51 protein-coding genes and 1 pseudogene (2 of these 52 running past the window's edge) are annotated in these 56,273 nt (G+C 72.3%); 33 read left to right on the top strand and 19 right to left on the bottom strand.

Annotated elements, in window-relative coordinates:
- On the top strand, nucleotides 1-497 hold the end of the coding sequence (locus CEB94_RS03210; protein WP_175430713.1) for an NAD-dependent succinate-semialdehyde dehydrogenase. The gene continues 955 nt to the left of window position 1, outside the view; only the last 497 of its 1,452 coding nucleotides appear in the window; its start codon lies off the left edge, out of view; it ends in the stop codon at nucleotides 495-497.
- Nucleotide 498: 1 nt separating this feature from the next.
- Nucleotides 499-1,482: a D-2-hydroxyacid dehydrogenase gene (locus CEB94_RS03205; protein WP_175430712.1), complete on the top strand. Its 984-nt coding sequence runs from the start codon at nucleotides 499-501 to the stop codon at nucleotides 1,480-1,482.
- Between the two features lie 51 nt (nucleotides 1,483-1,533).
- Here CEB94_RS03205 and CEB94_RS03200 read toward each other — a convergent pair whose 3' ends face one another.
- Both CEB94_RS03200 and CEB94_RS03195 read right to left on the bottom strand, forming a co-directional pair.
- A complete protein-coding gene (locus CEB94_RS03200) occupies nucleotides 1,534-3,291 on the bottom strand; it encodes an ABC transporter permease subunit (RefSeq protein ID WP_175430711.1) in 1,758 nt (585 codons plus the stop codon).
- Nucleotides 3,292-3,296: 5 nt separating this feature from the next.
- Nucleotides 3,297-4,808 carry an ABC transporter substrate-binding protein gene (locus tag CEB94_RS03195; RefSeq protein WP_175430710.1) on the bottom strand — a complete coding sequence of 504 codons (1,512 nt, stop codon included), beginning with the start codon at nucleotides 4,806-4,808 and terminating at the stop codon, nucleotides 3,297-3,299.
- 206 nt (nucleotides 4,809-5,014) lie between these two features.
- Between CEB94_RS03195 and CEB94_RS03190 the strand changes: the two genes are divergently transcribed.
- The 3 genes from CEB94_RS03190 to CEB94_RS03180 all read left to right on the top strand — a co-directional run bounded on the left by CEB94_RS03190 (nucleotide 5,015) and on the right by CEB94_RS03180 (nucleotide 9,793).
- Nucleotides 5,015-5,863, top strand: a complete 849-nt coding sequence (locus CEB94_RS03190; protein ID WP_175430709.1) for an oxygenase MpaB family protein — start codon at nucleotides 5,015-5,017, stop codon at nucleotides 5,861-5,863.
- Between the two features lie 62 nt (nucleotides 5,864-5,925).
- Nucleotides 5,926-8,157 (top strand): serine/threonine-protein kinase, encoded by a 2,232-nt coding sequence (locus tag CEB94_RS03185; protein ID WP_175430708.1) that lies wholly within the window; start codon nucleotides 5,926-5,928, stop codon nucleotides 8,155-8,157.
- Between the two features lie 58 nt (nucleotides 8,158-8,215).
- A complete protein-coding gene (locus tag CEB94_RS03180; protein ID WP_175430707.1) occupies nucleotides 8,216-9,793 on the top strand; it encodes a phytoene desaturase family protein in 1,578 nt (525 codons plus the stop codon).
- 4 nt (nucleotides 9,794-9,797) lie between these two features.
- Here the strand turns inward: CEB94_RS03180 and CEB94_RS03175 are convergent, their stop codons facing one another.
- Nucleotides 9,798-11,513: a serine hydrolase domain-containing protein gene (locus CEB94_RS03175; RefSeq protein ID WP_425472535.1), complete on the bottom strand. Its 1,716-nt coding sequence runs from the start codon at nucleotides 11,511-11,513 to the stop codon at nucleotides 9,798-9,800.
- A gap of 235 nt (nucleotides 11,514-11,748) precedes the next feature.
- Here CEB94_RS03175 and CEB94_RS03170 point away from each other — a divergent pair, with 235 nt between their 5' ends.
- Nucleotides 11,749-12,861: an NAD(P)H-dependent flavin oxidoreductase gene (locus CEB94_RS03170; RefSeq protein WP_175430705.1), complete on the top strand. Its 1,113-nt coding sequence runs from the start codon at nucleotides 11,749-11,751 to the stop codon at nucleotides 12,859-12,861.
- Nucleotides 12,858-14,408, top strand: a complete 1,551-nt coding sequence (locus tag CEB94_RS03165) for an acyl-CoA synthetase (protein ID WP_175430704.1) — start codon at nucleotides 12,858-12,860, stop codon at nucleotides 14,406-14,408. The genes CEB94_RS03170 and CEB94_RS03165 overlap by 4 nt, the downstream gene beginning before the upstream one ends.
- Before the next feature lie 196 nt (nucleotides 14,409-14,604).
- On the opposite strand, the gene CEB94_RS03160 is transcribed toward CEB94_RS03165, so the two are convergent.
- Nucleotides 14,605-17,031, bottom strand: a complete 2,427-nt coding sequence (locus CEB94_RS03160; RefSeq protein ID WP_175430703.1) for a penicillin acylase family protein — start codon at nucleotides 17,029-17,031, stop codon at nucleotides 14,605-14,607.
- 183 nt (nucleotides 17,032-17,214) lie between these two features.
- Here CEB94_RS03160 and CEB94_RS03155 point away from each other — a divergent pair, with 183 nt between their 5' ends.
- The 3 genes from CEB94_RS03155 to CEB94_RS03145 all read left to right on the top strand — a co-directional run bounded on the left by CEB94_RS03155 (nucleotide 17,215) and on the right by CEB94_RS03145 (nucleotide 20,399).
- Nucleotides 17,215-18,717, top strand: a complete 1,503-nt coding sequence (locus tag CEB94_RS03155; protein ID WP_175430702.1) for an acyl-CoA synthetase — start codon at nucleotides 17,215-17,217, stop codon at nucleotides 18,715-18,717.
- 60 nt (nucleotides 18,718-18,777) lie between these two features.
- The gene (locus CEB94_RS03150; protein ID WP_175430701.1) at nucleotides 18,778-19,611 is read left to right on the top strand and encodes an alpha/beta fold hydrolase; all 834 of its coding nucleotides are present in this window, start codon (nucleotides 18,778-18,780) and stop codon (nucleotides 19,609-19,611) included.
- Between the two features lie 74 nt (nucleotides 19,612-19,685).
- On the top strand, nucleotides 19,686-20,399 hold the full coding sequence (locus CEB94_RS03145) for an alpha/beta fold hydrolase (RefSeq protein ID WP_175430700.1): 714 nt from the start codon (nucleotides 19,686-19,688) through the stop codon (nucleotides 20,397-20,399).
- Here the strand turns inward: CEB94_RS03145 and CEB94_RS03140 are convergent.
- On the bottom strand, nucleotides 20,371-22,188 hold the full coding sequence (locus CEB94_RS03140) for an alkaline phosphatase family protein (protein ID WP_175430699.1): 1,818 nt from the start codon (nucleotides 22,186-22,188) through the stop codon (nucleotides 20,371-20,373). The genes CEB94_RS03145 and CEB94_RS03140 overlap by 29 nt on opposite strands.
- A 113-nt stretch (nucleotides 22,189-22,301) precedes the next feature.
- A complete protein-coding gene (locus CEB94_RS03135; RefSeq protein ID WP_175430698.1) occupies nucleotides 22,302-23,921 on the bottom strand; it encodes an acyl-CoA synthetase in 1,620 nt (539 codons plus the stop codon).
- A gap of 176 nt (nucleotides 23,922-24,097) precedes the next feature.
- Here CEB94_RS03135 and CEB94_RS03130 point away from each other — a divergent pair, with 176 nt between their 5' ends.
- From CEB94_RS03130 to CEB94_RS03095, 8 genes are all read left to right on the top strand, one after another.
- A complete protein-coding gene (locus CEB94_RS03130; protein WP_175430697.1) occupies nucleotides 24,098-24,898 on the top strand; it encodes a crotonase/enoyl-CoA hydratase family protein in 801 nt (266 codons plus the stop codon).
- Between the two features lie 118 nt (nucleotides 24,899-25,016).
- Entirely contained in the window at nucleotides 25,017-25,958 is a 942-nt protein-coding gene (locus CEB94_RS03125; protein ID WP_175430696.1) for a Zn-ribbon domain-containing OB-fold protein, read from the top strand.
- Nucleotides 25,955-27,019, top strand: a complete 1,065-nt coding sequence (locus CEB94_RS03120) for a thiolase domain-containing protein (protein ID WP_175430695.1) — start codon at nucleotides 25,955-25,957, stop codon at nucleotides 27,017-27,019. Before CEB94_RS03125 ends, CEB94_RS03120 begins: the two co-directional genes overlap by 4 nt.
- Nucleotides 27,016-28,182 (top strand): thiolase domain-containing protein, encoded by a 1,167-nt coding sequence (locus CEB94_RS03115; RefSeq protein WP_175430694.1) that lies wholly within the window; start codon nucleotides 27,016-27,018, stop codon nucleotides 28,180-28,182. The genes CEB94_RS03120 and CEB94_RS03115 overlap by 4 nt, the downstream gene beginning before the upstream one ends.
- An 82-nt stretch (nucleotides 28,183-28,264) precedes the next feature.
- Nucleotides 28,265-28,507 carry a DUF397 domain-containing protein gene (locus CEB94_RS03110; protein WP_031141375.1) on the top strand — a complete coding sequence of 81 codons (243 nt, stop codon included), beginning with the start codon at nucleotides 28,265-28,267 and terminating at the stop codon, nucleotides 28,505-28,507.
- Between the two features lie 160 nt (nucleotides 28,508-28,667).
- Nucleotides 28,668-29,570, top strand: a complete 903-nt coding sequence (locus tag CEB94_RS03105; protein ID WP_175430693.1) for a universal stress protein — start codon at nucleotides 28,668-28,670, stop codon at nucleotides 29,568-29,570.
- Nucleotides 29,571-29,610: 40 nt separating this feature from the next.
- Nucleotides 29,611-30,336 (top strand): CGNR zinc finger domain-containing protein, encoded by a 726-nt coding sequence (locus CEB94_RS03100; RefSeq protein WP_175430692.1) that lies wholly within the window; start codon nucleotides 29,611-29,613, stop codon nucleotides 30,334-30,336.
- Between the two features lie 65 nt (nucleotides 30,337-30,401).
- On the top strand, nucleotides 30,402-30,899 hold the full coding sequence (locus CEB94_RS03095; protein ID WP_003987988.1) for a glycosyltransferase family protein: 498 nt from the start codon (nucleotides 30,402-30,404) through the stop codon (nucleotides 30,897-30,899).
- A gap of 69 nt (nucleotides 30,900-30,968) precedes the next feature.
- On the opposite strand, the gene CEB94_RS03090 is transcribed toward CEB94_RS03095, so the two are convergent.
- Nucleotides 30,969-32,108 carry an aminoglycoside phosphotransferase family protein gene (locus tag CEB94_RS03090; protein ID WP_175430691.1) on the bottom strand — a complete coding sequence of 380 codons (1,140 nt, stop codon included), beginning with the start codon at nucleotides 32,106-32,108 and terminating at the stop codon, nucleotides 30,969-30,971.
- 232 nt (nucleotides 32,109-32,340) lie between these two features.
- Between CEB94_RS03090 and CEB94_RS03085 the strand changes: the two genes are divergently transcribed.
- On the top strand, nucleotides 32,341-33,834 hold the full coding sequence (locus CEB94_RS03085) for a DNA-binding protein NsdB (RefSeq protein ID WP_175430690.1): 1,494 nt from the start codon (nucleotides 32,341-32,343) through the stop codon (nucleotides 33,832-33,834).
- Nucleotides 33,835-33,839: 5 nt separating this feature from the next.
- Here CEB94_RS03085 and CEB94_RS03080 read toward each other — a convergent pair whose 3' ends face one another.
- The 3 genes from CEB94_RS03080 to CEB94_RS03070 all read right to left on the bottom strand — a co-directional run bounded on the left by CEB94_RS03080 (nucleotide 33,840) and on the right by CEB94_RS03070 (nucleotide 38,234).
- Nucleotides 33,840-35,243, bottom strand: coding sequence for a PP2C family protein-serine/threonine phosphatase (locus CEB94_RS03080; RefSeq protein ID WP_175430689.1), 1,404 nt, complete (start codon nucleotides 35,241-35,243; stop codon nucleotides 33,840-33,842).
- 274 nt (nucleotides 35,244-35,517) lie between these two features.
- Complete coding sequence (locus CEB94_RS03075) at nucleotides 35,518-36,612, bottom strand: baeRF3 domain-containing protein (protein WP_175430688.1); 1,095 nt, start codon at nucleotides 36,610-36,612, stop codon at nucleotides 35,518-35,520.
- Between the two features lie 50 nt (nucleotides 36,613-36,662).
- The gene (locus CEB94_RS03070) at nucleotides 36,663-38,234 is read right to left on the bottom strand and encodes an alpha/beta hydrolase (protein WP_175430687.1); all 1,572 of its coding nucleotides are present in this window, start codon (nucleotides 38,232-38,234) and stop codon (nucleotides 36,663-36,665) included.
- A 317-nt stretch (nucleotides 38,235-38,551) separates the two neighbouring features.
- Here CEB94_RS03070 and CEB94_RS03065 point away from each other — a divergent pair, with 317 nt between their 5' ends.
- Nucleotides 38,552-39,217, top strand: coding sequence for a chaplin (locus tag CEB94_RS03065; protein WP_175430686.1), 666 nt, complete (start codon nucleotides 38,552-38,554; stop codon nucleotides 39,215-39,217).
- Nucleotides 39,218-39,228: 11 nt separating this feature from the next.
- Here CEB94_RS03065 and CEB94_RS03060 read toward each other — a convergent pair.
- From CEB94_RS03060 to CEB94_RS03050, 3 genes and pseudogenes are all read right to left on the bottom strand, one after another.
- A pseudogene (locus CEB94_RS03060) lies at nucleotides 39,229-39,450 on the bottom strand (class I SAM-dependent methyltransferase); the annotation flags it as partial.
- Nucleotides 39,366-39,890 (bottom strand): aminotransferase class I/II-fold pyridoxal phosphate-dependent enzyme, encoded by a 525-nt coding sequence (locus CEB94_RS03055; RefSeq protein WP_425472421.1) that lies wholly within the window; start codon nucleotides 39,888-39,890, stop codon nucleotides 39,366-39,368. The gene CEB94_RS03055 and the pseudogene CEB94_RS03060, both read right to left, overlap by 85 nt.
- A 91-nt stretch (nucleotides 39,891-39,981) precedes the next feature.
- On the bottom strand, nucleotides 39,982-40,467 hold the full coding sequence (locus tag CEB94_RS03050) for a nucleoside deaminase (protein ID WP_175430685.1): 486 nt from the start codon (nucleotides 40,465-40,467) through the stop codon (nucleotides 39,982-39,984).
- A 129-nt stretch (nucleotides 40,468-40,596) separates the two neighbouring features.
- On the opposite strand from CEB94_RS03050, the gene CEB94_RS03045 reads away from it, so the two are divergent.
- Nucleotides 40,597-41,373 (top strand): GNAT family N-acetyltransferase, encoded by a 777-nt coding sequence (locus tag CEB94_RS03045; protein WP_175430684.1) that lies wholly within the window; start codon nucleotides 40,597-40,599, stop codon nucleotides 41,371-41,373.
- Nucleotides 41,374-41,427: 54 nt separating this feature from the next.
- The gene (locus CEB94_RS03040) at nucleotides 41,428-42,354 is read left to right on the top strand and encodes an NAD-dependent epimerase/dehydratase family protein (RefSeq protein ID WP_175430683.1); all 927 of its coding nucleotides are present in this window, start codon (nucleotides 41,428-41,430) and stop codon (nucleotides 42,352-42,354) included.
- Nucleotides 42,355-42,677: 323 nt separating this feature from the next.
- On the opposite strand, the gene CEB94_RS03035 is transcribed toward CEB94_RS03040, so the two are convergent.
- Nucleotides 42,678-43,118, bottom strand: coding sequence for an SPW repeat protein (locus tag CEB94_RS03035; RefSeq protein ID WP_175430682.1), 441 nt, complete (start codon nucleotides 43,116-43,118; stop codon nucleotides 42,678-42,680).
- Nucleotides 43,119-43,348: 230 nt separating this feature from the next.
- On the opposite strand from CEB94_RS03035, the gene CEB94_RS03030 reads away from it, so the two are divergent.
- The 5 genes from CEB94_RS03030 to CEB94_RS03015 all read left to right on the top strand — a co-directional run bounded on the left by CEB94_RS03030 (nucleotide 43,349) and on the right by CEB94_RS03015 (nucleotide 47,011).
- Nucleotides 43,349-43,525: a hypothetical protein gene (locus CEB94_RS03030; RefSeq protein ID WP_175430681.1), complete on the top strand. Its 177-nt coding sequence runs from the start codon at nucleotides 43,349-43,351 to the stop codon at nucleotides 43,523-43,525.
- Between the two features lie 116 nt (nucleotides 43,526-43,641).
- Complete coding sequence (locus CEB94_RS42135; protein WP_350710819.1) at nucleotides 43,642-43,725, top strand: putative leader peptide; 84 nt, start codon at nucleotides 43,642-43,644, stop codon at nucleotides 43,723-43,725.
- Nucleotides 43,726-43,947: 222 nt separating this feature from the next.
- Entirely contained in the window at nucleotides 43,948-44,502 is a 555-nt protein-coding gene (ssuE, locus tag CEB94_RS03025) for an NADPH-dependent FMN reductase (protein WP_175430680.1), read from the top strand.
- A gap of 50 nt (nucleotides 44,503-44,552) precedes the next feature.
- Entirely contained in the window at nucleotides 44,553-45,704 is a 1,152-nt protein-coding gene (locus CEB94_RS03020; protein WP_175430679.1) for an LLM class flavin-dependent oxidoreductase, read from the top strand.
- A gap of 104 nt (nucleotides 45,705-45,808) precedes the next feature.
- On the top strand, nucleotides 45,809-47,011 hold the full coding sequence (locus CEB94_RS03015) for a serine hydrolase domain-containing protein (protein ID WP_175430678.1): 1,203 nt from the start codon (nucleotides 45,809-45,811) through the stop codon (nucleotides 47,009-47,011).
- Here the strand turns inward: CEB94_RS03015 and CEB94_RS03010 are convergent.
- Together CEB94_RS03010 and CEB94_RS03005 are read right to left on the bottom strand one after the other, a co-directional pair.
- Nucleotides 47,008-48,057, bottom strand: a complete 1,050-nt coding sequence (locus CEB94_RS03010) for an acyl-CoA dehydrogenase family protein (RefSeq protein ID WP_175430677.1) — start codon at nucleotides 48,055-48,057, stop codon at nucleotides 47,008-47,010. The genes CEB94_RS03015 and CEB94_RS03010 overlap by 4 nt on opposite strands.
- A gap of 70 nt (nucleotides 48,058-48,127) precedes the next feature.
- Complete coding sequence (locus CEB94_RS03005; RefSeq protein ID WP_175430676.1) at nucleotides 48,128-49,231, bottom strand: substrate-binding domain-containing protein; 1,104 nt, start codon at nucleotides 49,229-49,231, stop codon at nucleotides 48,128-48,130.
- Between the two features lie 80 nt (nucleotides 49,232-49,311).
- Here CEB94_RS03005 and CEB94_RS03000 point away from each other — a divergent pair, with 80 nt between their 5' ends.
- The 4 genes from CEB94_RS03000 to CEB94_RS02985 all read left to right on the top strand — a co-directional run bounded on the left by CEB94_RS03000 (nucleotide 49,312) and on the right by CEB94_RS02985 (nucleotide 53,240).
- Nucleotides 49,312-49,764 carry a MarR family winged helix-turn-helix transcriptional regulator gene (locus tag CEB94_RS03000; RefSeq protein ID WP_175430675.1) on the top strand — a complete coding sequence of 151 codons (453 nt, stop codon included), beginning with the start codon at nucleotides 49,312-49,314 and terminating at the stop codon, nucleotides 49,762-49,764.
- Nucleotides 49,765-49,959: 195 nt separating this feature from the next.
- On the top strand, nucleotides 49,960-50,850 hold the full coding sequence (locus CEB94_RS02995) for a glycoside hydrolase family 19 protein (RefSeq protein ID WP_175430674.1): 891 nt from the start codon (nucleotides 49,960-49,962) through the stop codon (nucleotides 50,848-50,850).
- 77 nt (nucleotides 50,851-50,927) lie between these two features.
- Complete coding sequence (locus CEB94_RS02990; RefSeq protein WP_175436862.1) at nucleotides 50,928-52,289, top strand: phosphoinositide-specific phospholipase C-related protein; 1,362 nt, start codon at nucleotides 50,928-50,930, stop codon at nucleotides 52,287-52,289.
- Nucleotides 52,290-52,331: 42 nt separating this feature from the next.
- A complete protein-coding gene (locus CEB94_RS02985) occupies nucleotides 52,332-53,240 on the top strand; it encodes an oxidoreductase (protein WP_175430673.1) in 909 nt (302 codons plus the stop codon).
- 7 nt (nucleotides 53,241-53,247) lie between these two features.
- Here the strand turns inward: CEB94_RS02985 and CEB94_RS02980 are convergent, their stop codons facing one another.
- Together CEB94_RS02980 and CEB94_RS02975 are read right to left on the bottom strand one after the other, a co-directional pair.
- On the bottom strand, nucleotides 53,248-53,706 hold the full coding sequence (locus tag CEB94_RS02980; protein WP_175430672.1) for a pyridoxamine 5'-phosphate oxidase family protein: 459 nt from the start codon (nucleotides 53,704-53,706) through the stop codon (nucleotides 53,248-53,250).
- A 48-nt stretch (nucleotides 53,707-53,754) separates the two neighbouring features.
- On the bottom strand, nucleotides 53,755-54,156 hold the full coding sequence (locus CEB94_RS02975) for a tautomerase family protein (RefSeq protein ID WP_175430671.1): 402 nt from the start codon (nucleotides 54,154-54,156) through the stop codon (nucleotides 53,755-53,757).
- A 135-nt stretch (nucleotides 54,157-54,291) separates the two neighbouring features.
- Between CEB94_RS02975 and CEB94_RS02970 the strand changes: the two genes are divergently transcribed.
- Nucleotides 54,292-54,684 (top strand): VOC family protein, encoded by a 393-nt coding sequence (locus CEB94_RS02970; protein ID WP_175430670.1) that lies wholly within the window; start codon nucleotides 54,292-54,294, stop codon nucleotides 54,682-54,684.
- A 45-nt stretch (nucleotides 54,685-54,729) separates the two neighbouring features.
- A complete protein-coding gene (locus CEB94_RS02965) occupies nucleotides 54,730-55,809 on the top strand; it encodes an adenosine deaminase (RefSeq protein ID WP_175430669.1) in 1,080 nt (359 codons plus the stop codon).
- Here the strand turns inward: CEB94_RS02965 and CEB94_RS02960 are convergent.
- A protein-coding gene (locus CEB94_RS02960) for a mycothiol transferase (RefSeq protein WP_175430668.1) crosses the window boundary here: on the bottom strand, nucleotides 55,791-56,273 show its 3' portion. Its footprint extends 33 nt past the window's final position; 483 of the gene's 516 nt are visible here — the last part of the coding sequence; its start codon lies beyond the right edge, outside the window — the gene reads right to left on this strand; the stop codon is at nucleotides 55,791-55,793. The two genes, CEB94_RS02965 and CEB94_RS02960, sit on opposite strands and share 19 nt — an antisense overlap.

Raw genomic sequence — 56,273 nt, 5'->3', positions numbered from 1 at the left:
ACGGCACCCAACCCGGCACCGACGTCGGCCCCCTCATCGACATGGCCGGCCGCAGCAAGGCCCACGACGTCGTGTGCGACGCCGTCAAGCGCGGCGCCACCGTCCTCACCGGCGGCGAACTCCCCGAAGGCCCCGGCTCCTTCTACCCACCCACCGTCCTGACCGGCATCACCCCCGACGCCGCCATCAACGACACCGAGGTCTTCGGCCCCGTCGCCGCCCTCCTCACCTTCGACACCGAGGACGAGGCCGTCACCGCCGCCAACGACACCGAATTCGGCCTCGCCGCCTACCTGTTCACCCAGAACCTCGACCGCGCCCTGCGCGTCAGCGAGCGTCTGGAGACCGGCATGATCGGCCTCAACACCGGACTCGTCTCCAACCCCGCCGCCCCCTTCGGCGGCGTCAAACAGTCCGGCCTCGGCCGCGAAGGGGGCCGCGTCGGCATCGGCGAGTTCCTCGAGTACAAGTACATCGCCATCCCCACCGGAGCCTGACATGCCCGACCGCCTCGTCGTCCTGTACCGGGGCAACCGGCCACCCGCCACCGGGCTCATCGAACGCCTCGCGGACACCGTCTACGCCACCGAAGAGGAACTGCCCTACCTCCTTCCCGGCGCCGACGCCCTCCTGGCCTGGGTGACCATCACCCCGGCCATCCGCGAAGCCTGGCCCGACAACCCGGAGAAGGCACCCCGCTGGGTCCACGCGGCCTCCGCGGGCGTGGACTCCTTCCTGTTCCCCGCGCTGGTGGACGATCCGGGCGTGGTCCTGACCAACGCCCGTGGGGTCTACGATCAGCCGGCCGCCGAGTACGTCCTCGGGCTGATCCTCGCCCTCGCCAAGGACTTTCCCGGCACCTGGGAGCACCAGCAGCGCCGCGAGTGGCGTCCGCGCCCCAGTGACGGCATCACCGGACGGACCGTGCTGGTCTGGGGGACGGGGCCGATCGGCCGGGCCGTCGCCCGGCTGCTGCGCGCCGTCGGGATGCGGGTCTGCGGCGCGGGCCGCAAGGCCCGCACGGACGACCCCGACTTCGGCACGGTCCACGGTGCGACCACCCTGCACTCCGCCTTGGCGGCGGCGGACTACGTCGTCCTGGCCGCACCCCTCACCCCGGACACCCGGCGCATGGTCGACGCCCCCGTGCTCGCCGCCATGAAGCCGGGAGCGCGACTGATCAACGTCGGCCGGGGCGGACTCGTCGACGAGGAGGCGCTGGTCGACCACCTCGCCGCCGGACGCCTCGCCGGCGCCGCCCTGGACGTCTTCGCCCAGGAACCGCTGCCCGCCGAATCGCCCCTGTGGGACATGCCCGGTGTGCTGATCTCCCCGCACACGGCGGGCGAGACCACCGGCGAGCGGGAGGCGCTCGTCGAGGTGTTCCTCGACAACCTCACCCGGCACATCGAGGGCCGGCCGCTGCGCAACGTGGTGGACAAGCGGCGCGGCTACGTGAGCGAGGAGAAGCGCCCCGCCTGAGGGCGAGGAGCAGGCGCCCCGGCCGGTGAAAGCTACCGGCCGGGGCGCGTGCTACTCGCCCTTTCCGCGTCCCAGCACGCCGGCCGTCACCGCCAGCACGGACAGCACCACCAGCGCCGCGGCCGGGCCGAGGACGGTCCAGGGGGCCAGTTCGGCGTACGGCTGGTTCTCCGAGAGGAGGCGGCCCCACTCCGGGGTGGGCGGCTGTTCGCCCAAACCCAGGAAGCCCAGGGAGGCCAGGACCAGGACGGTGGTGGGCAGCCGGAGCACGGCGTTGCGCAGCAGGGCCGGGACCACCGAGGGCAGCAGGTGGCGGCGCAGGAGGTGCAGCCGCCCGGCGCCGAGTGCGACGGACGCGGCGATGTGCCCGCTCGCGCGTTCCTGTTCGAGCAGCGCTGCCGTCTGGGCGGCGTACGGGCTCCAGCCGACCACGCAGACCGCGCAGGCCGCACCCCACACCGACGGTCCGGTCACGCCCGCGATCAGCAGGCCCGCGAGGACGGCGGGCAGGGTGGACACGACCTCCGTCGGGCCCGCGCTCGCTCTCGGTGCCATGCCCAGCAGCAGTCCGGTGACGGCGCTGACCGTCGTCACGACGAGGGCGACCCCGGCCGTGCGCAGCGCCCCGTGGCCCAGCCGGGCCAGCAGGTCACGCCCCAGGGCGTCCGTGCCCAGCGGGTGTTCGAGGGACGGGGGCAGCAGTCGTGCCGCCGTGTCGACCTGGAGCGGGTCGCGCAGGAGGCCCGCTGTCACCAGGGCGAGCAGGGCCAGCGCACAGACCGCGGTGATCCAGCGCAGGGAGCGCGGCACCGTGAGCGGAGGCCGGTGCAGGGTCGGCAGGGCACCGTCGCGCAGAGGCCGGCCGAGGAGGGCGTGGCGCAGGGCGCGGATCACCATGCCCGCGGCGACGCCCAGCAGGATTAGAGCCAGGGTCGCCGTCTGCAGCACGGGGAGGTCCTGCGCGACGGCCGCCTCCAGGGCGAGCCGGCCGAGCCCGGGAATGTTGAAGATCTTCTCCACGGCGACCGCACCGCCGACCAGGGCCACCACGCTCGGCAGCAGCTGCGGCAGTATGCCGGGCAGGGTGCGGCGCAGCCCGTTGCGGCCGATGTGACGGGGCGGGAGCCCGGTGGCGTAGGCCGTGCGCGCCCAGGGTTCGTGGAAGGCGGCGGGCAGCGCCTGGTCGAGCAGCCCGCCGAGCACCGCGCCCGACGGGACGCCCAGCGCGAGCGAGGGCAGCACCATCGACTGCGGACCCTCCCACCCGCTGGAGGGGAACCATCCCCACCACACCCCGCACACGGTGGCCAGCACCGAGGCGAGCAGGAACTTCGGCAGCGACGCGAGGACGGCGGCCGGGGTGCCCGCCCGGTCCTGCCGCAGCCGGCGCCGGGAACCGAGGAAGACCGTCCGGGCACACACCAGTCCGGCGACCAGCGCCGTGACCGCGAACGCGCCCAGCATCAGCGTCAGGGAGACCGACAGGGCCGTCCCCACCTGCGGCATGACCGGTGCGCCGGAGACCCATGAGACGCCCGCGTCCCCGCGGGGCAGGCCGCCCAGCCAGTGCGCGAGGTGGACCCAGGGGCCCTCGTCCAGGCCCAGCTGATCGCGCACGGTGGCCAGTTCAGCCGGTGTGGGGTTCTGGTCGGCGGAGCGCGCGCGGAGCACCGTACGGGCCGGGTCGGCGCCGGACAGCCAGGGGAGCAGGGCCACGGCGCCGAGCAGTGCGGTGCCGGCGAGCACACGGCCGGCCGCCGCCGGCCAGAGGGACGGGCGGGCGGCGGCGGGGGTGTGCGCGAGACTCATGCGGGCTACTTCAGGCGCGTGTCGACGTCGATCAGGGACCGCTCGCGCGGGTCGAGGAGCACGCCCTCGACGCCGTCCGCGATGCCCTGCACGGCCTGCTCGTGGACCAGCGGCACCACCGCGTCGGTGCGCAGGATCTCCGCCTCCGCCCGCATGATCTTCTCCCGGCGGCTCTCGGTGTCCCGCTCCGCCGCGGCGGCCCGGATGGCCTTGTCCACCGCGGCGTTCTTCAGGCCGGCGATGTTGTAGACGCCCTCGCTGGTGAAGTCGCTGGCCAGGTAGTCCACCGCGTCACCGGTGTCGAGCAGCGTCACCCGCGAGAAGACCAGGGCGTCGTACTTCCCGGCGAGGAGGTCGCTCTCCATCTGCGTGTACTCGCGCACGTCCTGCTTCACGGTGAACCCGGCCTTCTCCAGCTGCTGCTGGAGCACGGTCGCCGCCTCGGGCAGTTCGGCCCGGTTGGTGTAGGTGGCCAGCCGCAGCGTCCTGCCCTTGGTGCCGGTCCGCACCTCGGCGGCGGTCGCGGCCTGGGCACGGCCCGTCACCTCGACGCGCTTGTCGGCCGCCCAGGGGACGGCGGGCCCGAACAGGCCCTGCGCGGGGTCGGCGTAGCCGCCGAAGACGGAGTCGACCAGCGCGGAGCCGTCGACGGCGTCGCGGGCGGCGGCGCGCAGCCCGGCGTCGGTGAACAGGCCGCTGCCGGTGTTGAGGATCAGGCTGTCGGTGCGCACCGAGGGGACCTCGTGCCGGGTCGCCTTGTCGAGCAGTTTCGCCTGGGCGGTCGGGATCCACTCGGCGATGTCGGTCTCGCCGCCGCGCAGCGCGTTGGCACGGGCCGTCCCGTCCGCGATCCAGCTGACGTCGATGCCGGGCGCCTTCGCCTTGCCGCCCCAGTAGCCGTCGAAGCGGTCGAGAGCTGCCTTGGTCTTGCCGTTCAGCCGGGTGATCTCGAACGGACCCGTGCCGGTGCCGACGGGGCTGACCGTGCCTTCTTTCGTGTACGCCTTCGCCGACAGGATCGCCAGCGCGGGGCTGGCCAGCCGCAGTGGCAGTACCGGGTCGGGCGACTTGGTGGTGAGGGTGACGGTGTCGGCGTCGTCGGCCTTGGCGGTCAGTGACACGTCGCTCAGGACGCGGGGCTTGGGCTTGGCCGCGCTCGCGTGGTCGAGCGCGTCGACGACGGCCTGGGCGGTGAGCTCGGTGCCGTCCTGGAACTCGGCCTTGCGCAGCTCGAAGGTCCAGGTGGTGTCGCCGTCCTGCTTCCAGGACTTCGCCAGGGCGGGCTTGGCCGTGCCGTTCTTGTCGAGGGCGGTGAGACCCTCGGCGACGGACAGCTTGCTCAGCACGGTGGCGTCGTTGCTGTACGGGGACAGCGCCTGCACCGGCGGCACGGCCAGCGCGACCCGCAGCCGCCCGCCCGATCCCGCGCCGGTGTCGCTGTCGCCGGATGCGAAGCAGCCGGCCAGCAGAGGGGTGAGAGCGAGCGCCGCTATGAGGCCGCGGGAGGTGGTGCGCATGTCGGATCCTGTCGTGCGAGAGATCGGGCAGGCCGCTGCGGCCCGGGCCGGGGCTTGATCGGCGACGTCAGCATATAAGGGGAGCCTTACCAAACCCTCAGCCGGGTAGGTGAAAACTCAACGAATGGGCGGCCGTAGGTCGAACCAGGGCCTCTCGACCTGCTGTTCGAGCTGTGTCATCGTGTGCGCCGGGCGGAGGTGAGACGATGACCGGCGCGGACCCGGGGCTGTTCGGTCCGGAATCGGTGACCTGGCAGTTGCACAGCGACCCCGTCATGTGGATCGCGGGTGTCCGGGCGCTCTACCTCCAAGCCCTGCATCCACGGGCGGTACGCGGAGTCATGCAGAACTCCGACTTCCGGCGTGACGCCTGGGGCCGGCTGATGCGCACCGCCGGCTTCGTCGGAACGACGACGTACGGCACCACCGAGGCCGCCGAACGCGCCGGTGCCCGGGTCCGGAAGATCCACCGCATGCTGACCGCGACCGACCCGGACACCGGCGAGCGCTACGGCGTCGACGAACCCGCGCTGCTCATGTGGGTGCACTGCGCCGAGATCGACTCCTATCTGACTGTCGCGCGCCGATCCGGGTTCCGGCTCACCGACGCCGAGGCCGACCGCTACGTCGCCGAACACCGGGAGAGCGCCCGCCTGGTGGGCCTCGATCCCGACGCCGTACCGGGGGACCGGGCCGCGATGGCCGAGTACTTCGAGAAGGTGCGCCCGGACCTGGCCGCCGGACCCGAGGCACGCGAGGTGGACGACTTCCTGCTCCGCCCGCCGACGCACCCGCTCCTCGTACCGGCGCGCGAGGTGCTGTGGCGGCGCGTGGCGCATCTGGCGTACGCCTCCTTGCCGCCGTACGCCCACGAGTTGTACGGCAGACCGGCCCCCGCACCCGCCACCGTCACCCGCCAACTGCGTCTCGCGGGCCTCCTGCTGCGCCGTGTTCCCGCACGTGTGCGGTGGCAACTCCCGCCCAAACACATCCTGCGGGCCATGGCGAGGCTCGGCCCCGGCGCGCGTCCGGCACCGTACAAACTCGGACGATAGGCCGCCATACTGGGTGGGCCAGGGGGGCGGGCGAACAGCTACCGGGGGGAGCGTCGCGCGACATGGGGGACAGCAGGCTCATCCATGGCCGTTACCGGCTGCTCGATCTGATCGGGCGAGGCGGCATGGGCGAGGTGTGGCGGGCACGGGACGAGTCCCTGGGCCGGCACGTCGCCGTCAAGTGCCTCAAACCGCTGGGCCCGAACCACGACCACGCCTTCACCCGCGTGCTGCGCGAGCGGTTCCGCCGCGAGGCCCGCGTGGCCGCCGCGCTGCAGCACCGGGGCGTCACCGTCGTGCACGACTTCGGCGAGTCCGACGGCGTCCTCTACCTCGTCATGGAGCTGCTGGACGGCCGCAACCTCAGCCAGCTCCTGGAGGACAACAAGCAGCACCCGCTGCCGGTCGCGGACGTCGTGGAGATCGCCGAGCAGGTCGCCGCAGCCCTCGCCTACTGCCACGAACAGGGCATCGTCCACCGGGACCTGAAGCCCGCCAACATCGTGCGGCTCGGCGACGGCACCGTGAAGATCTGCGACTTCGGCATCGCCCGCCTCGGCCACGACATCGGCTTCACCTCCAGACTGACCGGCACCGGCATCGCCATGGGCACCCCGCACTACATGTCCCCGGAGCAGATCGGCGGCGACGGGGTCGACCACCGCAGCGACCTCTACTCGTTCGGCTGCGTCCTGTACGAGATCGCCACCGGCGTACCGCCGTTCGACCTCGATGACGCCTGGGCGATCCTCGTCGGCCACCGCGACACCCCGCCCCGCCCGCCGCGCGAGCACCGCGCCGAACTGCCCGAGTACCTGGAACGGGTCGTCCTCGACCTGCTCGCCAAGGAACCCGCGCAACGACCCGGCGACGCCCGCGAGCTGGCCCGCCGGATCAGCGCCCACCGGGCCGCGCCGGCGTACGTGACCGCCGTCGCGGCGACCCGCCCGGCTCCCGGCGTGCCGGCGGGCGCGGGCCGGTTGCCGTCCTGGACCCGCGGCATGACCACCGGCCACAAGGCGACCGGCACGGGGCTGCGCACCACACCCGCGGACCCGTCGGCGGGGCTGTCCGGCGAGTGGATCGCACGGCCCGCCACCGGCCCCGTCGTCGAGGAACCCGTACCCGTGGAGCGGCCCACCCCGCCCACGGAGGTCCTGACCGCCCTGGCCGGCCGGCACAACGCGGGCCTGAGCCTGGGCCGGCTCGGCCGCTGGGCGGAGGCGGGCGAGGTGCACCGGGCGGTCGCCGCCGAACGCGAGCACCTCCTCGGCCCCGACCACCCCGACACCCTCTCCAGCCGCTACGAGGTCGCCTTCACCCTGAGCCGCACCGGCCGCGCCGCGGACGCCCTGCGCGAGTACAAGCACGTCACCGAGGCCAGGATCCGCACCCTCGGCGCCGAGCACCCCGACACCCTGGCCGCCCGCCAGGAGATGGCCTACGTGCTCGGTCAGCTGGGCCGCCCCTTCGACGCCCACCGCGTCTACACGTCGGTGCTCACGGCCCGCGAGCACCTCATGGGCCCCGACCACCCCGACACCCTGCGCTGCCGCCACAACCTCGCCTTCAACCTCAGCCGCCTCGGCCGTCTGGAGGACTCGTACCGCATGGCCCGCGAGGTGGCCACCGCCCGCGCCCGCGTGCTCGGCCCGGACCATCCCGACACGCTCGTCACCCGCTACGAAGTCGCGTACGCGCTCGGCCAGCTGGGCCGCTGGTCGGAGGCCCTGGAGACCTACCGCGAGGTTGCCGAGGCCCGCGGCCGCGCCCTCGGCCCCGACCACCCCGACACCCTCGCCGCCCGGCACGAGACCGGCATCAGCCTGGGCCGCCTCGGCCGCAGCGCGGAGGCCCTGGACCTCTACCGCGGCCTGGCCGAGGACCGCGGCCGGAGCCAGGGCCCCACCCACCCCGAGACCCTGCGCGCCCGCCACGGCCGCTGCGTCAACCTCGGACGGCTCGGCCGCTGGGAGGAGGCCCTGGCCGAATCCCGTGACGTGGCCGCCCTCCGCGAGCAGGTCCTCGGCCCCGACCACCCGGACACCCTGGTCAGCCGCCGCGAGGTCGCCGTCGGCCTCGGCTGGCTGGGCCGCTGGGCCGACGCGCTCACCGAGTACCGGCGCGTGGCCACCGCCCGCGAACGCGTCCTCGGCCCCGACCACCCCGACACCCTCGCCAGCCGCAACGACGAGGCCCACTGCCTGGAACAGCTCGGCCGCAGTGTTGAGGCCGTCGCCCTGTACCGAAGAGTGGCGGCCCTGCGGGAACAGCGGGCCGCGGCGGGGCGCTGACCGCCGAGCGGGCGGGCGCCGCCTGGCCGACCCGGATCACCCCGTGTTACCAAGAACCATGACCGCACCCGAGGGACCCCGCGCACACCGGACGTACGACGCTGTCATCGTCGGCGGCGGCCACAACGGCCTGGTCGCCGCCGCCTATCTGGCCCGGGCCGGCCGCTCCGTGCTGGTCCTGGAGCGGCTGGACCACACGGGCGGCGCGGCGGTGTCCACTCGGCCCTTCGCCGGGGTCGACGCCCGGCTGTCCCGCTACTCCTACCTGGTCAGCCTGCTGCCGAAGAAGATCGTCCGGGACCTCGGCCTGGACTTCCGGGTCCGCACCCGCACCGTCTCCTCCTACACACCCGCCGAGCGTGACGGCCGGCCCACCGGACTCCTCGTCGGCGGCGGCGAACGGCGCACCCGGGAGGCGTTCACCCGGCTCACCGGCTCCGACCGCGAGTACCGGGCCTGGCAGGCGTTCTACGGCATGACCGGCCGCGTCGCCCAGCGGGTCTTCCCCACCCTCACGGAGCCACTGCCCACCCGCGACGAACTGCGCCGCCGCCTCGACGACGAGGAGGCCTGGCGGGTGCTGTTCGAGGAGCCGATCGGCGTCGCCGTGGAGGAGCACTTCGCGGACGACCTGGTGCGCGGCGTCGTCCTCACCGACGCGCTCATCGGCACCTTCGCCGACGCCCACGACCCCTCCCTGAAGCAGAACCGCTGCTTCCTCTACCACGTGATCGGCGGCGGCACCGGCGACTGGGACGTGCCGGTCGGCGGCATGGGAGCCCTCACCGACGCCCTCGCCGACACGGCCCGCGCGGCGGGCGCGGTCCTCGCGACCGGCCACGAGGCGCTGCGCATCGCCACGGACGGCCGAACCGCCGAGGTCACGTATCGCACGGCCGAGGGCGAAGGCACCGTCGCCGCCCGGCACGTCCTGGTGAACGCCGCACCGCAGGCCCTGGCGAAACTGACCGGCGACACGCCCCCGCCGCCCGCCGAGGGCGCCCAGCTCAAGGTCAACATGCTGCTCAAGCGGCTGCCGCGGCTGCGCGACAGCTCCGTCGACCCGCGCGAGGCCTTCGCCGGCACCTTCCACATCGCCGAGGGCTACGAGCAACTGGCCGCCGCCCACGCCCAGGCCGCCGCCGGCGACCTGCCCGCCACGCCGCCCTCCGAGATCTACTGCCACTCGCTCACCGACCCGACCATCCTCGGGTCCGGCCTGGCCGAGCAGGGCTACCAGACGCTCACCCTCTTCGGTCTGCACACCCCGGCCCGCCTGTTCGAGCGGGACAACGACGCCGTACGCGAGGACCTGCTGAAGTCCACCCTCGCCCAGCTCGACGCCCACCTGGCCGAACCCCTCGCCGACTGCCTGGCCACCGACGCGGACGGACGTCCCTGCATCGAGGCCCGGACCCCGCTCGACCTGGAGGCGGACCTCGGCCTGCCCGGCGGCAACATCTTCCACCGCGAGCTGAGCTGGCCCTACGCCCAGGACGGCACCGGGCGCTGGGGCGTGGAGACCGGGCACGCCACCGTGCTGCTGTGCGGGGCGGGCGCGGTGCGCGGGGGCGGCGTCAGCGGGGTGCCGGGGCACAACGCGGCCATGGCCGTGCTGGAGAACAGCCCCGAGTGAGCCCTCAGCCGGCCGCTCGCGTCCACCCCACGGTCCGCAGGCGCGCCGCGTCCGCGGGGCGTCTCTCGTCGAACAGGACGTCCCCGGCGGCTTCCACACGCAGTTGGTCCACGTAGCAACCGCGGCCGACGTACAGCCGGTCCGTCGCGTACCGCCAGCGCAGGGCCAGCTCCCGCGCGGCGGGGACGTCCGCGGTGAGCCGGTGCCAGACGCGGCCAGACCAGCCGGTCACCGAGCCCGACGGGTGCGGCTCGGGGTCCTGACCGCGGCGGGACGTCGTGAAGGGCACGGGCTGCCAGCTGGTGCCGCCGTCGGCCGAGGCCTCCAGGGCCAGCACGTCGGCCTTGGGCTCGGTGTCCCACCACAGCGCGCAGCGCAGCCGCACCCGGCCGGCGGACGTGTCGAGCGCGGGAAGCGCCAGGGTCGCCGTCGTGGAGAGCGCCGTCCCGGAGAACCAGGCCGTGTGTCCCCGCGCCGGCCGGACCGGCACGGCCCGTGCCATGTTGTTCGCGGCGGCGACCCTGGGCGCGGACCCCGAACGCCAACTCCGTACGGGATGCACCGAGTTGCCGAGAACGACGAGAAAGGAGTCGGTCGTCGGGTCGAGCACCAGCGAGGTGCCCGTGAAACCGGTGTGCCCGGCCGTGCGCGGCGTGGCCATCGCGCCCATGTACCAGTGCTGGTAGAGCTCGAAGCCGAGGCCGTGCTCGTCCCCGGGGAAGGCGGTGTTGCAGTCGGTGAACATCAGCCCCACCGACTCCGGCGACAAAATCCTGGACCGCCCGTAGACACCGCCGTTGAGCAGCGTACGGCCGAGGACCGCGAGGTCCCACGCGTCGGAGAACACGCCCGCGTGGCCCGCGACACCGCCCAGGCTGAAGGCGTTCTCGTCGTGCACCTCGCCCCACACCAGGCCCCGGTCGAGCCCGGACCACGGCGGGCGCGCGTCCTCCGTGGCCGCGATCTTCGGCCGCCAGGACGCGGGCGGGTTGTAGCGGGTGCGGCGCAGGCCGAGCGGCACGGTGATCTCGTCGCGCAGGAGGGTGTCCAGGGTGCGGCCCGTGATCCGTTCCAGCACGAGCTGGAGCGAGATGAGGTTCAGGTCCGAGTACAGGTACGCCGTGCCGGGCGCGCTGACCGGCGCCTCGTTCCAGATGAGCTGGAGCTTCTCCTCGTGGGTCGGCGCGCTGTACAGCGGGATCCAGGCACGGAACCCCGAGGTGTGGGTGAGGAGCTGGCGGAGCGTGATGTCCTGTTTGCCCGCGCGTGCGAAGTCCGGCAGGTACGAGGCGACTTTCGCCTCCAGCTCCAGTGCGCCCCGTTCCATCTGCTGCACCGCGAGGATCGAGGTGAACAGCTTCGACACCGACGCCAGGTCGAACACGGTGTCACCGGCCATCGGGATCTGCTCGCCGGGCGGGAACTCGATGCCGGTGTCGGTCTTCTCGTCGTAGGCCCGGTAGCGCACCGCCATGCCGATGGGCCGGTGCAGGGCGACCGTACCGCCGCGTCCGGCGAGCAGGACGGCGCCCGCGTACCAGGGGTGCTCGGGGGAGGGGCCGAGGAACGCCTCCGCGTCGGTGACGAGTTGCCGCAGGTGGGCGGGGAGCAGTCCGGCGCGTGCGGCGGAACCGTGCCGCAGGGTGGGGCGGTGGCCGGTCGCCGCCGGGGCGGGCCCGGCGGGCAGCGAGGCGAGGGCGAGCGCACCGCCCAGGGCCATCCCCGCTCTGCCCAATTGACGCCGGGTCGGTTCGCCGCTCACCGCTTCGTCGGTCACCGCGTACCCCACCCCTTCGCCTCAACCGCCTCGCGTGTCCCCGGGAGTATGTCCCTCACGCGTCGCCGTGAATCTGGCGGAGAGTCATCGCGGAATACGGCGGAGAATCCTCCACGGAATCTGACGGTGCATCAGAATACCCCTTCCGTCCTCCGGAGGACTGCGGCATCCTGCGCCCATGCAGACGGAGCTGAGCCAGACACTGGGAATCGAGCACGCCGTCTTCGGCTTCACGCCGTTCCCCGCCGTCGCCGCGGCCATCAGCCGGGCCGGCGGCTTCGGCGTGCTCGGCGCGGTCCGCTACACCGCCCCCGACGAGCTCAAACGCGACCTGGACTGGATCGAGGCGCATGTCGACGGCCGTCCGTACGGCCTGGACGTCGTGATGCCGGCGAAGAAGGTCGAAGGCGTCACCGAGGCCGACGTCGAGGCGATGATCCCCGAGGGACACCGGCAGTTCGTCCGGGACACCCTCGCCCAGCACGGCGTGCCCGAGCTCGCCGAGGGCGAGGCGTCCGGCTGGCGCATCACCGGCTGGATGGAGCAGGTCGCCCGCAGCCAGCTCGACGTCGCCTTCGACTACCCGATCCGGCTCCTCGCCAACGCCCTCGGCTCCCCGCCCGCCGACGTCATCGCCCGCGCCCATGACCAGGACGTCCTGGTCGCCGCACTCGCGGGCAGCGCCCGGCACGCCCGCAAGCACCGGGACGCGGGCATCGACATCGTGGTGGCGCAGGGCTACGAGGCGGGCGGCCACACGGGCGAGATCGCCTCCATGGTGCTCACCCCCGAGGTCGTCGACGCCGTCGCCCCGCTGCCCGTGCTGGCCGCCGGCGGCATCGGCAGCGGACAGCAGGTGGCCGCCGCGCTCACCCTCGGCGCCCAGGGTGTGTGGCTGGGCTCCCTGTGGCTGACCACCACAGAGGCGGACCTCCACTCGCCCGCCCTGACCCGCAAGCTGCTCGCGGCCGGCTCCGGCGACACCGTCCGCTCCCGCGCGCTGACCGGCAAGCCCGCACGCCAGTTGCGCACCGACTGGACCGACGCCTGGGACGACCCGGACGGGCCCGGCACTCTCCCCATGCCGCTGCAAGGGCTGCTGGTCGCCGAGGCCGTCTCGCGGATCCAGAAGTACGAGGTCGACCCGCTGCTCGGTACCCCGGTCGGCCAGATCGTCGGCCGGATGACCAGCGAACGCAGTGTCCAGGCCGTCTTCGACGACCTCACCCGCGGCTTCGAACAGGCCGTGGACCGCGTCAACCGCATCGCCGGAAGGAGCGGACAGTCGTGAGCACACCGCCAGTGGGCTTCTGGGCCCAGGCCACCGAGAACCCCGGCCGCACGGTGCTCGTCGCACCCGACGGCGAGGAGTGGACCGCCGGGCGCCTGCACGCCGCCGCCAACCGGCTCGTGCACGGCCTGCGCGCGGCCGGGCTGGAACACGGCGACACCTTCGCGGTGGTCCTGCCCAACGGCGTCGAGTTCCTCACCGCGTATCTCGCCGCCAGCCAGGCCGGGTTCTACCTCGTCCCCGTCAACCACCACCTGGTCGGCCCGGAGATCGCCTGGATCGTCTCCGACTCCGGCGCCAAGGTGCTCCTCGCCCACGAGCGCTTCGCCGACGCCGCCCGCCACGCCGCAGGCGAGGCAGACCTGCCGGGCACCCACCGGTACGCCGTCGGCACGGTCGAGGGCTTCCGCCCGTACGCCGAACTCCTGGAGGGGCAGCCCGAGTCGCCGCCCGGCGACCGCACCCTCGGCTGGGTCATGAACTACACCTCGGGCACCACCGGCCGCCCCCGCGGCATCCGACGCCCGCTGCCCGGCAAGCCCCCGGAGGAGGCGTACCTCGGCGGCTTCCTCGGTATCTTCGGCATCCGGCCGTTCGACGGCAACGTGCACCTGGTGTGCTCGCCGCTCTACCACACGGCCGTGCTCCAATTCGCGGGCGCTTCTCTGCACATCGGCCACCGGCTGGTCCTCATGGACAAGTGGACGCCCCAGGAGATGCTCCGCCTCATCGACGCCCACCGCTGCACCCACACTCATATGGTCCCCACCCAGTTCCACCGCCTGCTGGCCCTGCCCGACGAGGTGAAGGACCGCCACGACGTCTCCTCCATGCGGCACGCCATCCACGGCGCCGCGCCCTGCCCCGACCATGTGAAACGGGCCATGCTCGACTGGTGGGGGCCCTGTGTCGAGGAGTACTACGCGGCCAGCGAGGGCGGCGGCGCCTTCGCCACCGCCGAGGACTGGCTGAAGAAGCCCGGCACCGTCGGCAAGGCCTGGCCCATCAGCGAGCTCGCGATCTTCGACGACGACGGCAACCGGCTCCCGCCCGGTGAACTCGGCACGGTGTACATGAAGATGAACACCGGCGGCTTCTCGTACCACAAGGACGAGGCCAAGACCCGCAAGAACCGCATCGGCGACTTCTTCACCGTCGGCGACCTCGGCCACCTCGACGAGGACGGCTACCTCTTCCTGCGCGACCGCAAGATCGACCTGATCATCTCCGGCGGCGTCAACATCTACCCGGCCGAGATCGAGTCGGCCCTGCTCGCCCACCCCGCCGTCGCCGACGCCGCCGCCTTCGGCATCCCGCACGACGACTGGGGCGAGGAGGTCAAGGCGGTCGTGGAACCGGCCACCGGGCACCGGCCCGGGCCCGCCCTCGCCGCCGACCTCCTGGACCACTGCGCCCACCGGCTCGCCGGGTACAAACGGCCCAGGACCGTCGACTTCATCTCCGAGATGCCCCGCGACCCCAACGGCAAGCTGTACAAGCGGCGGCTGCGGGAGCCGTACTGGGAGGGCCGGACGCGACCGGTGTGAGGCCGCTTCGGGCGTTGGTGCCCCAGCTTCGGTCGCTGAGGCTTTGGTCGCCGCGGTGGGCGCGGGCGTCATCCTTTGGCCGGCACCCCCTCGCCGTCCGGCCGGTACCCGGCCGGACCCCGGCTTCTTGGATGTACGGATCCCGCCGGGCCCGAACAGGGTGCCGCCCCACCGGGGCGGCACCCTTCGCGCACGGTCAGCGGCGCTCGTGCACCCGCACGACCTTCAGCTTCGGCGAGGACAGGATGTCCTTCTCGCAGAAGCGCGACGTCACCCACTTCTCACCGGAGAACAGCCGGGTCTGATCGGCGAAGTGCGGCGAATTCGGGTTCGACGACTGGGAGTACGTCAGCAGCGTGCGCGCCACCGGGCAGTGGCTGCCGTCCCAGCCCACCGCCTGCAGGTGGCTGCTCCCGAACGGCACCTCCGTGTAGCCGCCGGCGGCCGCGTCCCACGACGGCTCGATCACGTTCCACACGCCGAGCCGTCCCGCGCCGCCCGGCACGGGCAGGCGCTTCCCGTCGCGGACGACGAACTGGTGCGCGCCGAGCGGCGCGTCGAGCGCGATGCCCGCGGCCCGCAGCTCGGCCACCGCGTCGGCGAGGGCGGTGGGGAGACCGGGGGCGTCCGTGTTCAGGGTGTTCGGGGTGCGGACCGGGTCCGCCGCCGAGAACGGCACCTTCCACAACCGATCGGCCGGCACCGCCTGTTCGAGCCTGCGCCAGAACCGGTCGAAGAGCAGCGCTCCCCGGCTCCCGGTGTCCATGGTGCGGTCCCACGCCTTCAGCACTCCGCAGGCCTCCGACACGTCGACGGCCTTGCCGTCGCCGCCGGTCGCCGTACCGCCGGGCAGCGCGGCGCACGCCCGGGCCACGTCCCCGGCGGCGAGGTCACCCGCGGGCACCCGGTTGGCGAACTGCTGTTGTTGCAGGTCGCGTACGGTCAGGCCGCCGCGGTCCGCCATCGCCGCCACGTCCTCGATCGCGCCGCGGGTACGCAGGCCGAGCTGGGTGCCCACCGTGCCGAAAATCCGCTCATAGCCGGTGAGGGGCCGGTCGGCGTTGGTCATCCACGCGGTGCCGTTGGAGTTCTCCGCGTACGGAGCGTCCTTCAGCGTCGGCATCCGCCCCGGGCCGAAGATCCCCGGTACGACGGCGTCGGGGTCGCTGCCGAGAGCGCAGTCGCCGCGCGAGCCGTCGAGGATCGCGATCCCGGACGCCGGGTACGTGGTCCTGCCGAGTTCCGTCGAGCAGCGCCCGGCCAGCTCGTCGGTGATACGGGGGAGCACCTGGGACTGGGTGTAGAGGGAGTGCCCCGCCCGGTCGGCGGCGATCGTGTTCACCCAGGGGAGGCCCTGGTGCCGGTCGAGGGAGGCGAGGACGTCGGCCGTGCTCCGCGCCTTGCTGAAGCCGAGCGAGGTGTCGGGGAAGCGGAGGTTCGCGGCGTTGGGATCGTGCAGGGCGTACGCCGTCTCGCCGGTCCACGGCAGCGGGACCTGCGGGCTGAGGGAGGTGACGACGGGGCCGTAGCGGGTCCACCACTGGGTGCGGGTCACCGGCGTGCCGTCCTTCACGGCGACCGTCACGGTCCGCTTCTTCATGCGTTCCGGCCTGCCGTCCACGCGGTAGACCGTGGGATCGGCCGGATCGAGTGTCAGCCGGTGGAAGTTGGCCGGAATGCCGGTGGAGACGGTATGGCTCCACGCCACATGTGCGTTGAACCCGACGGAGATCGCCGGGGTGCCGAGCAGGGACCCGCCGGACACGTTCAGCTCACCCGGGATCGTCTGCTGCGACTGCCAGAAGCGGCGCCCGCCGTCCCACGGGTAGTGCGGGTTGCCCAGCAGCAGACCACGGCCGTTCGCCGTCGTGTCACCGTGGAAGGCGACCGCGTTGGAGCCCATGCCGGGGTCGCCCCACAGCTCGTCCGCTGCCTTCACCACGGCCTTGGCGCCCGGCGTGCGGGCGGACGGAGCGCGGGAGGCGGCGGTGGCTCCGGTCGGCGGCTGCGCGGCCGTGATCGTGTCCACGAACCGCCCCTCGCCGGATATCGAGGCGATGGCCAGACCGCGGGCCGCCACGTCCAGCTCGGTGACCGGCCGGACCCAGGACGCGCCCGCACAGGCCGGATCCGTGATCTTCTGCTGCTTCAGCCGGGCGTTGTAACCGGCCGCCCAGCCGCGCATCATGTCCCGGACCTCACGGCTGGGGCCCACGGGCGCGCGCTCGGCGAGCAGCTTCTGAATGGTGCGGCTCTCGCGCACCCCGCGGAAGTACAGGTCGCTGGCGAGGTTCGTCCTGGCCGCCGAGAGATCGCCGCCGGCGGGCGCGTCGGCACCGAAGTACCGGGACCGCTCGCCCCGCAGGGTCACGAACCCGTCGGCGAGCGTGCACACCTCGTCGGCGGCCTGCGCCCAGCCCGTACCGAAGCCCAGGTCCGCGTGGTCCTTCGCGACGATGTGCGGAATGCCGTACTCGGTGTAGCGGATGACGGCGGACATGCCGTCGCGGGAGGGGTGTTGCTCTGCTCGCTGCTGGGTCGTGGCGGCGGCCGCGGGTAACGCGGACGCGGCGGTGAACAGGGCCGTGGCCCCGAGAACGAGTCGTCTCAGGCGGCTGCGCATCGTGCCCTCCAACATCGTCGAGGGAAAGGAGCGACGAGTGTACGAACCTGATTCGAACGCCCGTCGGTTTCATGACACCGGACGCCGTCGGCGGCGGCAGGGTTGCTCGTGGCCGGCCCACGCCGTGGCTTCCCTGTCCGGGGTCCTTGACCTCCTCGGGCGGTGAACCGAGGATCATGTGTCATGACGACGCCCGGACACGGCAGCACGGTCGACGCAGTCCTGCGGCGCAGCGCCCGGCGCACACCGGCGCGCGTAGCGGTGGAGTACGCCGAGCGGACCTGGACGTACGACGAACTCGACACCGCGGTCTCCCGCGCGGCTAGCGTCCTCCTCGGCCAAGGGCTGTCTCCCGGGGACCGGGTCGGCGCCTACGGCCACAACTCCGACGCCTACCTGATCGCCTTCCTGGCCTGCGCCCGCGCGGGCCTGGTGCACGTACCCGTCAACCAGAACCTGACCGGCGACGACCTTGCCTACATCGTCGGCCAGTCCGGCAGCTCCCTCATCCTCACCGACCCCGGCCTCGCGGCGCGACTGCCGTACGGTGTACGGACGTTGCCCCTGCGCGACGCCGACGGCTCGCTGCTGGCACGGCTGCCCGAGGCACCCGCGTACGACGGTCCCGAGCCGCGCACCGACGACCTCGCGCAACTGCTGTACACGTCCGGGACGACCGCCCTGCCCAAGGGCGCGATGATGACGCACCGGGCCCTGGTGCACGAGTACCTGAGCGCGATCACCGCCCTCGACCTCAGTGCGGGCGACCGCCCCGCGCACGCCCTGCCGCTGTACCACTCGGCGCAGATGCACGTCTTCCTGCTGCCCTACCTCACCGTCGGCGCGACGAACATCATCGTCGACGCACCCGACGGCGACCGGCTCTTCGACCTCATCGAAGAGGGCCGCGCGGACAGCCTGTTCGCGCCGCCCACCGTCTGGATCGCCCTGGCCGACCGCCCCGACTTCGCCACCCGCGACCTGAGCGGTCTGCGCAAGGCCTACTACGGCGCCTCGATCATGCCGGTCCCCGTACTCGAACGGCTGCGGGAGCGCCTCCCGGGCCTGGCCTTCTACAACTGCTTCGGCCAGAGCGAGATCGGCCCCCTGGCCACGGTCCTCGCGCCCGACGAACACAAGGGCCGCATGGACTCCTGCGGCCGGCCCGTCCTGTTCGTCGACGCGCGCGTGGTCGACGAGGACGGCGAGGACGTACCCGACGGCACCCCCGGCGAGATCGTCTACCGCTCCCCGCAACTGTGCGAGGGCTACTGGGACAAGCCCGAGGAGACCGCCGAGGCCTTCCGCGACGGCTGGTTCCGCTCCGGCGACCTCGCGGTACGCGACGCGCACGGCTACTTCACGATCGTCGACCGCGTGAAGGACGTCATCAACTCCGGTGGCGTCGTGATCGCCTCACGCCAGGTCGAGGACGCGCTGTACACCCACCCCCAGGTCGCCGAGGCCGCGGTCGTGGGCCTGCCGGACGAACGCTGGATCGAGGCGGTGACGGCCGTCGTCGTCCCGCGCGGCGAGGTCTCGGAGGCGGAACTGATCGACCACGTCCGCGAGAGGCTCACCCCCTTCAAGGCGCCGAAGCGGGTGGTCTTCGTGGACGAACTCCCGCGCAACGCCAGCGGAAAGATCCTCAAGCGGGACCTGAGGAACGACCTCGGGAAAGGGTAGCGCGCACGAACCGGAGAACCCGGTTGTGCCGGACCGGCCCCTGACAGCAGGATCGGCGGCATGCCGATCTTCAGTGCCCCGGACGGGACCCGACTCGCCTGTCACCTGCGCGGCGAGGGTGAGCCGCTCGTCGTGCTGCCCGGCGGGCCCATGCGGGCCTCCGCCTATCTGGGGAACCTGGGCGGTCTGGACGCCCATCGGCAGCTGGTGCTCCTCGACCTGCGCGGCACGGGGGAGTCCGGGCTGCCGGCGGATCCGGGGACGTACCGCTGTGACCGGCTCGTGGACGACGTCGAGGCGTTGCGGCTCCATCTGGGACTGGAGCGGATGGACATGCTCGCGCACTCGGCGGGCGGCAGTCTCGCCATGCTGTACGCGGCCCGGTACCCGGAGCGGGTGGGACGGCTGGCGCTGGTCACCGCCACCCCGTGGGCACTGGGGTGGCCGGCGACGGCGGGGGACCGGCTGACGGCGGCCCGGCCGCGGGCGTCGGAACCCTGGTTCGCGGAGGCGTTCCCGGCGTTCGAGGCCTGGCTGGGCGGTACGGGTGCCTTCGACCCGGTGTTCCTCCCGTTCTTCCACGGGCGCTGGGACGACACCGCCCGGGCCCACGCCGGCCGGGAGGAGGCCGAGACCAACGACGACGCGGCGGATCTCTACGGTGCCGAAGGCGCCTACGATCCGGACGCGACGCGGAGTGCGCTGGCCCAGTCGCAAGCCTCCGTGCTCGTTCTGGCCGGCGGAGTCGACGGTGGCCCGAGCCCGGCCCTCGCCCGCCGTACCGCCGACGTCTTCCCGAAGGCCGAGTGCGTGGTGCAGCCGGGCGCGGGGCACTACCCCTGGCTCGACGACCCGGAGTGGTTCACGCGGCGCGTGTCCGCGTTCTTCTCCTGACCGGCGCGACCCACCGCTCTGCTGTCGGCAGAGCGGCCCCGGCCCGGGCGCGCCCCTCGCCTACCGTGCCCGGCATGGACACACCACCGCGCACCGTACGGGCGAACGGCATCACCCAGGCCTACCGTGTCTGGGGGCCCCGGGACGCAGAGCCCCTCGTGCTGCTGCACGCCCGCGGGGCCGACGGCGCCGACTGGGCGGAGATCGCCCCCGCCCTGGCCGCCGGACCCCGCCGCGTCTACGCCCCCGACCTGCGCGGGCACGGCCGTACCGACTGGCCCGGCGGATACGCGTACGAGACCATGCGCGACGACCTCCACGCCCTGCTCGGGGCGCTCGGCATCGCCCGCGCCGACATCGTGGGCCACTCGCTCGGCGGCGCCGTCGCCTGCCTTCTCGCGCAGCACAGCCCGGGGCTCGTACGGCGGCTCGTCCTGGAGGACGTGCCCGCGCCCTTCCCGCTGGACCCGCCGCGCCCGCCCGCCGAACGGCCCGGCGGTTATCTGCCGTATGACTGGGCGATGATCCTCGCCACCGACCGGCAGCGCAACGCCCCCAATCCCGTGTGGTGGGACCACATGGGGCGGATCACCATGCCCACGCTGCTGATCGGTGGCGGGCCGGCCAGCCCGATTCCGCAGGAGCAGATCGCCGCGCTCGCCGAACTGCTTCCCGACGCGCGGCACATCACCGTCGACGCGGGGCATCTCGTGCACGAGACGCGGCCGAAGGAGTTCCTCGCCGCCGTGGAGGACTTCCTCAGCCCCGCGGACCGTACGCCGCCATGAAGCGGTCGCGGAACTTGTCCATGCCCCACCGGGGCGCGTTCTCGGCCGGCTTGAGGCCGTCCGTCCAGCCCCAGTCGGCGACGCGGTCCAGGACCTTCTTGTCGTGGGCGACGATCGTCACCGGCACGTCCTTGCCGGTGTCCCCGGCGGTGACGGTCGGCACCGGCTGGTGGTCGCCGAGGAAGACCAGCACCGTGTCCTCGTCGCCGTAGCGCTCGACCCACTCGGTCAGGCTGCGGATCGAGTACTCGATGGCCCGCCGGTACTCGGTGCGCACCTTCTCCGGGTCCTTCCAGACCTCCGCGGGGTTGGTGCCCTCCTTCTTGATCCGGTGGAACACCGAGCCGTCGCCGAGGTCGTTCCAGTCGATCATCCGCGCGATGGGCGACCAGGGGTTGTGGCTGGAGGCCAGGATGATCTCCGCCATGATCGGCTCGCGGTCCTTCTTGCCGTGCTCCAGGCGCTGGAAGGCCTCCATGCTGAACTGGTCGGGCACGGGCGTCCAGCTGAAGTACGGGCCGTGGTAGCCGAGATGCTCGGAGTCGTAGATGTGGTCCAGGCCGAAGTACTTCCCCTCCGGCCAGGCCCGCCGCACCCCCGGCACGATGCCGACGGTCCGCCAGGCGCCCGTCTTGCCGAAGTACTTCGTCAGCGTCATGCGATCGCTCGTGGTCAGATTGCGGTACCGCTGCTGGTTCTTGATCCACAGCCCGGACAGGAAGGTCGAGTGGGCGAGCCAGCTGCCCGCTCCCGTCACCGGCGACTGCAGCCAGCCGCTGCGCGACTCGAAACCGGCCGCCTTCAGCGAGCCGGTGCCCTCCTTGAGCACCGCGTCGATCCGGGGCGCCATCGCCGGGTCGTCGATCGCGACCCGGCCGTAGCTCTCGATGAACGTGAACAGGACGTCCTTGCCGCGCAGCCCCGTGAGCAACTGGTCGGGCGGCGTCTTCGCGAAGGCGTCCACGGCGGCCTGCTTCTCGAAGACCCGGGCGTCCTTCAGGCCCGCCCGGACCTGCTCCACCCGGTTGCCCAGGAACTCCGCGTTGCCCTTGGTGGCGATCGGAACGGTGCCGATCTGCACGCCCAGCGTCATGCAGGTGATCCACGCCGTGCCGAGGACCAGGACCGTACGGCCGGCGACGGGCCGGTTGCGGACCATCAGGTGCGTCAGCCGCACCACGGCGAGGGTCGTGAGGACCGGCACCGCGACGAACAGGACGATCACGCCGGCCACGGCCAGCACCTGGCCGGTACGGCCGAACGTCTCCCTCAGGAAGTCCGTGCCGTTCTCGATCAGTATCCAGTCCAGGACCAGGTCGAAGGGCCGGGCCAGGATCTGGTAGAAGCCCATGTCGACGAACTTCAGGACCGTGACCAGGCCCAGGAACACGCCCGTGACGACCGCCATGACCCGCCGGGGCCTCGACGGCAGCGCGAGCAGCAACCCGGCGAGCAGCACGCCCTCGGCGGGGATGCGGACGAACGACGCGAATTCGACCCGCTCGATCCGGTTCGGCACGAGCAGCGCGAACAGCACGAGGGCACCGGCCAGCACCGTTGTGCCGATGGAGATGCCTTGTGCCGTACGGGGGTAGCGACGCCGCCACCCGAACCAGCCGGGCTTCGCCGTCGGCGGCCGCCCGGAAGGGGTCTCCGGCGCCGGGGTGGCGCCTTCGGGGGCGTCCGTGCCGGTGCCGCCCTTCGGATCCGCCGTACCGGTGTCGTCATCCGGTTCCGCCCCGCCCTCGGTCGTGTCCGAGAGCTGACGGGAGCGAGTGAAGAGCGACACCCGGAGGTCCTTCCGTGCGGTCTTGCTGGCATGGCGAACAGAGCCCGGAGACCGAGCCTGCCACCACCAGTACGTCCGCACGTCACCTTGGGTTCAATGGTCCGGCCGGAGAATCACCCGTCCGCCGCCACCGCCACCTCCCGCGCCCACCGGTAGTCCGCCTTGCCGCTCGGCGACCGCTGGATCGACTCGGTGATCACCAGCCGGCGCGGGATCTTGTAGCCGGCGAGCCGGTCACGGCAGTGCGTCCGGATGTCCTGAAGCGACGGCCGTGCAGCACCCTCGCGCAGTTGCACCACCGCCGCCACATGGTGGCCCCAGCGGGGGTCCGGCACCCCGGCCACCAGCGCGTCGTAGACGTCCGGGTGGGACTTGAGGGCCTGCTCGACCTCCTCCGGGTACACCTTCTCGCCACCGGTGTTGATGCACTGCGAGCCCCGGCCCAGGACGGTGACCACGCCCTCCTCGTCGACGGTGGCCATGTCGCCGAGCAGCACCCACCGCTCGCCGTCCCTCTCGAAGAAGGTCCCCGCGGTTTTGGCCGGGTCGTTGTAGTAGCCGAGCGGCACATGTCCGCACTGGGCGACCCGGCCCACCTCACCGACCGCCACCGGCGCGTACGTGGCCGGGTCGACCACCTGGGTACGGGCGTTGACCCGCACCCGAAAGCCCCGCTCCGGTCCCGAGTCCTCGGTCGCCGTCCCGTTGAAGCCCGACTCCGACGAGCCGAAGTTGTTCAGCAGCATGGCGTTCGGCACCAGCTCCCGGAACTGCCGGCGCACCGTGTCGGACAAGATCGCGCCGGACGACGACACGCTGAACAGCGACGAGCGGTCGATGTGCCGCAGCGGACCGCTCAGCGCGTCGATCAGCGGCCGCAGCATCGCATCCCCCACCAGCGAGATGCTGCTGACCCTCTCCTTCTCCACGGTCCGCAGCACCTCCTCGGGCACGAACTTGCGGTGGATCAGTACCCGCTGCCCGAAGTTGAAGCCGATGAACGCCGTGAGGGTGGAGGTGCCGTGCATCAGCGGAGCCGTCGGGAAGAACGTGATCCCCGCACCGCCCGCCGCGACCCGCTCGGCGAGCTCCTCCGGCTTCTTCACCGGCTCCCCGGTCGGGGCGCCGCCGCCGAGGCCCGCGAAGAACAGATCCTCCTGCCGCCACATCACGCCCTTGGGCATCCCGGTCGTGCCACCGGTGTAGATGATGAACTGGTCATCGGCCGACCGGGCCGGGAAACCGCGCTCGGGCGACCCGGCGGCCTCCACCTGGGCGAACTCCACACAGGGCACCTCTGCGGCTCCCGGCGCCGCAGCGCCCACCCGGATAAGATGCCGCAGCTTCCCGGCCCGGGGCCGCGCCGCCGCCACCCGGTCCGTGAACTCGGCGTCGAAGACCAGCGCGGCCAGATCCGCGTCCCGGTAGAGGTACACCAACTCCTCTTCCACATACCGGTAGTTGACGTTGACGGGAACGATCCGAGCCTTCAGGCAGCCCAGCACCGTCTGCAGGTACTCCACGCCGTTGTAGAGGTGGAGCCCGAGGTGCTCCCCGGGGCGTATCCCGCTGTCGAGCAGGTGGTGGCCGACGCGGTCGGCCGCCGCGTCGAGCTCCGCGTACGTCAGGCGGCGCTCCGCGCCCGTGCCGGGATGGTCGGCGTACACCAGCGCCTCACGGCCGGGGACGACGTCGACGACCGACTCGAACAGGTCGGCAAGGTTGTACTCCACCGCTCCTCCTGACCCCGGGGCGTGCCTGGCATCGGACGGTTCGCCGGTCATCAGAGCAAAGGGCGGTCCAACTGTGAAGGGTCTCCGCGAAAGAATCTGACTGCCTGTCAGAAAACCCTTGAAGTGCTTCCCGCCCTACTGCAACCTGTTCTCGTTCCATGAGAGGGGAGTTCGCCATGGGTGGGACGGAACACCTCACCGTGCAGCGCGAAGGCGCCACACTGGTGCTCACGCTCAACAGGCCGCAGGCCAGGAACGCGCTCTCACTGCCGATGCTCGTCGGCCTCCACGACGGCTGGCTCGAGGCGGATGCGGACGACTCGGTGCGCTCGATCGTCCTCACCGGCGCGGGCGGCTCGTTCTGCTCCGGAATGGACCTCAAGGCCCTCGCCGGGAACGGCATGGCCGGAGAGGAGTACCGCGACCGGCTCAAGGCCGACCCCGACCTGCACTGGAAGGCGATGCTGCGCCATCACCGCCCGCGCAAGCCGGTGATCGCCGCCGTCGAGGGGTACTGCGTCGCGGGCGGCACCGAGATGCTCCAGGGCACCGACATCCGCGTCGCCGCCGAGTCCGCGACCTTCGGCCTGTTCGAGGTGAAGCGCGGCCTGTTCCCCATCGGCGGCTCCACGGTCCGGCTGCCACGCCAGATCCCGCGCACCCACGCCCTGGAGATGCTCCTCACCGGCCGCCCCTACAGCGCCCGCGAGGCCGCCGCCATCGGCCTGGTCGGCCACGTCGTCCCCGACGGCACCGCCCTCACCAAGGCGCTGGAGATCGCCGAACGGATCAACTCCTGCGGCCCGCTGGCCGTCGAGGCCGTCAAGGCCTCCGTCTACGAGACCGCCGAGATGACCGAGTCCGACGGCCTCGCCGCCGAACTCACCCGCGGCTGGCCGGTCTTCGACACCGCCGACGCCAAGGAGGGCGCCCGCGCCTTCGCGGAGAAGCGACCGCCCGTCTACAGGCGCGCGTAGCGCCGCGCCGGCTTCGGCCGGTCCAGAGCTGCGGGTCGTCGGTGGCCGAGCGCGCAGTTCCCCGCGCCCCTGAGGGGGCGCGCCCCGTGCACGCCGATTCCAAGGAGGCAGGCCCTCGATGACCGCAGTTCTCAAGGCGCCGCTTGTCGTCGAATTTCCCTTCACCCGCTCCCTGGGCCCCGTCCAGAGCGCGTTCCTGACCGGCCTGCGCGAACGTGTCGTGCTCGGCGTACGCACCGGAGACGGCCGCACCCTCGTCCCGCCCGTCGAGTACGACCCCGTCACCGCCGAGGAACTCCGCGAGCTGGTCGAGGTCGCCCCCACCGGCACGGTCACCACTTGGGCCTGGAACCCGGCCCCACGCCGCGGCCAGCCCCTCACCACACCCTTCGCCTGGGTCCTGGTCCGCCTCGACGGAGCCGACACCGCCCTCCTCCACGCCCTCGACGCTCCCGGCCCCGCCGCCGTGCACACCGGAATGCCCGTCCGCATCCGCTGGGCCGCAGAACGCACCGGCGCCATCACGGACATCGCCTGCTTCGAGCCCTACGACGGCAACCGAGCCGTACCGACAGGACACCCGGGCGAGTTCGAGGACCCCGTCACCGGCATCGTCGCCGCCGCCCGCCTCGACTACACCTACTCGCCCGGCCGCGCCCAGACCGCCTACATCAACGCCCTCTCCGGCCGGCGGACCGTCGGCGAACGCTGCCCGTCCTGCCGCAAGGTCTACGTCCCCCCGAGGGGGGCGTGCCCCACATGTGGCGTCGCCACATCCGAGCAGGTCGAGGTGGGTCCCCGCGGCACAGTCACCACGTTCTGCATCGTCAACATCAAAGCGAAGAACCTCGACATCGAGGTGCCGTACGTCTACGCCCACATCGCCCTCGACGGCGCCGACCTCGCGCTGCACGGCCGGATCGGCGGCATCCCGTACGACGAGGTCCGCATGGGCCTGCGCGTCGAACCCGTGTGGACCGAGGGCGCCCGCTACCCCGACCACTACCGGCCCACCGGCGAACCCGACGCGTACTACGACACCTACAAGGAGCTGCTGTGACGAGCGCACCGCGCGGCCGCGAGATCGCCGTCGTCGCCTTCGCCCAGACCGACCACCGGCGCGCCAGCGACGAGCTCTCCGAGGTGGAGATGCTGATGCCGGTGCTGCACGAGGTCCTGGACCGGACCGGCCTGAAGACCGCCGACATCGACTTCACCTGCTCCGGCTCCAGCGACTACCTCGCCGGCCGCGCCTTCTCCTTCACCCTCGCCCTCGACGGCGTCGGCGCCTGGCCCCCGATCTCCGAGTCGCACGTCGAGATGGACGGCGCCTGGGCCCTGTACGAGGCGTGGACCAAACTCCTCACCGGCGACGCCGACACCGCCCTGGTCTACGCGTACGGCAAGTCCTCGCCCGGCTCGGTCCGTGACGTCCTGACCCGCCAGCTCGACCCCTACTACGTGGCACCCCTGTGGCCCGACTCCGTGGCCCTCGCCGCCCTCCAGGCGCAGGCCCTCATCGACGCCGGCGACACCGACGAGCCCGCCCTCGCGGCCGTCGCCTCACGCAACCGGGCAGCGGCCACCGCCAACCCGCACGCACAACTGCGAGGACCCGTGCCGCAGGGCGACCACCTCGTACACCCCCTGCGCACCGGCGACTGCCCGCCCATCGGCGACGGGGCCGCCGCCGTGATCCTCGCAGCGGGGGACCGGGCCCGTGCACTGTGCGCACGCCCCGCCTGGATTCGCGGCATCGACCACCGCATCGAGGCACACGGCCTCGGCGTGCGCGACCTGACCGACTCGCCGTCCACCCGGCTGGCCGCCGAGCGGGCCGGAGCCTTCGAGCGGCCCGTCGACACCGCCGAGCTGCACGCGCCCTTCTCCGCGCAGGAGATCGTTCTGCGCAAGGCCCTCCGGCTGGGCGACGACGTGGACGTGAACCCCTCCGGTGGGGCCCTCGCCGCCAACCCGATCATGGCCGCCGGGCTCATCCGCATCGGAGAGGCCGCCGCCCGCGTCCACCGCGGCCAGTCCGACCGTGCCCTCGCCCACGCCACGTCCGGCCCCTGCCTCCAGCAGAACCTGGTCGCCGTACTCGAAGGGGAAGCCCGATGAGCAAGGAGCCCGTGGCCGTCGTCGGCATCGGCCAGACCAAGCACGTCGCGGCACGCCGGGACGTGTCCCTCGCGGGACTGACCCGGGAAGCGGCCCGGCGAGCGCTCCAGGACGCCGAGTTGACCTGGGCCGACATCGACGCCGTCGTGATCGGCAAGGCGCCCGACTTCTTCGAGGGCGTCATGATGCCGGAGCTCTACCTCGCCGACGCCCTCGGCGCCGTCGGCAAACCCATGCTCCGCGTGCACACCGCCGGCTCCGTCGGCGGCTCCACCGCGCTCGTCGCGGCGAACCTCGTCGCGGCCCGCGTCCACGGCACGGTCCTCACCCTCGCCTTCGAGAAACAGTCCGAGTCGAACGCCATGTGGGGCCTGTCCCTGCCCATCCCCTTCCAGCAGCCCCTGCTGGCCGGGGCCGGCGGGTTCTTCGCGCCGCACATCCGCGCGTACATGCGCCGCAGTGGCGCGCCCGAGACGATCGGCGCCCTCGTCGCACACAAGGACCGCCGCAACGCGCTCAAGAACCCTTACGCCCATCTGCACGAGCACGACATCACCCTCGACAAGGTCATGGCCTCGCCCATGCTGTGGGACCCGATCCGCTACTCGGAGACCTGCCCCTCCTCCGACGGCGCCTGCGCCATGATCCTCACCGACCGCGTGGGGGCGGCTCGGGCGCCACGGCCGCCCGCCTGGATGCTCGGCGGCGCGATGCGCAGCGAACCGACCCTCTTCGCCGGCAAGGACTTCGTCTCCCCGAAGGCCGGGCAGGACTGCGCCGCCGACGTCTACCGGCAGGCCGGGATCACCGACCCCCGCCGCGAGATCGACGGCGCCGAGATCTACGTGCCGTTCTCCTGGTACGAGCCCATGTGGCTGGAGAACCTCGGCTTCGCCGGCGACGGCGAGGGCTGGAAACTCACCGAGGCGGGCGTGACCGAACTGGACGGGGACCTGCCCGTCAACATGTCGGGCGGCGTGCTGTCCGCCAACCCCATCGGCGCCTCCGGCATGATCCGCTTCGCGGAAGCGGCGCTCCAGGTGCGCGGGCAGGCCGGGGAACACCAGGTGGACGGGGCTCGCAGGGTGCTCGGCCACGCCTACGGCGGCGGATCGCAGTTCTTCTCCATGTGGCTCGTGGGCGACCGGCCCCCGGACTCCTGAAAGGTCCCCCTCACGTGCACTGTTGGCCGTGGGACACGATCGCTAGGCTGGCCGCGGACGACGAACCGGGAGGAGCACGGACGTGGCCGAGACCACCACCCAGCAGCGCCCGCTCACAGGCTGGGACAAGCCGGAGCTGGACCTCACCAACGCACAGTGGCAGTCCAGCAGCCAAGGGCGGGGGGATGTCCAGATCGCCTTCGTCGAGGGCTTCATCGCCATGCGGAACAGTGCCCGGCCGGAGAGCCCTTCGCTGATCTTCACGCCCGCCGAGTGGGGCGCGTTCGTGTCGGGAGCGCGGGAAGGAGAGTTCGACCTCACCTGAGGACGGGCGAAACGTCCCGGACGGCCGGGATCCCACGGCCGATCCGGGGGTGTTCCACCCGCATTTCCGGACACGCGACCGGAGGCATCTTCCCGGAGCCACCGCCTGAGTCAGGCTGGCCCCAGGGAGGGGACGGTCGGATCCCGGAGGTGAGGAACCCATGAGCACCCTGCCTGTCGTCGCGGCGGTCGACGGTTCGCACGACAGCCTGCGGGCCCTGGAGTGGGCTGCCGACGCCGCTCGCCGGCGCGCGGTACCCCTGCGCGTGGCGCACGTACGCCAGTACGCCCACTGGGCACAGCCCGACGTCCTCGCCGCCGGGTCCGGGGACCCGCAGGACGACCCCGTTCTCGACCAGGTCCGCAGCCACCTGGAGGGCCGCGCCGGCCAGCCGGACACGGAGTACGTCGGCCTGGAGGGCGCGGCCGGCGCGGTCCTGCCCGAACTGGGTGCCACCGCCCAGCTGCTGGTGCTCGGCTCCCGGGGCCGCGGCGGCTTCGCCAGTCTGCTGCTCGGCTCGAACAGCATGGCCGCCGCCCGCGACGCCGAGTGCCCCGTCGTCGTGGTGCCCCGGCCCGGACGCGAGGTCCACGGCGAGGCGCCGGGCGGTCCCGGCTCGCGTGTGGTCGTCGGCCTGAAGGTGGACGGCCCCGACGAGGCCACACTCCAGTTCGCCTTCGCCGAGGCTGCCCGGCGCGGTGCCCGGCTCCAGGCGGTCGCCGCCTACCCGTGGCCCGCGCAGCCCTGGATGATGCCCGGGGAGATGCCCCCGCCGATCGTCGACCAGGACGTCATCGAGGACGAGACCCGGGTCCTCGCCGACGGCTTCCTCGCCCCGTACCGCGAGCGGCACCCGGACGTCCCGGTCCAGCTGACCCCGGAGGCGGGCGACGCGGCCGGGTACCTCGTCGCGGCCTCCCGGGACGCCGACCTCGTTGTGGTGGGGCGCCACCGGCGGCGTCTGCTCTCACCCGTCCGCATGATGGGCTCGGTCACCCATGCCGTGCTGCTGCACGCCGCGAGCCCCGTCGCCGTGGTGCCACCGTCGCCCCCGGCGGACTGACCTCGACGTAATGGGTACGGCCGGGCCTATCATTAGCCGCATGCGGGAACCGATCAACAGGGACGCCCGGCTCGCCCTGGACCTGGCCCTCACCATCCGCCACGACGGCAACGGCGGCGTCACCGACGACCTGGCCGACCCGACAGGCCTCACCGCGTGGGTCCGGGCACACCCCGAGGTCTTGCCGGACACCGCTCCCGACCGAGCCGACGTTCACCGCGAGGGCCTCCCCGTGGGCACGGCACCGCAGCCGGCCGACGGCGGCGCTGCCGGGTTCACCGCCGACGCCGCGCACCTCACCGCCGTCCGCGAGCTGCGGGCCGCCGTCCGTGCGCTCTTCGCCCGGGCCGTGCGCCCGGGCGAGCCGAGCCCCGCGGACGCGGCCCGCCTCATGCCCCTGCCGGAAGCGGTGCGGCACCTGAACGAGACGGCCGCCCGCACCCCCACCGTGCCGGTCCTGGCCTGGCCCGAAGGCGCCACCCCGGTCGTCCGTCAGAAGCCCGTCGGCGCCGGCGACGACCTGACGGCGGCCCTCGCGCACGCCGTGATCGCGTTCCTCACAAGCCCCGACCGCGACCGGCTGCGGGCCTGCCACGCCCCGCGCTGCGTGCGGTACTTCCTCAAGGAGCACCCGCGCCAGGAGTGGTGCAAACCCTCCTGTGGCAACCGAGCACGGGTGGCCCGCCACCACCAGCGGCACAAGGCGCCGGCCCGGGCCGACCGGTACCCGCCCGAGCGGCCTCGCACCGCTCGCGGTACCGGGTGACGACCCGGCCCCCGGTCCGCCGCCCGCCCCGCACTTCGCAGGCCCGGGCACGTACCATGGGCGACATGTCGTTCCTCCGCCGCCGCAGCGCCACGCCCGCCGGGCCCGACTTCGACGTACTGGCCATGGACCCGGGCGACTGGCCCGGCAACCTCGGTGCGGGGCTGCTGCCCGCGCCCGACGGGACCTGCCAGGGCGTCTTCCTGCGCTACGACCTGTTCGGCGGTCGCGGCCCCGCGATGATCATCGGGAATCTGCCGGAGGGCTCCCCGGCCCGCGAGGTCCCCGAGGGCCAGGTCCCCTTCGAGGTCGCGCAGCTGCTGCTGGCGCTGGAGAACGACGAGGAGGTCACCGTCGTCAGCACCGAGGACGTACCGGTGATGCAGGGCGACAACCTCCTGATCGTGCGCCGCGTCAAGCTCTCCGAGGGCCGGATCTCCTGCGTGCAGTTCGACCGCAGCGACAACGTCCTGGTGACCATCGCCGCCTGGGACCGCCCCATCACGGACGACCTCTACGCCCTCCTCAAGCCCCTGCCCGCGGAACTCTTCCAGCAGGGCTGAGCCGAACCGGCGGCACACGAAAGGGCCGCTGTACGCCTGCCCCGGCGTACAGCGGCCCTTTCGTCCCCGTCAGCGAGTGCCGACCGCCGCGCGCACGGCGCGCCGGGCCAACTGGCAGTCGTCGTGCAGCCGCCGCAGCAGCAGCCTCTGCTCCTCGCCGGACGGCGCAGCACCCGGGTGGGCCGTGCCCGGTGCCGCCGGGGTCGCGTCGTGCATCGAACGCTGCACGGCCGTTTCGTAGGTACGGATCTCACGGGTCAGCACCAGCATCAGGTTCACCAGGAAGGCGTCCCTGGACGCGGGCCCCGCCGACTGGGCGATCTGGCTGATCTGACGGCGGGCGACCGGTGCGTCCCCGAGCACCGACCACAGCGTCGCCAGGTCGTAGCCCGGCAGGTACCAGCCGGCATGCTCCCAATCCACCAGCACTGGACCGGCCGGTGACAGGAGAATGTTCGACAGCAGTGCGTCGCCGTGGCAGAACTGGCCCATGCCCTGCCGCCCGGCCGCCTGCGCGATGCCGCGCAGCAGCTTCTGCAGGTCGCCCAGGTCACGGTCGGTGAGCAGCCCCAGCTCGTGGTACCGGGAGATCCGGGCCGCGTAGTCGAGCGGGGCGTCGAACGTGCCCGCCGGCGGCCGCCAGGCGTTCAGCCGGCAGATCGCGCCGAGTGCCGCTCTGATGTCCGCCCGGGGCGGCGCCTCCGCCGGGTGCCGCTGGAGCGCCGCCACCCGGCCCGGCATCCGCTCGATCACCAGGGTGCAGTTGTCCGGGTCCGCCGCGATCAGTCTCGGCGCCCGCACAGGAGGGCGGTGCCGGACGAACGAGCGGTACGCCGCTATCTCGTGGCGGATCCGCTCGGACCAGGCGGGGGAGTGGTCCAGTAAACACTTGGCGACAGCCGTGCTGCGGCCGGTCGTGCCGACCAGGAGCACGGACCGTCCGGTGCGGCGCAGCACCTGCACCGGGGCGAACTCCGGGCAGATGCGGTGCACGGACGCGATCGCCGTGCGCAGTTGCGCGCCCTGAGGGCCGGACAAGTCGAGTCTCCCGCTGAGCGGTTGGGTGCCGATGACCGCGCCGCGCCGAGCCCTGCCCGCGCCGAGCACGGGGGCCGCCGACCGCGCGGGGGCGAGGTAGGGGCCGCTGTCCGTGGGACGCGGGTGCAGCGACCGGGGCGGTGCGGACACGGAGGACGATGCTGTGTACATGGGCGAAACAGATCCCTTCGTGTGCCTGCGACGACAGCGCACCACCCGGCCCGGATACCCGGGAGGACCCTGGGGAGTGTCCCTGGCGACCGGGTCGGGGTGGCGCGTTCCTACCTGACACCGGATGACCGGTGGCACACCATCTGGCGCACCCTGGCGAACCCTGGCGAATAGTCGCCCGGCAAGTCTCCCCGGGCTACTGTCAACTCAGCCGAGAACCTGGGGGCTTGACGTGAGCGGACAACCCAACACCCGGCTCGCGGACCTGTTCGGCCTGGCCGGCTGGTCCAAGGGCGAACTCGCGAGGCTGGTCAACCGGCAGGCGGCGGCCATGGGCCATCCCCAGCTGTCGACCGACACCTCCCGGGTGCGGCGGTGGATCGACACGGGAGAGATCCCGCGCGATCCGGTGCCGCGGGTGCTGGCGGCTCTGTTCACCGAGCGTCTCGGCCGTGTCGTGACCATCGAGGACCTCGGTCTGGTCCGGCACGGGCGTGCGGGGAAACGGCAGGGCGGCGGGAGCGCCGATGCTCCCGACGGTGTGCCGTGGGCGCCCGAGCGGACTGCTGCGGTCCTCACCGAATTCACGGGAATGGACCTCATGCTCAACCGACGCGGCTTGGTGGGCGCGGGCGCCGCGCTCGCCGCGGGATCCGCACTCAGCAGCGCCATGTACGACTGGCTGCACACCGACCCTTCCCTGGCTGCCGACGCCCCGGACCTCGACCATCCCCTGCACGCCGACCCCGCCGGGTTCGACCGCTACGAGGCCGCCCCCATCGGGTCGCAGGAGATCGAGGAACTGGAGCGCTCGGTCGAGGTGTTCCGTGCCTGGGACGCGGCCCGCGGCGGCGGGCTCCAGCGCAAGGCCGTGGTGGGCCAGCTCAACGAGGTGGGCGGCATGCTCGCCTACCGTCACCCACCCCACCTCCAGCGGCGCCTGTGGGGCGTCGCCGCCAACCTCGCCGTCCTCGCGGGCTGGATGTCGCACGACGTCGGCCTGGAGCCCACGGCCCAGAAGTACTTCGTCATCGCCGCGCACGCGGCCAGAGAGGGCGGGGACCGGCCCCGCGCGGGCGAGGCACTGTCCCGCGCGGCCCGCCAGATGGTGCATCTGGGCCGGCCCGACGACGCCCTGGACCTGATGAAGCTCGCCACGTCCGGTTCGGGCGAGGAGGTGCTGCCCCGCACCAGGGCGATGCTCTACACCATCGAGGCCTGGGCGCAGGCCTCCATGGGCAAGGGCCAGGCGATGCGCCGCACGCTCGGGCGGGCGGAGGACCTCTTCGTCTCCGACAAGGCCGACGTGCCACCGCCGGACTGGATGCAGACCTTCAAGGAGGAGGACCTCTACGGCATGCAGGCCCTGGCCTACCGCACGCTCGCCGAGTTCGAGCCGGGCGCGGCCGCCCACGCCCAGCACTACGCGGAGAAGGCGCTGGCCCTGCGGGTCGACGGCCGGCAGCGGTCGAAGATCTTCGACTACCTGTCGATGGCGTCGGCCTGCTTCATCGCGGACGACCCCGAACAGGCGGACCGCTACGCGCGACTGGCCCTGGTGTCGATGGGATCGAACTCCTCCCACCGCACCTGGGACCGGCTGCGCCAGATGTACCGGCTCACGGCCGAGTACTCCGGTTACCCGAAGATCCAGGAGTTGCGGGAGGAGATCAAGCTCGCCCTGCCGAAGACGAAGGGCAGGACTGGCAACCACGTACAGGCCTGAGTTCCCTAAGACATGACCCTGGCGACGAGCACACAGGCGTTGTCCTCGCGCTCGCTGTCGCCGAGTTCCTGGACGACGGTCCGTACGCAGTCCTCCGCGGTGCCGGTCAGGCGCGGTGCCAGGCCGAGGAGGAGGTTCGCGGCCGCCGATCCAGTGTGCCCGGGTACCAGCCCGTCGGTGTGCAGGAGCAGCAGGTCGCCCACCTCGAGCGTCTCTTCGGCCTGCCCGTAGACAGCGCCCGAGGTGGCGCCGAGCAGGACGCCGTCCGGTGTGTTCAGTACACGCCCCGTCCCGTCGCGGAACAGCATCGGGGCGGGGTGTCCGGCCTGTGCCCACACCAGGGTGCGGGTCGCGGGACGGTAGCGACAGCAGACGGCGCTGCCCAGGGCGGGCTGCACGGTGGCGTCGAGTAACTGGTTCAGCCAGGCCATCAACTGCCCTGGCTGGGCGCCGGCCATGGCCATGCCGCGTACGGCGCCGAGCAGCATGGTCATGCTCGATGTGACGCCGACTCCCTGGCCGGTGAGATCGCCGACGCTGAGGAGTGTTTCGCCGTCGGTCAGTTCGAGCGTGTCGTACCAGTCGCCACCGATGAGTGTGTGGGTGGACGCCGGCAGATGGTGGGAGGCGAGGTCGAGAATCCTGGGGCCCCGGTGCGGGAGCCGCAGGGAGCCGCGCCACGGCGGCAGCACGGCCTCCTGCAGCTCGACCGCGAGCCGGTGCTCGTTCCGCGCGGCCTCCTGCCGGTCGTGGAGCGAGTCACGGGTCTCGCTCACCACCCGCTGGCTGCGGCGCAGTTCGCTGACGTCGCGCAGCACGGCCCACATCGAGGCGGTGCTGCCGTCAGTGTCGAGCACCGGTTCGCCCATCATGTGCACGGTCCGTACGTCGCCGCCCCGGCGGGCGATGCGGAACTCGCCGTCGATGGGCCGGGCGTCGACGAGGCAGTTGGTGACCATCGTCGTCAGCTTCGGCCGGTCCTCGTCCACGACCAGTGACGGCAGCTCGTCGAGGGTGAGTGGGGGAGCGGCCGGGTCGCGGCCCAGGATCCGGTAGAGCTCCCCGGACCAACTCGCCTCGTCCGTCAGCAGGTTCCACTCGGCGCTGCCGACGCGGCTGAGCAAGGAGCTCTGCGGGGGGACGGAGGGTTCGGGGGCCGCCGCCGTGGGCAGGGGGCCGTCCCGCAGCTGGGCCAGGTGCTCGTCGAGGTCGTTGAGCTGGTGCAGAGCCAGGTCGTACAGGGCGCGCTGCCAGCGTTCGCGCGGGTCGTCCGATCCCTCTTCCTCACAGTCGCGGCGCACCGCGTCCACGTCGCCCTTGAGCCGCCGCGTCTGCGATATGAGCGCGTCGACCGAGCCGCGTCCGGGCGGCTGGGCGGCTGGGCGGTCCGCGGAGAGGTGGGACGGCATGACGCACTCCGATGCGGGGACGGTACGACCAAGGCGGACGGAAGGACCGTTACGACTGTTGCACAGCCCGCGACGCCCTGTAAGGGATTCGGCGACACCCGATACGGTGGTGCCTCTGGCATATGCCGCAGTCTCACCGGGCTACTCCGGGGTAGGTACGGAACACCTTCCCCGTGGGCTCAAGTCGTAGATTACACAGGCTATTTGACACCCCATGGGGAACACCCGCACGAGGCTCATGCGGGTGTTCGACGAGCCTGCGTTCGAACCTCGGTCAGTACCGCAGCACCCCGGCCATGCCGTCCGCCTCTCCGAGGGTGCCGTCCGGTACGAAGCGGACGTCTGCCCCGGTCTCCAGGCACTGCTCGACGATCTCGTCCACGATGTCCTCGCGGGAGTCGAGGTCGCCGCTCTCGGCGAGGATCAGATGGTCCCCGGCGTCGCGGACCGTCACGCGGTAGTTCTCCTCGACGGCCAGCAGCCGGACGCGGCCGTCCCGGGCGCTCTGCCACAGCTCGTCGACACCGGCGGCGAACTCCCGCCGCCCGCGGGCCGTTTCGAGGGCGCGGGTCACGGCGTCCGTACTCCTGCGGGCCTCCGTCTCGACCACCGGGCGTACGGCCTGCCACACGGTCTCCGGGGTCCCGTGCGCGAGCCCGCCGTGCGGGATGTGCACCGCACCCCGGGCGGTGCCGCCGACCTCGTCCAGCAGGGAGAGGGCGGCCGGCTCGCCGGTGACGTACAGCTGTCTCGGGCGGTCGCGCAGTACGGCGTTCATCGCGGTGTCGGCCTCGCGGAGGAACTGGCGGGTGCGTTCCTCCCGGAAGGCGCTCGGCGTGTCGCCGATCCGCTGCTGCCGTTCCGGGTCGAAGTTCTCCATGCGCCGGGTCAGCGGGAAGCCGCCGACCCGGGCCTCGGCGACCCGGTCGACGCCGCCGTTCCACAGCGTGGCGCGGTCCGCGGCGAGCGACAGGACCCAGAAGGGGCGCCCGGCCGTCTGGGCGGAGACGAGGTTGCGGGTGAGGAAGGTGTCCGAGAGGACCACGCGTTCGGGTACGGACCTCGCCAGTGACCACACCTGGTGTTCGCCCGGGGCGGCGAAGATCGCCAGGCCGTCCTCGGCGTGGGTCAGGTCGATCTCGGTCAGGGCCCGGTCGAGGTGCCCGGCGACCTCGGTGCGTCGCTCACGGGTGACGGCCGGATCGGCCTCCAGCTGCCTCTTGGCCTCGGCCACCGCATTGCGCAGCCGGACCTGGTCCTGGGTGTTGTACGGATCGCGCCGATGTGTCGGCGTCAGCACGGAGACCGCGGGGTAGGGGCGCGGGCGCCGCAGCTCGGCAAGGGTCGCGGGACTCAGAACGCTCTCCATGACAGAACGATAGAGCGAATTCGCCATGGGGGCATTTGGGGCAGTCGATCTCATTCGTCGTCGCGGTCGGAGCCGCAGGAGCTGCCGTCCGGCGGCAGCGTTCCGTACAGCAGGAAGGCGTCGACCTTGCTGTGCACACACTTGGACGAGCCGTAGCCGGTGTGGCCCTCGCCCCGGTTGTCGAGCACCACGGCCGACGACCCGAGCCGCCTGGCCGTCTCCACCGTCCAGCGGTACGGCGTGGCGGGGTCGCCCCGGGTGCCGACGAGCAGCATTCTCGGCGTGTCCACGTCCTTGACGTCGTCGCGGATGTAGTCGGTGCCCTTGGGGCGGCCGTAGCACATCAGCACCTGGGTGAGCCGGTAGCGGCCGAAGACGGGTGACGCCTGCTCGTAGCGGGCGCGCAGCCGGCCGAGGTCCTTGGTGATCTGCGCGGCGGCGGGGCGGTCGGGATCGTCCGCGCAGTTGACCGCCATCAGCGCCGCCGGCAGGTTGTCGAGCGGCACGTCCGCGGGGTCGGTGAGTCCGGCGTGCGGGCGGCCGCGCAGCGGGAGGGTGAAGCCCCCGGACAGGAAGGCCTCCAGGCCGCTCGGGTCGCCGTCCTCGAGCAGTCGGCCGATGGCCCGCTGCAGCGAGGGCCACAGCTCCCTGCTGTAGAGGCCCTGCCCGAGGGCGCCGGCGAAGTCCTGGCCGGAGAAGGCCTCGCCGAAGTCGGTCGGCACCGGGTCCTTGTCGAGCGACTCGACCACGTCCACGACGTGCTCCCGGGCCTCGCGCGGAATCCGCCCGAACGGGCAGGCGATGTCCTCCGTGCACCAGGTCAGGAAGTTCTCCAGCGCGGTCTGCTGTCCCTGGGCGCTCACCACCCCCTGGTCGGCCAGTGGCTCGGTCAGCGTGTCGACGCCGTCCAGCACCATCCTGCCGACCTTCTCGGGGTACTGGGCCGCGTACACCGCGCCGAGCCGGCTTCCGTAGGAGAAGCCCAGATAGTTGAGCTTGTCGTCGCCGAGCGCGTCGCGCATGACGTCCAGGTCGCGGGCGGCGTCGACCGTGCCGATGTGGGGCAGGACCGGGCCCGAGTGCTCGGCACACTCGGCCGCCGCCGCGCGCAGCTCTTCGAGGACGGCCCCGGGGTCGGTCACGTCGGCGTTGCCGTCGGTCGCGTCCAGGGCGCTGTCCGAGGCGTTTCCGCAGCTGACCGGCGAGGAGCGGCCGACGCCGCGGGGGTCGAAGGAGACTACGTCGTAGCCGTTCGTCAGGCCCATGAAGTCCTTGCCGCCCATGGCGAGTTGGGCCACGCCCTGACCGCCCGGGCCGCCGAAGTTCAGCAGGACCGAGCCCCGGGACTTGCCCGTGGCCCGGTAGCGGGCGACGGCGACGTCGAGGGTGCCCTTCCCGGGCTCGGCGTAGTCGAGCGGGACGGTGACCTTCCCGCACTGCAGGTCCTTCGGCATGTCCATGCCCTCGCACTTCGACCAGGTGACCTTCTGGTCGTAGAAGCGCGTGAGGCCGGGGGGCGAGTCGTCGGCGGCCGGCAGTGCGGTGCCCAGCAGGGCGAGTCCGGCCGTGCCGGCGACCGCGCAGCGCCGTATCGAGGAGCGCGTGGACAGCTTGGCCAGCATCGGTGCCTCCAGGGACGCGGGGCGCCCCGCAGCGGACCGGGATCGGCGCCCTCGCTCACCATATGCGGGCCCCGGAAGCCGCGCCTCCGGGCGGGCGGGGCAGGGTCACACGCCGTGACCTGCACGGCTCGTCCCAGATGGGAAGCCCCCGGACGAGTCTGCGTGCGAAGCCCGCATACGAAGGGCTTTACCGCTAGTTCGACAACCGGGCCGCTCGATGGAGTGAAAGGCCGATAAGCCATAACTCGGACCGGGCGCCCCGCGTTCTATCCGGTGCGGGTGAGTGCCCGCGACGATGTCTGGAAGGCAGGGGTCCCATGAGACGGGTTACCCGAAACGGAGTGATCGCCGTCGCCGCCGCCTCGGGCGCGATGGCCGTGACAGTCCCCGCGTACGCCGGTTCCGGCGCGGGCGGCTCGGCGGCCGGTTCGCCCGGGGTGGTCTCCGGCAATACCGTCCAGCTGCCGGTGCACGTCCCGGTGAACGTGTGCGGGAACACCGTGAACGTGGTGGGGCTCCTGAACCCCGCCGCCGGCAACAGCTGCGCGAACAAGGACGACGGACGAGGCGGCCGGCCGGGCAGGTCCGGCGGCGCGGTCGCCGAGGGCAGCGGAAAGGATTCGCCGGGCGTGATCTCCGGCAACGGCGTGCAGTTGCCGGTCGATCTCCCCGTCAACGTCACGGGCAACTCGGTGAACGTGGTCGGCATCGGCAACCCGGCGGCCGGCAATGAGGCCTCGAACACCCCCGGCGGCCATCGGCCGGTGCGCCCCCAGCATCCGCCGAAGCAGGTCCCGAAGCCGACCACGCCGCCCCGGGCGAAGCCGGCCCCCGAGCCGGCCCCGCACACCCCCCGGCACGCCACCGGTGCCCTGGCCCACACGGGCACGGACCACACCCTCCAGGCCGTCGCGGCGAGCGCGGCACTGGTCGCCGGGGGAGTGGTGCTGCGCCGGAGGTTCCGCCCGGGGTCGGACGGCTGACTGCTCACGGGCTACACGGCCTTCGCCACCCCGGTGAGCAGCACCATCCCCGAGTCCCCGTAGTCCGGCAGGGTCGGGTCCACGTCGATGTGGGTCACGTCCAGGTCGCGGGTCAGCGGAGTGAAGACCTCCGTGACGGTCGCCGGGTTCACCGGGCAGCCCGGCCAGCTGGAGGCCGGACCGATGCGGTACGTCGGCATGTTCTCCATGAACGCGGCGACCAGGTGTTCGCCAGCGGCACCTCCACGATCGGCAGCCGGTCCGAGTGGAGGGTGCTCACCCCCATGCCCTCCAGGTGGTCGAGGACCCGGACCGTCTTGCGGTACAGGTCGGCCCGGATCGCGTCGCCCCGGCGATCGTTGACGTCCAGCCCGGCCAGCGCGGTCGCCAGTGACGCCGTCGGCGACGGCCCCGAGTACAGATAGGGCGCCGCCGCCGCGGTCTTCAGCCGGTTCTTCAGCTCCGACGGCAGTGCGAGGAACGCCAGCAGGGACGAGTACGCCTTGGAGAATCCGCCCACGAGCACGATCCCGTCGTACGACTCCCCGGTGTGCCGCACCACGCAGTTGCCGCGCATGCCGTACGGGCACGTCTGGCCCGGCCCGCGCTCCCCGATCACGCCGAAGCCGTGGGCGTCGTCGGCGTACAGCGTCGCCCCCTCGGAGCGGCACACCGCAGGGCGAGCTCCCGCGTCACCGCGTGGCGATGTGCCACGACCATGCCCGCCAGCCGGAGGATCACCAGCAGGAACAGCACTCCGGAGCTCAGCCGCGTCCGCGGTGGAACCTGATGTGCAACTCCCGTACCTGACCGGTCAGTTCGGGGACGGGGCCGTCAACGACTACACCGGGTGCGACGTCGTGCACGGGCAGTGCCCGCACCGGCGGTGTGGGGACACCCAACTCACCCAGCCAGGAAGCGAGTTGTTCGGACGAGACGACGTAGACGATGCGCCCGAGACCGACCCAGGCGTGCGCGGCCGCGCACATCGGGCAGTGCTCGCCGGAGGTGTAGACCGTGGCGGCCGCCCGTTCCCCGGGCGTGAGGTGCGCCGCCGACCAGCGCGCCAGTTCGAACTCGGGATGCCGCGTGCGGTCGCCCGAGGCCACCCGGTTGTGGTCCTCGCCGAGGACGGTGCCGTTCCCGCCCACCAGGACCGAACCGAACGGCTCGTCCCCGGCCTCCAGGGCCTCGGCCGCGAGCTCCACGCAGCGGCGCAGGTGCGGCAGTTCGGTGTCCTTCACGACCATGTGGCCGGCCTTCCCCGTGACGATGCGATCAACAGGACCCTAGGGCGCCTGTACGCGGCGGGAAAGGACCGGGGCCGCCGCGCCGGAAAACCCGTTGCCGTCCGGCCCGGCGGCTGCTGAAGTCCGTCCATGGATCATGCCGAGCTTCTCGCCCTGTTCGACCGCCACCTGCGTGAGAGAGCGCGGCCGGACGGTCCCGACGCCCGTGTCGAGCGGACCGGCGGTGTCGTCCGCCAGGTCGCCTCCCCGCAGGGCTGGAACGGCGTCGTGTGGTCCGCCCTCGACGAGGCCGGAGCGGACGCGGCGATCGCCGGGCAGATCGGCCACTACACCGGGCTCGGCCTCGACTTCGAGTGGAAGCTGTACGGGCACGACGGGCCGGCGGATCTCGGGCGGCGGCTGCGCGCGGCCGGGTTCACGCCCGAGCCCCAGGAGACGCTGATGATCGGCGAAGCCGACGCCCTGGGCCTCGACACCGAACCGCCCGCGGGCGTGCGCGTCGTGCAGGTCACCGACCCGGCGGGCGTCGATCTCGTGGCCGACGTCCACGAGAAGGCGTTCGGCGCGGACAGTTCCTGGCTGCGCCGCCGGCTCCTCGCCCGGCTGTCGGGCGACCCGGACACCGTCGTCGCCGTCGTGGCGATGGCCGGCGACGAGCCGGTGAGCGCGGCCCGCATGGAACTCGTACCCGGCACGCCCTTCGCCGGCCTGTGGGGCGGCGGCACCGTCCAGGGCTGGCGCGGCCGCGGCATCTACCGCACCCTGGTGGCCCACCGCGCCCATGCCGCCAGGACCCTCGGCTACCGCTACCTCCAGGTCGACGCCTCCAGCCGGAGCCGGCCGATCCTGGAACGGCTCGGCTTCGTGCCGCTGACGACCACGACGCCGTACGTGTACACGGCGTAGCCGGGCGGGGGACGCGGATGTCACATCCGTGCCCGGCCGATCCGTCGCACCGTCATGACGACGAACGACCAGAACCAGGGCATCCTCCTCGCGGGCGCGAGCGGCGTCCTCGGCGGGCACATCACACGCGCCCTGACCGAGGCGGGCCACGAGGTCACGGGGCTCGGCCGGAGCCGGGAGAACGGAATCCGCGCCGACCTCATGGACCGCGACGCGCTGCTGCGCGCCGTCGACGGGCACCACTTCGACACCGTGATCCATGCCGCGACCGCCCTGCGCAAGCCCCCGATGCGGGACCGCGACATGTACGCCACCGACGCGCTGCGCACCCAGGGCACCGCGCACCTGGTCGAGGCCGCCCGCGCCACCGGCGCCCGCCGCTTCGTCGTGGAGTCCATGGCCTTCGGGTACGGCTACGGCGACCACGGCGACCGCCCGCTCACCGAGGACGACCCCTTCGGCCCGCGCGGCGGCACACCCCGGCTGGAACGGCACATCGCGGCCATGCGGACCAAGGAGCGGCTCGCCTTCGACGCGGAGGCGCTGGAGGGCATCGCGCTGCGCTTCGGACTCTTCTACGGGCCCGGCGGCACCGACGCCCTGCTGCCCCCGCTGCGCGGGCGGCGGCTGCCCGTGCCCGGCGACCGGGCCCGCGTGCTGCCGTGGGTGGAGCTCACGGACGCCGCCCGCGCGGCGGTCGCCGCCGTGGAGCGCGGCCGGCCGGGGCAGGCGTACAACATCGCGGACCACACCCCGATGGGTTTCCGCGCCCACGTCGAGGCCGTCGCCCGGGTCTTCGGACTGCCGGAGCCGATGACCGTGCCGCTGTGGCTGATGAAACCCCTGTCGTACGCGCACACCATGATGTCGTCCCGGCTCCGCATGTCCTGCGCCAAGGCGGAGCACGAACTCGGCTGGACGCCGCTCTACGCGTCGAGCGGTGAGGGGCTCGCCGCGCTGCGGTCGGCGAGTCACCGCTGAGACCCGCGCGGCCGGCGGAGGGCGGCGCGGGCCGGGTGGTGTGCGGCACTGTGGCTGGTGGCTGTCCACCCACGGCCGGTCCCGGCGCCCCTACGCCGTCAGCGGCGTGCTTTCGAACGGTCCAGCGCGGTGATGCCCAGCGCCGCGAGGCCGATCTGGATGAGCCACTGGTCCATCTCCTCGGGACCCCCGCTGTAGTGCGTGTGCCCCCGGCGGCCGGGTCACTCCGGGTCCGGGTCCCGTCACCGCGGGCGGTCGCCGGGCGGACATGGGCGGGCCGGTCCGGGACGCGGACCGGCCTTGAGTTCCCTTCCGGCGGAGCGCTACGGCCTGGACGAGGCCTTCGCCGCCGTTCCGGCGCACACCAGCCCCAGGATCACGGCCAGTGCACCGATGATGATGTTGTTCCACACGACACCGGCGTCCGGGCTTTCGCCCACGACCCACGGCGAGATGATCAACCACACTCCGAGGGCGCACATGGCCCAGCTCAGGCCGTACATGCGCTCCGGAGCGCGAGTGAACCCGAGCGCCAGCAGGCCGATCGCGATACCCATGATCAGGTTGTGGGTCACGAGCGCCGGCTGGCTGGTCGTGTAGTGGACTATCCACGGGGAGGCGGCGCAGTACAGACCGAGCAGGAACACCGGTCCGTCCACGAGCGCCACATCGCGGCCACCGAGCACGCGGGCGTACCGGTCCCGCATCTCGGAGGCATCAGGGTGGGTGGTCATGTCACCTCTGGTGGGCGAGACGTTGGCCATGACTCGTCTCCTTCTTGGTGCAGGGCGACCGCGTCTGGAGAGGTATGCGGTAAGCGCCGCGTAAGCATCATTCTGCTCTTATTTCCCCTTTATGTGTAGAGGTGGGTAAGAGGGTGTGATATCTACCCGGCGGTACATGTCCGGCCGGATCGGGGGCATCCGGATGTGTACGACAGCGACCGATCGACGTCGCCCAGGCGGGCGGCGCGGGACAGGGGAGGGCAGCGGACGTGACTGCGGCCATCAGCGCGAAGGTGTTGGAGCGGTTCCCGGCGGGGTCTCCGCGCGGATCGTGGCCCGCCGAGGAGTACGCGGCCCGCCGCCGCGCCGAGGGCGAGCCCGCCACCGTCGTGATGGACCTGGAGTCGGACGCCTTCCTCGTGGTCGTTCCGGCGGACGAGGACTGAATTCCTCCGTCCCGCACGGCCTTTCGGGTCACCTTTTGTGAAATCCGCGGTCCGGAATACGAGATGGGCCGCGGATTTCTTGACGGGCGTCGTCCCCCACTGCCACGATCCATGGCATGACCATGCGACTGGACCTCACGCGGCGACGCCACGTCGACCTCGCGCGCGTCTCCAGCGCTTCCTGTCGCGCCGCAGCCTGAGTCCTCCGGCTCGCCGCTTCCCCACACCGCCGTACCCGCCGTCGGCCGCACCCTGCCGTGCCGGCGTGACGTCCTGCGCGGTGCGATGTCCCGCACGCCCGTCCCGCGCGGTGTGTTTCCCGCACGCCTGAATTCGGCGTTCCAGTACGCCTTTTGCACGGGGCGTTCCCGAATTCGGCTCTGCCTGCGCGCAGTCGCGCCTTCTGCCTGAAAAGAGAGCCCATGGCCACCGTCCTGTCCGTCTCCGGCAGCCCCTCCGCCTCCTCCCGCACCAGCCGACTGATGCGCCGGCTGGACAAGCGGCTGGCGGCCCAGGGTCATGACGTGATCCCGCTCGACGTCCGCACCATCCCCGCCGAGGCCCTGCTCGGCGCGGACTTCCGCCACCCCGCGATCGTCGAGGCCACCGAGCTGTTCGCGCGGGCCGACGGCGTCGTCGTCGGCACACCCGTCTACAAGGCGTCCTACTCCGGTGTCCTGAAGGCCTTGCTGGACCTGCTCCCGCAGTACGCCCTGGCCGGCAAGACCGTGCTGCCGCTCGCCACCGGTGGCAGCGTCGCCCATGTCCTGGCCATCGACTACGCCCTGCGCCCGGTGCTCAACTCCATGGGCGCGGCCCACATCGTGCAGGGCTGGTTCACCCTCGACAAGGACATCGTCGTGCAGGACGACGGCTCCCTGACCGTCGCGCCGGCCGCCAACGAGGCACTCGGCCAGGTGGTCGATCAGTTCTCCGCGGCGCTCGGCCGCACCCCGCTGCTGGCGGCGGCGGGCTGACACCGCCCGCCGCCGCGCCACCGCACGTTCCCCCTCGATCGGAGACCCCCGTGTCCCTCACCTTCCACTGGTTCCTGCCCACCAACGGCGACAGCCGCCATGTCGTCGGCGGCGGTCACGGCACCCCGGCCACCGCGTCCGGGCGGGACCGGCCGCCGACGGTCGCCTACCTGAGCCAGATCGCCCGGGCCGCCGAGGAAGTGGGCTTCGCGGGCGCCCTCACGCCCACCGGCGCCTGGTGCGAGGACGCCTGGCTCACCACCGCGATGGTCGCCCAGCACACCGAACGCCTGAAGTTCCTCGTCGCCTTCCGGCCGGGACTGATCTCGCCCACGCTCGCCGCGCAGATGGCCGCCACCTTCCAGCGGCAGACCGGCGGACGGCTGCTGCTCAACGTCGTCACCGGAGGCGAGAACAGGGAGCAGCGCGCCTTCGGCGACTTTCTCGACAAGGACGGGCGATACCGCCGAACCGGCGAATTCCTGCAGGTCGTACGGGAATTGTGGGAGGGGAAAACCGTCGGCCTGCACGGCGAGCACGTCCGGGTGGAGGACGCGGCACTGGCCCGGGTGCCCGACCCCGTGCCCGAGGTCTACTTCGGCGGCTCCTCGCCCATCGCCGGCGAGATCGCCGCCCGGCACTCCGACGTCTATCTCACCTGGGGCGAACCGCCCGCACAGGTCGCCGAGAAGATCGCCCGGATCCGGTCGCTGGCCGCCGCACAGGGCCGCACCCTGCGCTTCGGTATCCGGTTGCACGTCATCACCCGTGACACCGCCGAGCAGGCCTGGGCCGAGGCGGACCGGCTGCTCGACGGATTCGACCCGCAGACGGTGGCGTCGGTGCAGGCCGGGCTCGCCCGCAGCGAGTCCGAGGGGCAGCAGCGCATGCTCGCCCTGCACGGCGGCCGCCGCGACCGCCTTGAGATCCACCCCAACCTGTGGGCCGGCATCGGCCTGGTGCGCGGCGGGGCGGGCACCGCCCTGGTCGGCGGCCACGACGAGGTCGCCGAGCGGATCCGGGAGTACCACGCCCTGGGCATCGACGAGTTCATCCTCTCCGGCTACCCGCACCTGGAGGAGGCGTACTGGTTCGGCGAGGGCGTCCTGCCGCGCCTCGCCGCGCAGGGACTGTGGCGGCACCCCGCGGGCAAGGAGACCGCGCCCGAGGCTCCGGCCCCCTTCGTGCCGGCCGCGAGCTGACACCCGGCGGCTCCCCTCCCGAAAGGATCAACCCTGGAGCCGGACGTGGGCGTCCTGGTCACCAAGGGGGCACGCAGGCCCCTTGGCGACCAGGAGGCACACCCTTGAAGAAGCGTGCTGCACGCACCGTCTCGATCGCCCTGGCCGTGGCGCTGTCCGCCGGAACCGCGGCACTCGCCCCGGCAGCGCAGGCAGCGGAATCGAAGCATGGCCACGAGGCCACCCGGACCGCGTTACGCGCGCTGGTCGACAAGGGCGGACTCCCGGGAGCCGCGGCCAAGGTCCGCGATGACAAGGGGAATTGGTTCGGGGAGTACGGCTACGCGGACACCGGTACGGGCCGTATGCGGTCGGCCGGTGACCATTTCCGCGGGGCCAGCATCACCAAGACGTTCGTCGCGGCCGTCATGCTCCAGTTGGAGGCGGAAGGCAGACTGGACCTGGACGACACGGTCGAACGCCGGCTGCCCGGCCTGGTGCGCGGCAACGGCTACGACGGCAACACGGTCACACTGCGTCAGCTCCTCAATCACACCAGCGGCATCGCCAACTACACCGACGACCCCGACTTCAGCCACGCCACCACAGGGCCCGGCTTCCCTGAGCACCGGTACGACACCTATGAGCCCGAGGACCTGGTGGCGATCGCCCTGAGGCACCCGCCGCAGCCCGACCCGGAGGGCAAGCCGTCGTACTCGAACACCAACTTCGTCGTCGCGGGCATGGTCGTCGAGAAGGCGACGGGCCGCTCGTACGCGCAGGAGATCACCCGTCGCATCATCCGGCCCCTGAAGCTGCGCGAAACGTCGTTCCCGGGCACGGCACCACAGGTGCCGAAGCCGCACCCCGTCGCTTACTCCCGTCTCCACCAGGACGCCCCCGATGCCGAGACCCACGACGCCACCGAACAGAACATGACCTGGCTGGGCGCGGCCGGCGATGTCATCTCCACCAGCGGCGACCTCAACCGGTTCCAACGCGCTCTCGTCAAAGGTGACTTGCTGCCACAGAAGCAGATGAAGGAGATGTTCGACGAGGTCCCGGGCGGATACGGCATCGGCTACGGACTCGGAGTCGAGTTCGCGCAGTTGTCCTGCGGTGTGAAGGTGGTGGGCAAGACCGGCCGTACCAACGGCTCCCTGTCCGCCATGGTCGGCACCCAGGACGGCAAGCACCAGCTCACGTTCAACATCAACGGCGACTGGCTCCCGGACTCCTCGCTCTATATCGATGTCATCGAAGCGGAGTTCTGCGGGAAGATCCCGTCCCGGACGGACCGGGCGTCGGCCGTGCCCCGGCTCGGCTAGCCGGACGCCAGCGAGCCGAGGTGCGTCCGGCGTGCCTCGGCCGTCTGGCCCTGCACCAGCAGGAACATCCCCTCGCGCGCCAGCCGCTGCGCCCGGCTGCCCAGGTCCATGGAGCGGCCGCCCCCGGCCACGATCGCCGCGGTGGTGGCCGCGCGCAGGAGGTCGTAGGCACGTGTCTTCACGGCCAGTCGCTCCGGTACGCAATCGTGCGGGGCGGGCCGGTCGGCCAGGGCGTAGGCCTCCCGGCGGACCTCGTCGAGCCGGGCCCGCAGCGACCGGGCCGTCTCCACGCCCTCGGGGGTCTGCGCCACCAGGTCCAGCGCCGCGTGCGCCACCCCGAACACGGCCGGACTGGCGTTGGCGGCCCGGGGCAGGTCGATCAGGGCGAACTCCTCCTGCGACGTGCGCAGCACCACCGCCTCCTCCGGTACCCGCAGGCCGTCCAGGTCCAGGGACACCGTTCGGGCAGCGGTGAGGGCCGCGAGCCGCATCGGCGCCGACGCCGTCAGCCTGGGCTGCTCGCGTGCCTCGGCGAACACGAACACCACCTCGGCCGTGTCCGTCACCCCGGCCAGCAGCATCACGTCGTTCAGACCCCAGCCGGTGTACCAGGGCACCCTGCCCTCGAACCGCCAACCGCCCTCCTCGGGAACGGCCCGCACCGGCACCCGGGGGAAGGCACGGACATGGGCGAAGGCGATGCCGGCCATCAGCTCGCCGGTCGCCAGTGGGCGCAGCAGCTTCTCCCGGACGGGCGAGTCGTATGTGGCCAGCAGCTTCACCGGTGTGTGGTGCTGTGTCTGTACGAACCATGTGGAGCAGCACGCCCCGGCCAGGATCTCCGCGGTCTCCCGCGCCACGGCGACGGGCGCGTCCGCCCCGCCGTACTCCTGCGGCGCGACCACCCCGAGCAGCCCCGCCCGCTTCACCGCCTCCACATGGCTCGCGGGCACACCCTCCTGGTCGACGCGCTCGGCCTGCGGGAGGAGGAGATCGCTTGCCAGTCGCTGTGCACGGGTGACGAGGGGATGGGATGTGGTGGTCATGGGAGGAATTCTCGCGGTCGGGCGGCGTGGGGCGCCGATCCGGGGGTGTGTCGCCGACCGGACCGTCCGGTCAGGGGTGCGTGTCCAGCTCCGTGAGCACGTCGAAGTCGATCCCGTCGGCCCGCGCCAGGTAGATCCGCTGGCGCACATGAGCGTCCCGAAGACGCAGCAGCCCGCGCGGACCCTCGTACGACACCGCCCCCGCGGCCGCGCCGATCGCCGATACGTCCAGCGTCCCGGCCCTTTTCAGCAGGGCGGCCAGCAGCAGCACACCCTCGTAGCAGGACTCGCCGAGGCTGCCGAGGGCCGGCGCCTCGACGCCGTAGCGGGCGGCGTACTGCCCCTGGAAGTCCAGGGTGTCGCGATTGGCCAGCGAGGCGAAGAACCCGGCGGTGCTGTACAGGTCCTCGGTGGCCGCCGGGCCGCTCGCCACCAGCATGTTCTCGTCCATCAGCGTGCTCAGCCGCAGACAGCGCGCGTGCAGGCCGTACTCCGCGAACGCCCGGTTGAAGCGCACCGCGTCACTGCCGACGAGCAGCATCAGCACCGCGTCGGCGTCCGAGCGTTCGACGCGGCGCAGCACCGGCTCGAAATCATGGGTGCCGAGCGGGAGGTACACCTCACCGGCGACACACCCGCCGAAGCGCCGGGCGTACCCGCGTGCCGACCGGGCCGTGTGCCGCGGCCACACGTAGTCGTTGCCCACCACGAACCAGCGCCGCACCCCGCGCTCGCGTGCCAGCAGCTCCATCGCCGGCCGGAGCTGATCGCGCGGGGTCTCACTCGTCAGGAACACCCCCGCCGTGTCCTCCCCGCCCTCGTACAGCGCGGTGTACACGTACGGGACGCGGTGCGCGATCCTCGGCGCCAGGGCCTGCCGCACCGAGGAGATGTGCCAGCCCGTGACGCCCTGCACGGCCCCCAGATCCACCAGCGCCTCGACCTCGTCGGCGACCTCCTGCGGCGCCCCCGAGCCGTCGACCGGCACCAGCCGGAGCTGTCTGCCGAGCACGCCGCCGTCCCGGTTGACCTCCTCGGCGGCCAGCCGCGCGCACAGCTCACATGTGGGCCCGAAGATCCCGGCGGGCCCCCGCAGGGGGAAGACGAGGGCCACGCCGAGCACCGAGTCGTCGGCCGTGAACCACTCGGGCGCGGGGAGGTCGTGCCGGAACATGGCGCCATGATTCCGGCTGGACCGGACGAACTCCAGTGCGTCTCCTACGATGGACACCCCCCGTTGACAGAGGAGCAGGGATGCCCAGCCCCACCCCCCGTCGGCCCGACGACCTCGCGCAGTTGCTGACCCGGGCCGAGCGGCTCGCGGCGCGGCGATTGCAGGGCGTTCTGGAGGCGGAGGGCTGCTCGCTCGACGCGTGGCGGGTGCTGGCCTCCCTGTCCGACGGCGAGGGGCACCACATGACGGGGCTCGCGGAGGCCGCCTTCCTGCCGCCTCCGACGCTCACCAAGCTGGTCGACCAGCTCGTCGACCAGAACCTCGTGCACCGCAGGGTCGATCCGTTGGACCGCCGCCGCGTCCTCGCCCATCTCACCCCGCGCGGCCAGGCGTACTGGCAGCGCGTCGACCGCGCGGTCCGCGCCGGCTGGCCCCCGCTCGGCGACGGCGACGACGACCTGCTGCGGTCCCTGCTGGACCGACTGGCGGCGACGCTGGAGCACACGGCGCGGGTGAGTGCCGAGCGGGGATGACGGGCCGTCACCCAGTGCAGAACCCGACTGGTCTACACCCTTGACTGGTACAGACCAACGCGGTTGAGTGTGCCTCCACAGCCCCCACCACGGCCGCCCCCACGCCGTGACCGGACCACCGGTGCGTGCGGTCAAGGGTCTGCTTCACCCTGCCCCCGACAGGGTGCGGCCGTGCTCCGCGAAGGAGTCGCACCCGTGTCGAGACGCCGTATCTCCGCAGTCCTGGCCACCCTCGCCCTCGCCGGCGCCGCGCCGGTGCTCCTGCCCGCCTCGAACGCCTCGGCCGCCGCCTGCTCCAGCTACCCGAGCTGGACGGCGGGGAAGTCGTACGCCGCCGGTGACATCGTCCGCTACACCGACGGCAAGGCGTATATCGCCGAGCACGCCAACCCGGGCTACGACCCGGTCATCAGCACCTGGTACTGGGAGCCGTACGCCTGCGACAACGGCCCCGGCACGCCCAACGCCCGCTTCGTGGTGAACGAGGCCCAGTTCAACCAGATGTTCCCGAACCGGAATTCGTTCTACAGCTACAGCGGTCTCACCGCCGCCCTGAGCGCCTACCCCGGCTTCGCCAACGCCGGCAGCGACACGGTGAAGAAACAGGAGGCCGCCGCCTTCCTCGCCAACGTCAGCCACGAGACCGGCGGTCTGGTGCATGTGGTGGAGCAGAACACCGCCAACTATCCGCACTACTGCGACTGGAGCCGGCCCTACGGCTGTCCGGCCGGCCAGGCCGCCTACTACGGGCGCGGTCCGATCCAGCTGAGCTGGAACTTCAACTACAAGGCCGCGGGCGACGCGCTCGGCATCGACCTGCTGAACAACCCCTGGCTGGTCCAGAACGACTCGGCCGTCGCGTGGAAGACGGCCCTGTGGTACTGGAACACCCAGACCGGACCCGGCTCCATGACCCCGCACAACGCCATGGTGAACGGCGCCGGGTTCGGCCAGACGATCCGCAGCATCAACGGCTCCCTGGAGTGCGACGGCAAGAACCCGGCGCAGGTGCAGAGCCGCGTGAGCAACTACCAGCGGTTCACGCAGATCCTCGGGACGTCACCCGGCGGCAACCTGTACTGCTGACGCCGGACCCCGCGGCGTGGTGTCATGCGGGATGTCATGAACCTGACTGGTTGACCGGAAGGGCATCCCTCATGCGACTGCGCACCCCCCACGCCCTGCTCGCCACGACCGCGGCACTGGCCGCCGTGGTCGTGGCCCCCCAGCCCGCTGCCGCCGCTGCTCCGGCCCCGGGTACGTACTACGTCCAGAGCGCCACGACCGGGCTCAACGCGGCCGACAGCGGCGGCGCGGTCGAGCAGCACAGACCCCGCGGCAACGAGGACCGCCAGCAGTGGCAGCTGAAGCCGAACGGCTCCTCGTACCTCCTGGAGAGCACCGACGCGCCCGGGACCTGCCTCGGCCGCAGCGGCGAGCAAGCCGCGACCGTCGCCTGCGCGAGCACCGACGCCCCCTGGGAGATCATCCCGCTCGACGCCGACCGCCACACGCTCAAGGCACCGGGGACCACGCGTCACCTGACGGTGGCACCGAAGCCGCCCGGCGCCAACTACCCCGCCCGCCTCGCCCTCGGCGGATCCGGCGACCTCGCCGCCTGGTACCTCACCCCGGTCGCCCCCGCCACCGGCCCCATGCCGCCGCAGGACCGGCGCACCCTGGACCAGGTCACGTTCCTCACCACGCACAACGCGTACGCCAACGGCGTCGACGGCGGCTTCGCCCCGCCCTTCGTCAACCTCGTGCCCAACCAGACCCGCGGCATCGAACGCCAACTCGCCGACGGAGTACGCGGATTCATGCTGGACATCCACCAGACCCCGGACGGCGCGATCCTCTGCCACAACAGCTGCACCCTCGTCAGCAGGCCCGTCGCCCTGTGGGTCGACCTCCAGCGCATGGTCGACTTCCTCAAGGCCCACCCCGACCAGTTCGTCACCGTCTTCCTGGAGGACTACGTCGACCCGGCCGTCCTGCGCGCCGAACTCGCCCGCGTCAACGGCTTGTCGGACGTGCTCTACCGGCCCGACCTGACCGGCGTACGGCAAAGCGGTTGGCCGACGATGGCGGACCTGGCCGCCGCCGGCGACCGGCTGCTGATCTTCACCGACCGCACCCGTGCCGCCGACCAGGCCGGAGGCCTGACCCGGGACAGCTTCGGCGTCATGTACCAGCGCGAGTGGACCGTCGAGAACCACTGGTCGATGGGCTCGGGCGTCGGCACCTCCGACTGGTCCTGCTACAGCCGCTGGTACGGCGCCGACACGAACATCCCACTCACCCGCACCGAGCCCGGTTTCCGTCCGCTGTTCGTCATGAACCACTTCCGTGACGTCCCGCTGTCCGGCACGGCCGGCACGGACAACACCAAACTCGCCGACCGCGCCCAGAGGTTCTGCCAGCCGGCCGCCCGCAAGAAGCCCAACTTCCTCGCCGTCGACCACTACGACCGCGGCAACCCGGCCTCCGCCGTCACCGACCTCAACTCGTACACGTACCCGTAAACCGGTTTCGCCGGTCCGCGCGCCGTGTGTGAGACTCCGCCGATGGGCTCACAGACGATCACCGCGGACGCCGCGGGCACCTGGAAACTCGGCGACCTGCCCGTCCACCGCGTCGGCTTCGGCGCGATGCGGCTGACGGGCAGCGCCGCCTTCCACCACGGCACACCGAGCGACCGCGAGAGGTCGATCGCCGTCCTGCGCAAGGCGATCGACCTCGGCGTGAACCACATCGACACGGCCGCCTTCTACTTCTCGTCGCTGCGCTCCGCCAACGAACTCATCAACCGCGCGCTCGCGCCCTACCCCGACGACCTGGTCATCGTCACCAAGGTGGGCCCCCACCGGGCCTACGACGGGGAGTGGGGCACCTCCGCCCGCCCCGAGGACCTGCGCGGCCATGTGGAGGAGAACCTGCGCCAGCTCGGCCGCGACCACCTGGACGTGGTCAATCTGCGCCGGATGCCGAAGTACGACTCGATCGCCGAGCACTTCGGTGCCCTCGCGGAGCTGCGCGAGGCGGGCCTGATCCGCCACCTCGGCATCTCCAACGTCACGACCCGCCATCTCGCCGAGGCCCGGGCCATCGCCCCGGTGGTCTGCGTCCAGAACCGGTACGCCCTCGACCGCCCCGACCCCGCCACCGACGAACTGCTGCGCATCTGCGGCGAACTGGGCATCGCCTTCGTGCCGTTCTTCGCCGTCGCCGGCGAGGCAGCCGAGCAGGGCGCCACCACCGTCCACGACGAAGACGTCCGCGCCGTCGCCCGGGCCCATGGCGCGAGTCCCGCCCAGATCCGCCTCGCCTGGACCCTGCACCAGGGCCCCCACGTCCTCGCCATCCCGGGCACCGGCAACCCCGATCACCTGACACAGAACGTGGCAGCGGGCGCGATCCGCCTCACCGACGAGGAGCTGGCGCGGCTCAACGCGGCGCGCCACAAGGCCGGTTGAGTGACGGCTACCCGGCCCAGACACCCTCCCGCATGAGATGCCTGCGCGGCAGCTCGTGCTGCTCGCACCACGCCTGCACCCCGCGCGGCCGCACCCGGAAGAACGCGTACGACGCGTGGTCCTCGCGCGGATCCCAGCCGGTCTTCACGCGGAACGCCTCGGCCGCCGCAGACGGCACCTCCAGCAGCGGGTAGGTCCGCACCTCACCGTCGACGAGCACGACGTCCCGGGTGTCCCCGAAGGCCAGCCGGGTCCGCCCGCCGTCCCGGAGATTGCGGCCGGTGGGGTTGGTCAGCCGGGTGCACAGCCACACGGCCTCGTCGTGCCACACGAACCAGAGCGGCACCAGACAGGGCACCCCTTCGGGATCCGCCGTCGCGACCCAGATGTCGATCTCCCGCTCCAGACGGCCCAGCAGGTCCGCCTTGCGCTGCCCGGGGGTGCGGGGTGGCTCAATGATCTTCATGGACGCGACGCTAGCGGTCACAGGAGCCCGGCGCCTCGGGCCGCGGTCCTAGTCCCGGGACCTAGGACTCTCGACGTACTGCGCCACACCTTCTCCGAGCGACCAGTCCGCCGACTCGTTCTCCGTCAGCACGACGAACACGTTCCGCGGCTCGGTGCCCGCGTACGCGTGAGACAGCTCTGCGATCCTGCGGTACAGCGCCTGCTTCTGCGCGGGCGTGCGACCGGAGCGCAGTGTGATCGCGATGTAGGCGATGCCGTCGTCGCGGTGCACGCCGAGGTAGTCGTCGTGACGCAGGGTGCCGCACGTGCCGTCGTGGTCCGTCAGCACCTGGAACCGGTCGTCGGGCGGGATGCCGATCGTCTCCTCCAGGGCGTCGTGCACGGCACGGCCGAGTGCGGCGAGGCGCTCGGGGCCGGCCCGGAGCGTGTCGATACGGACGAAGGGCATGGGGCCTCCAGAGTCGGGGTCGCGAGTGTACATACTAGTAGTTACAGAACTCGGGCGGACCGTCGGCAGGCAGTTGGCATCGAGGGGGTTTTACGTATAACCTCTCCGGTCAACCGCCCGCTCCGAGAGGCCCTGATGAGACGTATCGCCCTGGTCACCCTCGTCGTCGACGACTACGACGAGGCGATCCGCTTCTACGCCGACGCCCTCGGATTCCGCCTCGCCGAGGACACGCCCCGGCCCGACGGATCCCGCTGGGTCGTCGTCGAACCAGGCACCCCGGGAACCGGCACCGGCCTGCTGCTGGCCCGCGCCAAGGGGGAGACCCAGGCCGCCCGGGTCGGAGACCAGACGGGCGGACGGGTCGGGTTCTTCCTGCACACCGACGACTTCGCCCGCGACCACGCCCGGATGGCCGCCGCCGGCGTGACCTTCCTGGAGGAGCCGCGGCACGAGCCGTACGGCACCGTCGCCGTCTTCCAGGACCTGTACGGCAACCGCTGGGACCTGCTCCAACCCGCCGACTGACCCCTTCCCGCCGCTTCGAACCACCTGCACGAGGAAAGACCCGCCATGACTGCTACGCGCGTAGACGCCGACCTGATCCGCCGCCTCCCCAAGGCCGTGCTCCACGACCACCTCGACGGCGGCCTGCGCCCCGCCACCGTGGTGGAGCTGGCGGACGCGGTCGGCCACACCTTGCCCACCACCGACCCGGACGAGCTCGCCGCCTGGTACTACGAGGCCGCCAACTCCGGCGACCTGGTGCGCTACATAGCCACCTTCGAGCACACCCTCGCCGTGATGCAGACCCGCGAGGGCCTGCTGCGCACGGCTGAGGAGTACGTGCTCGACCTGGCCGCCGACGGCGTCGTCTACGGCGAGGTGCGCTACGCCCCCGAGCTCAACACCAAGGGCGAGCTGACCATGGCCGAGGTCGTGGAGACCGTCCAGGAGGGCCTGGCGGCGGGCATGGCGAAGGCGGCTGCAGCCGGCACGCCGGTGCGGGTCGGCACCCTGCTGTGCGGGATGCGGATGTTCGACCGGGTGCGTGAGGCCGCCGACCTGGCCGTGGCGTTCCGGGACGCCGGTGTCGTCGGCTTCGACATCGCCGGCGCCGAGGACGGCTTCCCGCCCGCCGACCACCTCGCGGCCTTCGAGCACCTGCGCCGCGAGAACGTGCCGTTCACCATCCACGCCGGGGAGGCGCACGGCCTGCCCAGCATCCACCAGGCCCTCCAGGTGTGCGGCGCCCAGCGCATCGGGCACGGCGTGCGGATCACCGACGACATCCCGGACCTGGCGGCGGACAAGCTCGGCCGGCTCGCGGGCTGGGTGCGCGACCGGCGTATCGCGCTGGAGATGTGCCCGACGTCCAACCTCCAGACGGGCGCCGCCACCTCGATCGCCGAGCACCCCATCACCGCGCTCAAGGACCTCGGCTTCCGCGTCACCCTCAACACCGACAACCGGCTGGTCTCGGGCACCACGATGACCCGCGAGATGTCCCTGCTGGTCGAGCAGGCGGGCTGGACCGTCGAGGATCTGCGCACGGTCACCGTCAACGCCCTGAAGAGCGCGTTCCTCCCCTTCGACGAGCGGAACGCGCTCATCCGGGACGTCGTGCTGCCCGGCTACGCCGCCGCGCTCTGAAGCAGCCCCCGGAGGTAGGCGGCCTGTCCGATGTGCTGGAGATCGTCGGACAGGACGCTGACCAGCCGGACGCCCAGGGTGACCGGCGGGTCCCAGCGCTCGTCCACGACGCGCTCCAGGTCCTTGGCCGCCAGGCCCCGCAGGGCGTCCAGACTCTGGTCGTGCACGGCGTCGTAGTAGCCGGTCAGCAGCTCGCCGGAATCGACCCGGACCCTGGCGACCTTGGCGGGGCTGTGGCCGTAGCCCGTGTCGCGGCGGGGCAGGTCCAGCCCGAAGCGTTTCTCCCAGTCCTGGGACAGCCAAACCTGTTCATGGCCGAAGGCGTCGGCCATGTGGTCGTCCTGGACGCGGGTGAGGTGCCAGACCAGCCAGGCGATCGAGTTGGTGTCGGGGGCGGGTCGGGCGCTCAGCTCGTCGGGCCCGAGGCCCTCGACGGTGGCGTGGACTTCTTCGCGGATGCGGTT

This window comes from Streptomyces hawaiiensis (assembly GCF_004803895.1).
GTDB classification, from domain to species: domain Bacteria; phylum Actinomycetota; class Actinomycetes; order Streptomycetales; family Streptomycetaceae; genus Streptomyces; species Streptomyces hawaiiensis.
This window is presented reverse-complemented; position numbering and strand designations above follow the sequence as displayed.

Bases quoted from the DNA above. Each gene is read 5' to 3' on its own strand.
- CEB94_RS03205 (WP_175430712.1), top strand. From the start codon at position 499: ATGCCCGACCGCCTCGTCGTCCTGTACCGGGGCAACCGGCCACCCGCC.
- CEB94_RS03200 (WP_175430711.1), bottom strand. From the start codon at position 3,291: ATGAGTCTCGCGCACACCCCCGCCGCCGCCCGCCCGTCCCTCTGGCCG.
- CEB94_RS03195 (WP_175430710.1), bottom strand. From the start codon at position 4,808: ATGCGCACCACCTCCCGCGGCCTCATAGCGGCGCTCGCTCTCACCCCT.
- CEB94_RS03190 (WP_175430709.1), top strand. From the start codon at position 5,015: ATGACCGGCGCGGACCCGGGGCTGTTCGGTCCGGAATCGGTGACCTGG.
- CEB94_RS03185 (WP_175430708.1), top strand. From the start codon at position 5,926: ATGGGGGACAGCAGGCTCATCCATGGCCGTTACCGGCTGCTCGATCTG.
- CEB94_RS03180 (WP_175430707.1), top strand. From the start codon at position 8,216: ATGACCGCACCCGAGGGACCCCGCGCACACCGGACGTACGACGCTGTC.
- CEB94_RS03175 (WP_425472535.1), bottom strand. From the start codon at position 11,513: ATGGCCCTGGGCGGTGCGCTCGCCCTCGCCTCGCTGCCCGCCGGGCCC.
- CEB94_RS03170 (WP_175430705.1), top strand. From the start codon at position 11,749: ATGCAGACGGAGCTGAGCCAGACACTGGGAATCGAGCACGCCGTCTTC.
- CEB94_RS03160 (WP_175430703.1), bottom strand. From the start codon at position 17,031: ATGCGCAGCCGCCTGAGACGACTCGTTCTCGGGGCCACGGCCCTGTTC.
- CEB94_RS03155 (WP_175430702.1), top strand. From the start codon at position 17,215: ATGACGACGCCCGGACACGGCAGCACGGTCGACGCAGTCCTGCGGCGC.
- CEB94_RS03150 (WP_175430701.1), top strand. From the start codon at position 18,778: ATGCCGATCTTCAGTGCCCCGGACGGGACCCGACTCGCCTGTCACCTG.
- CEB94_RS03145 (WP_175430700.1), top strand. From the start codon at position 19,686: ATGGACACACCACCGCGCACCGTACGGGCGAACGGCATCACCCAGGCC.
- CEB94_RS03130 (WP_175430697.1), top strand. From the start codon at position 24,098: ATGGGTGGGACGGAACACCTCACCGTGCAGCGCGAAGGCGCCACACTG.
- CEB94_RS03125 (WP_175430696.1), top strand. From the start codon at position 25,017: ATGACCGCAGTTCTCAAGGCGCCGCTTGTCGTCGAATTTCCCTTCACC.
- CEB94_RS03115 (WP_175430694.1), top strand. From the start codon at position 27,016: ATGAGCAAGGAGCCCGTGGCCGTCGTCGGCATCGGCCAGACCAAGCAC.
- CEB94_RS03105 (WP_175430693.1), top strand. From the start codon at position 28,668: ATGAGCACCCTGCCTGTCGTCGCGGCGGTCGACGGTTCGCACGACAGC.
- CEB94_RS03100 (WP_175430692.1), top strand. From the start codon at position 29,611: ATGCGGGAACCGATCAACAGGGACGCCCGGCTCGCCCTGGACCTGGCC.
- CEB94_RS03095 (WP_003987988.1), top strand. From the start codon at position 30,402: ATGTCGTTCCTCCGCCGCCGCAGCGCCACGCCCGCCGGGCCCGACTTC.
- CEB94_RS03090 (WP_175430691.1), bottom strand. From the start codon at position 32,108: ATGTACACAGCATCGTCCTCCGTGTCCGCACCGCCCCGGTCGCTGCAC.
- CEB94_RS03080 (WP_175430689.1), bottom strand. From the start codon at position 35,243: ATGCCGTCCCACCTCTCCGCGGACCGCCCAGCCGCCCAGCCGCCCGGA.
- CEB94_RS03075 (WP_175430688.1), bottom strand. From the start codon at position 36,612: ATGGAGAGCGTTCTGAGTCCCGCGACCCTTGCCGAGCTGCGGCGCCCG.
- CEB94_RS03070 (WP_175430687.1), bottom strand. From the start codon at position 38,234: ATGCTGGCCAAGCTGTCCACGCGCTCCTCGATACGGCGCTGCGCGGTC.
- CEB94_RS03065 (WP_175430686.1), top strand. From the start codon at position 38,552: ATGAGACGGGTTACCCGAAACGGAGTGATCGCCGTCGCCGCCGCCTCG.
- CEB94_RS03050 (WP_175430685.1), bottom strand. From the start codon at position 40,467: ATGGTCGTGAAGGACACCGAACTGCCGCACCTGCGCCGCTGCGTGGAG.
- CEB94_RS03045 (WP_175430684.1), top strand. From the start codon at position 40,597: ATGGATCATGCCGAGCTTCTCGCCCTGTTCGACCGCCACCTGCGTGAG.
- CEB94_RS03040 (WP_175430683.1), top strand. From the start codon at position 41,428: ATGACGACGAACGACCAGAACCAGGGCATCCTCCTCGCGGGCGCGAGC.
- CEB94_RS03035 (WP_175430682.1), bottom strand. From the start codon at position 43,118: ATGGCCAACGTCTCGCCCACCAGAGGTGACATGACCACCCACCCTGAT.
- CEB94_RS42135 (WP_350710819.1), top strand. From the start codon at position 43,642: ATGACCATGCGACTGGACCTCACGCGGCGACGCCACGTCGACCTCGCG.
- ssuE (WP_175430680.1), top strand. From the start codon at position 43,948: ATGGCCACCGTCCTGTCCGTCTCCGGCAGCCCCTCCGCCTCCTCCCGC.
- CEB94_RS03010 (WP_175430677.1), bottom strand. From the start codon at position 48,057: ATGACCACCACATCCCATCCCCTCGTCACCCGTGCACAGCGACTGGCA.
- CEB94_RS03005 (WP_175430676.1), bottom strand. From the start codon at position 49,231: ATGTTCCGGCACGACCTCCCCGCGCCCGAGTGGTTCACGGCCGACGAC.
- CEB94_RS03000 (WP_175430675.1), top strand. From the start codon at position 49,312: ATGCCCAGCCCCACCCCCCGTCGGCCCGACGACCTCGCGCAGTTGCTG.
- CEB94_RS02985 (WP_175430673.1), top strand. From the start codon at position 52,332: ATGGGCTCACAGACGATCACCGCGGACGCCGCGGGCACCTGGAAACTC.
- CEB94_RS02980 (WP_175430672.1), bottom strand. From the start codon at position 53,706: ATGAAGATCATTGAGCCACCCCGCACCCCCGGGCAGCGCAAGGCGGAC.
- CEB94_RS02975 (WP_175430671.1), bottom strand. From the start codon at position 54,156: ATGCCCTTCGTCCGTATCGACACGCTCCGGGCCGGCCCCGAGCGCCTC.
- CEB94_RS02970 (WP_175430670.1), top strand. From the start codon at position 54,292: ATGAGACGTATCGCCCTGGTCACCCTCGTCGTCGACGACTACGACGAG.
- CEB94_RS02965 (WP_175430669.1), top strand. From the start codon at position 54,730: ATGACTGCTACGCGCGTAGACGCCGACCTGATCCGCCGCCTCCCCAAG.